The organism is Spirillospora sp. NPDC048819 (assembly GCF_040650055.1).
Lineage (GTDB): Bacteria > Actinomycetota > Actinomycetes > Streptosporangiales > Streptosporangiaceae > Spirillospora.
This window is the reverse complement of the sequence record NZ_JBEZGN010000054.1, coordinates 1-45,673: the sequence shown is the minus strand read 5'-3', so window position 1 is coordinate 45,673 and position 45,673 is coordinate 1. Positions and strand designations below refer to the sequence as shown.

The following is a 45,673-nucleotide window of genomic DNA, read 5'->3' as shown; positions in this document are numbered from 1 at the left end:
TGATCACCCGCGCCGGTTGGCGGGTGGGGGGGGCCGGCGCCCCCCCCCCCCCCCCCCCACGCCGGGTCCGCACCAGAGCCGGACCCGTGTCACTCGTCAGCGCTGCAGCGTCAGCAGACCCGGCCGGTAGGGCAGGAGTCCGTAGTCGCCGCCGGAGTTGGGGCTGCGCCCCTGGTAGAGCAACTGCAGATTGCAGGGATCGACGGTAAAGGTCTGATCGGCATTGGCGCGGATCAGTTCGCCATGGCTGATGTCATTGGTCCAGGTGGCGCCGCTGTTGGCCTTGCCGGCGAAGGGGTTGCCCTCGGAAGCGGCCTGCGGTGTCCACGAACCGTTCAGGCTGGTGGACGTGAACGAGCGGAAGTAGCGCCCCTGCGAGCCGATCGCCTCGACGAGCATGAGGTAGCGGTTCTGGTCCTGGAGCTTGTAGACCTGAACGCCTTCGAACAGGTTGTTGGTCGAGTCGCTCATGATCACTGTCGAGCTCGCACCGAAACTGCCCGGGAAGTTCCCGATCGGCATACTGGCCCGGTAGATCTTGCCGTTGTCACCGGCGAAGAAGAGGTACATGTTCGTGCTGTCGCCGATGAGCGTCTGGTCGATGGGTCCCGTTCCGGAGCCGGTGATGCTTCCGGAGAAGAGCACCCGCTCTGATGACCAGCCATTCGGGTTGGTCGGGTCGCTCGAGGTCCGATAGGAGAAGGCGGTCCCACCCCACTGGTAGGCGAGCACCCAAGTACTCTTCGGCGCGAAGTAGAAGAGCGTGGGCGCGACGGTGGAATTCGACATCGTGTTCTGGCTGGCCGACGCCATCTCGGACCAGTTGCTGAACAGGCTGAAGTTCATCGAACCCCACCTCGTCCCCGTGTCATGCGTCGTCGCATAGACGAGGTGCCTGCCGTTGTAGGGGGCGACGGTGAAGTCCTTGAGCGAGACCCAGCCTGACTTGGGCTGTGCAAGCGGGCCTGTTGATGTCCAGCGGTATGTCGACGGAAGATCGCACGTCGGACCGGGGTCGCCGCCGCCGACCTCGACGAGCTGCCACTGCTGGTTGCTCCCGCCCCAGTCGTCGTACTGGACGATGTTCGCGCCGTCGGTGGTGGAGCCGCCCTGCACTTCGAGGGCCTTGTTGCTGTGGCGCGAGACGAACCTGACGTAGCCTCCCGAGCTGTCGGCCAGCCGCCACTGCTGGTTGGTGCCGTTCAGGTCGGACCACTGGACGATCGAGCCGCCGTTGGCGGTGGAGAAGTTGTAGACGTCCAGCACCTTGCCGGAGTGGCGGGACTTGATGCGGTAGTAGCCGCCGCCGGAGTCGACGAACTGCCACTGCTGCTGGTACTGGTCGTTCCTGGTCCACTGGGTGATGCGGGCGCCGTTGTCGGTCGCCAGGTTGTAGACGTCCAGGGCCTTGCCGCTGTTGCGGTTGACCAGGACGTACCACTTGTTCACATCCACTGTCGCGGCCTGAGCGGTCTGTACGTTCACCACGGACAGGAGCACCGACAGCAGGAGCGATGCCAGCACTGCTGCACCGGTCCTCAACATGAACTTCTTCCCTTCATCAGCGTGAGTGTTAGCGCTAACATTTCCGGCCGAGCGGGACCTTCTTTCATTGGCGATCAGGGGGAGGTGGTGGTGGCCGGAGTAAATACGAGGGAGAGCGACATCGTCAAGGACCCCCGGCCTTCGAAAAGTTTCGAGCGCAGGCGGGCTGGTAGACGAAGCGCACAACCCGGCGGCCGGATCCACGCGATGAAACATTATGAAACCCTTGACGGGATCTGTGCCGGCTCACACACTGAGTCCGCGACGCCCCGGTGGTGTGTGCGTTTCCGTGATGGAGCGCGGCGTCTGTTGCACGGCTGTGTTCCGTGCTTTCACCTCTCGTTTCATTCATGGAGGAACAGACATGCGTACGAACGCCATGCCCGGGTCGGGGATCCGCAGGCGGGTCCTCCTCGCCGGCGCCCTCGGGGTGCTCAGCGCGGCCGCCGCTCTGGTGGCACCGACTCCGGCCGCCGCCGCGGAGACCACACTGGGCGCCGCGGCGGCGCAGAGCGGCCGCTACTTCGGCACCGCCATCGCCTCGGGCAGACTCAACGACTCGGTGTACACCACGATCGCGAACCGCGAGTTCAACTCGGTGACCGCCGAGAACGAAATGAAGATCGACGCCACCGAACCCCAGCGGGGCCAGTTCAACTTCACCGCCGGCGACCGCGTCTACAACTGGGCGGTCCAGAACGGCAAGCAGGTGCGCGGCCACACCCTGGCGTGGCACTCCCAGCAGCCAGGCTGGATGCAGAGCCTCAGCGGCAGCGCACTGCGCCAGGCGATGATCGACCACATCAACGGCGTCATGGCCCACTACAGGGGCAAGATCGTCCAGTGGGACGTCGTGAACGAGGCCTTCGCCGACGGCAACTCGGGAGGCCGCCGCGACTCCAACCTGCAGCGCACCGGCAACGACTGGATCGAGGTCGCCTTCCGCACCGCGCGCGCCGCCGACCCGGCCGCCAAGCTCTGCTACAACGACTACAACATCGAGAACTGGAACTGGGCCAAGACCCAGGGCGTGTACAACATGGTCCGCGACTTCAAGCAGCGCGGCGTGCCCATCGACTGCGTCGGCTTCCAGTCCCACTTCAACAGCGGCAGCCCCTACAACAGCAACTTCCGCACCACGCTGCAGAGCTTCGCCGACCTCGGCGTCGACGTGGCCATCACCGAACTGGACATCCAGGGCGCCTCGCCCACGACCTACGCCAACGTGACCAACGACTGCCTGGCCGTCTCGCGCTGCCTCGGCATCACCGTCTGGGGTGTGCGCGACACCGACTCCTGGCGCTCGGAGCAGACGCCGCTGCTGTTCGACGGCAACGGCAACAAGAAGGCCGCCTACACCTCGGTCCTCAACGCCCTCAACGGCGGCACCTCGGAGCCCCCGCCCACCGGCGCCGGAACGATCGCGGGTGTCGGTTCAGGCCGCTGCCTGGACGTGCCCAACGCCAGCACCACCGACGGCACCCAGCTCCAGCTGTGGGACTGCCACGGCGGCACCAACCAGCAGTGGACCTACACCGACGCCAGCGAGCTCAGGGTCTACGGCGACAAGTGCCTGGACGCCGCCGGCACCGGCAACGGCGCCAAGGTCCAGATCTACAGCTGCTGGGGCGGCGACAACCAGAAGTGGCGCCTCAACTCCGACGGATCCATCGTCGGCGTCCAGTCCGGCCTCTGCCTCGACGCCGCCGGCTCCGCCAACGGCACCCCGATCCAGCTCTACTCCTGCTGGAACGGCAGCAACCAGCTCTGGACCCGCGCCTGACGCGCCACAAGCGAAAGGGCGAATCGATGAAGACCTGCGGTCCGGCTTCCCCCGCCCCTCCGCGAAGGCATCGCCGGCGGTCCTGGCTCGCCGCCGCGATGGCGGCGGCCCTCACGATCGGCATGCTCGTCGCGGTGAACCCGGCGCCGGCCGAGGCGGCGACGGTGGACACCAACGCCTGGTACGTCCTGGTCAATCGCAACAGCGGCAAGGCGCTTGACGTCTACGGCTCCTCCACCGGCGACGGCGCGCGAGTCACCCAGTGGACGCGCCACGACGGAGCCAACCAGCAGTGGCAGTTCGTGGACTCCGGCGGCGGCTACTACCGGTTGAAGGCCCGGCATTCCGGCAAGGTGCTCGACGTGGCCGGCGCCTCGACGGCCGACGGTGCCCCGATCCAGCAGTGGGCCGACCACAACGGGGCCAACCAGCAGTTCCGCCTGGCCGACTCCGACGCGGGTCACGTCCGGCTGATCAGCCGCGGCAGCGGCAAGGCGGTGGAGGTCCAAGGCGCCTCCACCGCCGACGGCGGCAACGTCGTCCAGTACGCCGACTGGGGCGGCGCCAACCAGCAGTGGGAGCTGGTCGAGCTGTCGTCCGGCGGCGACGGCGGATGCGGCAGCGCCCCGACGCTCACCAGCGGTACGCACACGATCCAGAGCAGCGGCAAGAGCCGCAGCTTCTTCCTCCGAGTTCCGTCCAACTACGACAACAGCCACCCCTATCGGCTGATCTTCGCGTTCCACTGGCGCGGCGGAACCGCCGGCGACGTCGCCTCGGGTGGAACGAGCGGGAGCGCATGGTCCTACTACGGCCAACAGGAACAGTCGAACAACAGCGCGATCCTTGTCGCCCCCCAGGGCCTCGGCAACGGCTGGGCCAACTCGGGCGGTGAGGACGTCACGTTCGTCGACGACATGATCCGGCGAATCGAGAGCGGCCTCTGCGTCAACACGACACAGCGCTTCGCCACCGGTTTCAGCTGGGGCGGCGGTATGAGCTACGCACTCGCATGCGCCCGGGCGAACGCCTTCAGAGCCGTCGCGGTCATCTCCGGCGCCCAGATCAGCGGGTGCAGCGGCGGCGCCCAGCCCATCGCCTACTTCGGAATCCACGGCATCAGCGACTCCGTCCTCAACATCGCGCAAGGACGGTCCCTGCGCGACAAGTTCGTCGCCAACAACGGCTGCACTCCCCAGAGCCCGCGCGAGCCCGCCCCAGGCAGCCTGACGCACATCACCACCTCCTACTCGGGCTGCCGCGCCGGGTACCCGGTCCAATGGGCCGCGTTCGACGGAGGCCACATGCCCGGTCCGGTCGACGGCTCCCCCAACGAGAGCGGCGTCGCCACCTGGACCAAGGGAGAGATCTGGAGGTTCTTCGCACAGTTCCAGTAACACGCCCACACCACGGAGTGGAGCCAGGACCACCCTGGCTCCACTCCCTCGTCCACGGGTAACCGACCTGGGAGGATCGACGCCTTCGGCGTGGTGGAGGGGACATGAAGGCTGTCGTGTACGAGCGGTATGGGCGTCCCGACGTATTGCGGGTCGAGGACGTCCCGATGCCGTCGCCCGCCGCCGGGCAGGTGCTGGTGAAGGTCGCGGCGACGTCGATCAATCTCAGCGATTGGGAAGGCCTGCGCGGCTCGCCCTTCTATGCCCGCCTGGGCGGGTTGCGCGCGCCGCGACGTCCGATACTGGGTTCGGATATCGCCGGTTGGGTCGAGGCCGTCGGCGCCGGCGTCACTCGTTTCCAGCCCGGTGACGAGGTCTACGGAGACAACCTCGCGCTCAAGGGCGGGTTCGCCCAATACGCGGTCGCGTCCGAGTCGGCACTTGCCGTCAAGCCCGCCGGGCTGACGTTCGCCGAGGCCTCGACCATTCCGCAGGCCGGCGCGATCGCCGTGCAGGGCACGGTGGGCGCCGCGGAGGGACGCCGGGTGCTGATCAATGGCGGCGGCGGGGGCACGGGTTCCTTCGCCATTCAGTTGGCCAAACGACTCGGCGCGCACGTGACCGGTGTCGACAACGGCCGCAAGCTGGAGTTCATGCGGTCACTCGGGGCCGATGCCGTGATCGACTACCACCGCGACGACTTCACCCGCGATCGCGAGCCGTACGACCTCATCTTGGACCTCGTCGCTCACCGGTCGGTGTTCGCCTACCGTCGAGCGCTCGCTCCGGGCGGCCGGTATCGGTGCGTGGGCGGGTCGGTACGGACGTTGCTGCGCGTGCTCACGGTCGGCACGGCCGCCGGGCGGATCACCCGCCGCCGCCTGGGGGTACTCGTCGTCAGGGAAGGTCCATCCCACTTCGAGCCGATGACCCAACTGTGCGTCGCCGGCGACGTGAACATCCACATCGATCGCACTTACGAACTCGACCAGGTACCAGAAGCCCTCGCCCACGTAGGTGAAGGACGAGCCCTAGGCAAGGTCGTCGTAACCCCACACTGAGCGCCGGGACACGTGCACGCCAGGATGACCCGAATTGCACTTGCCCCCGCGTGAGGCAAAGGAAGGCGTGGCGTGGGCCGGATGCTGCTGTCGGAGAGCGAAGGGCTGTTCTTCGTCCTCACCCCAGATCGGGCCAACGGCGATGGCCCCCGTCGTCATCGCCGACACCGATCTCGCCCCACCAGACACCGGCGTATGGCCCTGCGGTAGGGCGGATCTGCACGCCAACCCTCCGTCGGTGGTTCAGGTGGCTGGTCCGTCGAACTGGTCAAGTCGCCCGATCTCCAGATGGGAGATGTCGCCGCCGGAGTCCAGAGCGGCGTCGAGTAGCAGTGCGAGCGAGGTGCCGTAAACCGGGACGTCTGCGGGCTCGTCGACCAACCGGAACCTGTGGTTCGGTGGACCTTGAGGCTCGGCGTCGGCCTGTTCGACGCGGCAGGCGATCCAGTGGAAGGACTGCGTGTCGAAGTCGATGGCCGCGCTGATGCTCCTGCCGTCGGCGAGGTCGATGACCGTCTTGATCAGGCGCTGGTCTGCGCCGCGCAGTATCGAGCGGTGGTCGGAAGCCGGCCGCAGCCGCCACGCGCCATCGAACATCGTCGCCGAGCCGATGCGGCGGTAGATGGCCGCGAGTTCGGCGGAGGCGTAGTGCCAGCGGTGGGGCTGCGGCGGATCGGCGGCATGGTCGCGGACGATCCGGTCGATCACGTCGTCGATCTCGACCGTTGCGGGCGCCAGGTACCAGCCGCCGAGCGGTCGTAGCGCGCCGTCGTGGTCCTGGGCGACGCTGGTCAGGCCGGCGTGCAGGGCCAAGGCCCGGTTGACGCGTCCGGCTCGGTCGTTGACGTTGACCCTCACCCGCGACAATGTGGCCGGCACCCGGTCGCTGCGGATGCCCGGGCCGAGGTAGAACCCGTTAGGGTCGGTCGCCGCGTTGCGGGGTTCATCGATCGGCAACTCCAGCAGCGGATTGGGCTCGGCGGCCTCGCCGCCACCGATCAGGTACGGGTAGAGACGCGCGGCCCAGCCGGTGATCACCTCGCCGCCGTAGGCGTCGATCGGGTTGTAGATGCGCCGCCAGAACTCGGTGCACACCTCGCCCTTCGCGGCTTGGACGCATTGGTCGGCGATGGCCGCGAGTGACCGGCACCAGGTTTCCAGGCCGTACGTTGCGATCGTGTCCACCCGGTCGCGGATCTTCTGCCAGTCCTCGACCGTGCCGGTCAGTGTGATGGAGGGGATGCCGCAGACATAGATCATCCACACTGCGAAGTACGGCGAATACACGTCGAGCAGCACGACTCGCCCGGCCATCCGCTCGACATCGGTGCTGGTGGAAAAGTCGCAGCCGAATTCGTCGGCGTTGGCGGTCTCGGAGAGGAGCAGTTTGCTGAACGACTCGACGGCGTCCCGCCACGAGTCGGCATCCTGGGGCATCGCCCCGTCAACCACCACCGTGAGCCGCTTTCGGCCGGCGTGGCCGACCAGCCGTGGACGCAGTTCCTCAGCACGCAGGCGCACGTGCTGGGCGAGGCCCTGCATGATGGTCAGCCACACCGCGTCCGGGGACAGCACGAGCGGACGATGCTCGCCGAACGCACGCCCCACGGCGCTGAGCAATGGGTGCACACCGTTGTTCTCCAGGACGGGCACGGACGGATCGCCGCCGACCACCACCGCATCGGCGAACTGATCGCCAAGCGGCAGCGTAGGCATCGGCTCGATGGCCGGCATGACATCATCGACCCGAAAGGTCACCATGCCAGCTCCCGGGACTTATGGCGCGACCAGTTGGACAGCGTATCCACCGTTCCTGTTTCCCCCAGTACGGAAGTGGGTATCGACCGACGATACCGAACCCGTCCAGCCAAGAAATCAGATGTAGGTCATGCAGCGCCATTGTGACCAATTCTGGCGGGTGCGGCCAAGTGCGTCCCTTATTTTCGCCGAAGGCCGTAGTGCAGCCGTAGGTCAGCGCCGCCGCGGCCGCGAGTCACAGGTGCCAACCCGTAGACCGTCCGGCCGTCCTCTTCTGCCGCGCCACGACTCACTCGCGCCGTCGCCCGCTACCGGTCAGCTCCGCCGCTTCACAGCTGCGACAGGTTCGCGTCGCTCATGGAGGGGCCACGTTCAGGCCGGACACGTTGCGTCTTCTGCGGAGCGGAGATCGGTGGGGGGCCTTGTGGCCTTTCTTAGGTGCTTCCGAAGAAGATTGCAGGAGGAGAGGTGTATCACCTGGGAGGGAACGATGCTGTTCAGGCGGGAGGTCCTTGAGGGGATCGCGGGCGGGCGGATCGATCGGGTCTTCCGGGTGTGGGCCGAGCCCCGGGTCCGCGCGGGGAGCACCCAGCGCACCTGGGCGGGGGTCATCGTCATCGACTCGGTCACGGCCGTCACCCCCGAGGAGATCACTGAGGAGGACGCCCTCCGTTCGGGCTTCAAAGACCGCGCGGCGCTGCTCACCGCCCTGTCCAAGAGCACCAAGGAGGGCGGCTACCACCGCGTCATGCTCCATCTGGGCGGCCCTGACCCCCGATCGGAACTGGCCGGGAACGCCGACCTGACCGACCAGGAATTGGCCGACCTCAAGGCCGCCCTGGACGCCGTCGACACCCGCAGCCGCCGCGGCCCCTGGACCCGCGATGTCCTGCGCCTCATCGAGGAACACCCCGGCCTGCGCGCCCTGGACCTGGCCGAACGCCTGGACCGCGACAAACTCCCTTTCAAGGCCGACGTCCGCCGCCTCAAAGCACTCGGCCTCACCGAAAGCCTGGAGACCGGCTACCGCCTCTCCCCACGCGGCAAGGCCCTCATGACCTACCTACGATCCTTGACCGAATGATCTATCCCGGTTGCTGCTTCGGCTCGATGGGAAAGGGAAGGCCCGCAGTGGCGAACGGCGCCCTAGTTCTGGTCGCCAGTGGCTTCGCTGCGGCGGTGGTCGGTGGTTGGGGCGCCTACCGGTGGGGGCCGTAAAGACCGAAATGCAGCGCGGGGTCTGCCGGATCCCAGGTGTTGGTGAACTGCGACCGGGCACCCATCTCGGCGACTCGGCTGAGAAGGTTGTTGCCCAACGCCAACTGGGCCGGCTCCCAGGCTGCCAGCGCGCGAGGAATGTCGGGCTCGGCGGCGAGTGCGTCCGTGAGCGCCCGGGCATCGGCGGCGGCCTTGGCGGTGCCGGCCGCGGCATGCGGTCGTGCGGCGAACGCCGCGTCGCCGATCAAGGCTATGCGTCCGAAGGCCATGTTGCGCACGGCGATGTCGAGGACGATCTGGATGTAGGGCTGGTCGGTGCGGTTCACCAGTTCGGCTGCCGCGGGTGGTAGGAGTTCCGAGGCGTCCGATCGCATCCGGTCGACGTACCGTTGCTGCACCTGCCCGGGGTGCACCGAGACGGATGCCGCGAACCCGCGCTGGTCGGTGACCATCTCGTCCAGTTCCGGGCCCTCCGCGACATTGCGGTACCAGACGTAGTTGAGCTGCCGGTCTCCCCTGGAGAGGCTTCCGTTGCCGCCAGGGATCGGGTACATGCAGATGTGCGAGGCTTCGACGACTGCGTACGTCGTCGCGTCGTGAATGAGGTCGGCGGTCTCGTCGGACACGTTCCGTTCGGGCACGGTGCCCCGCCAGCCGATGTAGCCCGAGTAGCGGGGCTGGGAACGAGGCTGGAGTCGCCGGCGCCCGACCGAAGAGATCCCGTCGGCGAACACCACGAGTTCGGCGCGCTCGGTCCGGCCACTGGTGAAGCGGACGTCCACACCGTCGTCGTCCTGGCTGACTCCGACGGCGTACTCGCCGAGGTGGTAGCGGTCGGTGCCGAAGTCGTCCAGGAGTACGCGGTACATCGTCGTCCAGGAGCTGAACCGCCAGGCGGCGGGCTCCTCATGCACGATCTTGTTTCCCGGACCCAGGTAGCGCGTCGCCGATGAGCCGATGCTGATGTCCTCGATGCCGAACCTGTGCGGCCGTTCGGCGATCCAGCGGACGGTGTCGGGCTGAAGGATGATGCCGCCGCCCCGGCCGTCGAGGTAGGTCGGGGTTCGCTCGAAGACATCGACGTCGAAGCCCTGCTCGCGCAGCATGAGGGCCGCGGTGAGTCCGGCGAACGAGCCGCCGACGACGACCGCGCGCCGCGCCTCAGTCATGGTCGTACCTCGGGCCGTCGTCGAGCGCGGGTCCGTACGGGTGGTGCTCCAGGTTGACGACGATGGCGTCCTGGGTGGTACGCGCGACGATCATCTGCACCGGCTCGGTGTCGCTGGCGTTCTCCTCCCAGTGCACGAGGTGGGGTTTGATGTAGACGAAGTCGCCGGGGCGCGCCTCCCGCATCTCGTCGAGGGTGTCGCCGACCCACCAGCGGCCCACCCCGCTGAGCACGTAGAGCGCCGTCTCGGACTGGCCGTGGTGGTGCACACCGGTCTTGCTGCCCGGAGGGAGCACCGAAAGTCCCATCCACAGGTCCTGCGACCCGAGGCGGCGGGCGGAGACGGCCTCGAAGCGCTTCAGGCCGGACGTCTGAGGTGTCTCGTCGGACAGGTCGCCGGAGCGGATGATGTGCACGTCGGCCTCACGGGACGGCGGCTCGGCCGGGGACGGGTCGTGGTCGGTCATGGCCCTACCGTGGCCTTCGAAGGCCCCGTTCGGACATGTGGCGCCACACAGGCATTGCCCGGAGTCAGGTGTTGTGACACAGTCGCGCAATGCAGACGACCGGTGCCGTGCAGTTGCGTCCCTGGCTCGAGGCGATCGCGACCATCGCCACCGCGCTCAATCGACCCGTCTCGCTGCCCGAGGTTCTCGATCTCGTTTCGGAGACGGCGGCCCGCCTGCTCGGCTACGACTTCTGCGCCGTCCTGCTCGTCAGGGAGGAGCAGGATTCGCTGGTCATCACCGGCACCCACGGCCTCTCGCCGAGCTACATCCAGCAGGTCAACGCCGACCATCCGGTGACGCTCGACCCGGACGACGAGCCGCAGGCCCCCTCCAGCAAGGCGTTCCTCTCCGGTACGTCGGTGCAGGTGACCGACATTCTCGCCGACGCGACCTTTCTCCCCTGGGGCGGAGTGGCGCGCCAGCAGGGCTACCGCTCGATGATCTCCGTTCCCGTCGTGTCCTCGGGCGTCCCCGTCGGGACGCTCAACTGCTACAAGCGGGCTCCCCACGAGTTCGGCGCCGACGAGCAGGATCTGCTCTCTCTCCTCGCCGACCAGGCGGGCGTCGCGATTGAGACGACCAGGCTGCGCGCCCGGGCGGGCGAGACCATCGCCGAGTTGCGCACCGCCAATGCCGCGCTAGCGGAGCAGCACGAGTTGCTGCGTCGTGGTGAGGCGATGCACGAGCAGTTCACCCAGGTCGCGCTCCGGGGCGGTGGCGTCGCAGGGGTGGCGGTGGCACTGGCCGAAGTGCTCGGTACGTCGGTCGTGGTGACCGAGGAACCGACCGGGGCCGAACTGGCCGCGGTGAACGGTGACGGGAGGAACCCTCTCGTTCCGCAGGACGCCGAGGCGCACCCGACGCCGGTGATGCTCGACGATGACACGGTCGCTCGGATCTGGGTCCCGCGCTCCATGCTGCCCCTGCCCGCGGTCGACGTCCGCGCGCTCGAGCACGCCGCCACGGTCTGCGCCCTGGAGGTGCTGCGGGCACGCACGGCGCTCGAGGTCGAATGGCGCCTGTCCGGCGAGGTGGTCACGGACCTGCTCACGGGGAACCCGGCGGGTCTGGTGACGGCCGCCGAGCGGGCGGGCCGGCTCGGCCTCGACCTGACGAACCCGCACGCCGTGGTCGTGGTCCACGGTGGCACGCGGCATGCCGGGTCCGCCCGCGTCCTGTCGGTCGCGAGGTCGCTGGTGGCCGCCGCCCGGCCCCGTGCGCTGGTCGGCACCATTGCGGACGACGTCGTCCTGCTGCTGCCGGCGAAGGATCAGGCCGATGCCTTGGAGCGGGCAGGTCAACTCCAGCGTCAGCTGAGCCGCATCGGCGTCGGGGCGGCCCCCGGCGTGGCGGTCTCGACGCTCTGCACCGCGCTCACCGACTACCCCGCGGCCTACCGGCGTGCGCGCGGCGCGGCGACGATCGCCCAGCTGCGGGGGCAGGCCGACACCGTCGCGAGCTTCGAGTCACTGGGCGTGCAGGGGCTGCTTCTGCAGCTCGAGGACGTCTCCGAGCTGCGTCGCTTCGCCGCCGAGACGCTCGCCCCGATCCGCGCCCACGATGCCGCGCGCGGGACGGCTCTCGAGCAGACGCTGCGCGCCTACGTCGCCCACGACCTGAACACCGCCGCCACTGCCGCGGCGGTGTTCGTGCACCCGAACACGGTCGGCCTGCGCATCCGCAAGGTCGAGCAATTGTTGGGGGTGTCCACCGGGCACGTGCGGTCACTCACCGAACTCCAGATCGCGCTGAGCGCCGACGAAGTGGCCGCCGCGCTCGGGATCCCCGGTCAGGATGCCGACACGGCGCCCGGCTGAGCAGCGGCGGCGGCGGGGAGCGCGAGCAGCGGCACCAGCCACAGCAGGGCGACGACGACCAGCGTCCAGGAGGCGTGACCGTGGTCCGCCGCCCACCCCACCGCCGGGGTCGCCATGACGACGAGGCCGAACGCGGCGGTGTTCATCATCCCGACCGCCGCCGCCGGCCGTCTCGGCTGCCGCGCCTGGGCGGCGCCGACCACGCTCGCGAACGGCAATCCGCTGAACAGCCCGAGCACCACCACGGCCAGGATCGCGACCACCGGCGCGCCCGGCCGGGACAGCGCCAAGGTGGCGGCCGAGCACGCGATCAGCGCGAGGACGCAGATCATGCGGTTGCGGGTGGGCCACATCGCCGCGACCTGGCCGCCCAGAGGCCGGCTCACCACCGAGAGGCCGAGCACACCCGATCCGATCACGGCGGCCGCCGTGGACTTGAACGACCAGATGTCGACGAGCAGCGTCGTGGCCCATGACGAGAGAATGAGGCCGACCCCGAGCGTGACGGCGTGGACGGCGGTGAGGCGGAACATCTGACCGTCGCGCGACAGCTTCGACGACGGCGGCCCGGCCGGTTGAGCGTCCTGCGGGCCCGCCGCACCGCGTGCCCCGTCCGGCGGCTGCCGCGCCGTCAGCGCGAGCGCGAGGGCGGCCACCGCCGCGGTAGTCACCCAGGGAGCCCGCCAGTCGAGCACGAGCTCGGCGAACGGCACCACCAGCACGGCCGCTCCCGACGCGGCGAGCGCGACGCCGCCGAAGATCCCCATGCCCCAGGATCCGCGGCCGCTGTCGCGCGCCAGTTCGGCTCCGGCGACGAAGCAGACGGCGAAGCCCGTCCCGGAGGCGATCCTGGCCGCCACCGCCAGCCAGGGCAGGGGAGCCAGCAGGGCCGCCAGGTGCGCGGCCACGACGAGGGACAGCCCGGCCGTCGCCGCCGTTCGCACGCCGAGGCGGTCGACCAGGACCCCGCCGGGGAACTGGAGGGCGGCATAGGGCGCGGCCAGCGCGGCGGTGAGCAGGCCGACCCAGAGCAGGCCGGCGCCGTAGGCGGTCGCCATGGTGCTCGCCGCGGCGCCCGGGGCCGTCATGGACCAGCCGGCCGAGCCGCCGAGCAGGCAGGCGAGGAGGAGCGTCGGTGCGGGGTGCGCCGCCGTGGCCGTCACCTCAGATGTTCTGCGGGAAGCCCAGCCGCACCCCGCCCGGCTGCGCGCGTGTCCGGTCGGCGATCTGGTTCACGAGGTCGTCCGCCACCGGCCCCACCGCGACGATCACGCTGATCGCCATGGGCCGCTCGCCGGCCGAACCGTAGCCCGCGCTGACGGCGGCGTCCTGCCTTGTCCAGTGGTTCACACGCGCCGCGTCGCCGTTCATCTGCTCGCTCCTTGTACGGGGACTCCCAGGATGCGAGGTTCGGCCGTGCCCTGTACTCACGCCGGGCGTCATCCCGGCGCGCCGGGACTGACCGGCGGCGGTACTGCCGGGCCGTCGGCTCGACCGTTCCGCTCGGTCAGCAGCCGTGCGAGCCGTAGCGCGACCTGGAGTTCGGTCCGTCGCTCCGTCAACGGCCGGCCCAGCAGCTCCGCGGCCTTCTGCAGCCGGTTCCGCACGGTGTGCTCGTGCAGGTGGAGATGCTCGGCGGTGGTCACATGGCTGCCCCACCGGTGGGACGCCTCGACGGTCTCGCGCAGCCGAGCCGCCAGGTCGTCGTCGGCGCCCAGCTGCCCGAGTTCGGCGTGGACGAACGCGCGGGCCTTGACCGGGTCGGCCATCAGCAGGATCTCGAGGCTCACGTCGAGGTGGCCCAGCACCCTCGGGCTGCCCGCCGCACCCCACGCCGCGCGTACCCGCTGCACGTCCTGCACCTGGAGCCATCCGGCCCGCACGCCCCGGACGCCGGCGTGCGGTTCGCTGACGGACGCCTCGATGCCGAGGCCGCGAAGGTAGCCGGTCAGGTCGGCGATCCTCGCGGCGCGCCAGCCCGGCGGCCGCGCGTGTGCCAGCCACACCACCGTGCCGGTGGGGCCGACCGGATGGACGAGGATGTCGCGGGTGTGGCAGGCCTCGCGCAGCGCGTTGAGGGATTGGCGCACCGCGCCCTCGGGCATCGCCGGCAACAGCACGGTGACGTGGCCGGCGTCGAGGGGGTAGTCGAGCAGCGCAAGGTCCGACGGTGGAAGCGGCGTGGAGTCCTCGCGCAGCAGATGCTGGACCAGGCCGTTGCGCACATGTTCGCGTGAGCGGCTCAGCAGCTCGTCGGCACGGGCGAAGCTGTCCGCGACCTGCGACGCCACGTGGTGCTGATAGCCGAGCAGCAGTGCGGTCATGCCGCGCAGTGCCTCAAGGCTCTCCGTGCGCGGGACGTCGTCGCACTCCGCCCGCTCGACCAGCCGATCGCTCCACTCGTGCCACATGGCCAGGAAGCCCACCCGGTAGGACCGCTGCAGCGCCGTCTGCGGCAATCTGAGCCGGGCCTGCAGGCGGGCCAGGGCGAACGGCTCGACGAGCGTCACCTCGGAGAGATCGGTCCGTCCGGCGATGACCTGGTGGAGGTGGCGGAGGTTCTCGACCACGCTGGCGCGCAGCCGGGTCACGAACTCGTCGTTGTCGCGCAGTGTGTCGAACGCCGCCGCGAGGTCCGCCTCGACGACCCGGTCCTCCAGGGCCGCCGTGTCCACGCCGTCGGAGGCCTCGCGTGCCCATGCGGGCAGGCGCACGCCGGCGTCCGGAGGCGGCGTGGATGCGGTCACCTGGTCGAGCGAGGCGGAGGTCATGAGGCCACGGTGCCGTCGGTCACGGACCCGTGCCGATGTGTCGCCCACCACACTGTCGCGTCAGAAATGGGTGGCCACACATGGTGACGCTTCACCTGACGCGGCGAGGCTGTGGCGCATGAGCGGTGCCCGACCTACCGCCCGAGGAGGAACGCATGTCACCAGCGAGAGCCGGGCCCAGCGGTCACCGGGTGTCAGCGGGCCACCTGCTGCGTGGTCGACCGCTGAACGAGGCTGGTGGCGAACAACCGTTCGCGCCGGGCGGTGATGTCGTCGCCGTGCTCGATGCGCTCGACCAGCAGGCGGACGGCCGTACGCGCCATCTCCGGGAGCGGCTGGCGGACCGTGGTCAGCTGGAACACCTCCCAGGCGGCCATCGGGACGTCGTCGAAGCCGAGCACCGAGACGTCGTCCGGCACGTCCAGGCCGAGCGACTTCACGGCGTCGAGGGCGCCGAAGGCGATCACGTCGTTGCCGCAGATCAGCGCGGTCGGGGGAGTGGCCAGCCGGAGCAACTCCCGGGCGTTCTGGTAGCCGCACTGGTGCGAGTACGGTCCTTCCCGGACGAAACGTTCGTCGGGTACGACGCCCGCGTCCGCGAAACCGTCGATGACGCCGGCGTGCCGGTCCCTGCTGGTCGAGGTGTTCGCGGGGCCGCGGATGACGCCGACGGCCCGGTGCCCGAGGTCCAGCAGGTGGCGGGCCGCGGCGCGTCCGCCCTGGTAGTTGTCCGAGATGACGCGGTCCACGTCCATGCCGTCGACGTACCGGTTGAGGAGCACGACCGGCAGATTCCGCCCGGCGAGGGCCTCGCCGAGCTTCGAGTCGAGCGTGGCCGTCGTGACCAGGACGCCGTCGATCGACTGGTTGAGCAGGTTGATCAGGGCTTCCTGGCCGGTGGGGATGTCGGTGCGCTCGGCGAACAGCACCACCCGGTAGCCCATGATCTGCAACTCGTCGTGCACCGGCGTGAGCAGCGTCGGGAAGAACGGGTTCGTCAGGTCGGAGACGACGACCCCGATCGTGCGCGAGCGCGGTGGCGACGGGGAGGCGACCCACGCCGGGCGGTACCCCAGCCGTTCGGCGGTCTCCTCGATGAGGCGGCGGGTGTCCTCCCGTACCCGGGGGTCGCCCCGGAGTGCGCGCGAGACCGTCGACTGGGAGACCCCGGCGGCACGCGCCACGGTCGAGCTGTTCACCCCGGGGCGCGCGCGTCGCCGTCGTCGCGGGCTGTCGCCCATGGTGCCCGGATTCACGCTCACAGGCGGTCTCGCTCTCTTCTCATGTTCCATTGGCGATCATCAAAATAGGCATGAATGCCTAAGTTATGTAGAGCGAAGTTAGAGTGCGGCGTGGTTGCTGTCAACCAGTACGTCCTCATTTACGTGCTGGAATATCCGCCAGGCACTGTGCATCCGATGGCCGCCGGTGCGCGGTCGAGCACAAGAGAATGCATAATTTTCTGGGAAATGCTTGACTTGCAAGAATTGCCAAGGCATGGTCAGGCGTCACACCTCCCGCCACCCACCAAACCCACCCACCCCCACCCCACCCCGGGACCGTCACAGTGCGTCGCCCCTTGATCGCACCTTGGGACCGGTGGAAAGCCTCTGGGAGGCCCGATATGAGCACTCACCGCATCATCCGCCCCACCCCCTTGCGCATGGTCGCCGTCGCCGGCGCCATCGCCCTGCTGGTCTCCGGCTGCGGGTCCCGTCCGGCGGCCAGCCAGGGCGGCGAGGCCAAGGACGCCAACGGCGTCGTCAACATGGTGATGGCGCCCGACCCGGTCTGGAAGTGGATGGAGCACCAGGGCATCAAGCAGAAGATGGAGGAGGAGGCCGGGATCCAGATCCTCACCTCGTCCTCCTGGGACGAGTTCGGGGTGTACGCCGGGGGCCACGCCGACGTCGTCTCGGCCGCGTCGTACGAGGTACCCGACCTGGAGAAGCAGACCGGCGAGAAGACCACGATCTTCGGCAAGTTCAACTCCGACCGAAGCATCCTGGCCGTGCCGGCCGACAGTTCCGCCAAGAACATCTGCGACCTCAAGGGCAAGAAGATCGTGACGCACAGCGCCGTCTCGATCACCATCATGTGGGGCATCTACGCCCGCAAGTTCTGCGACCTCGACCTGCGCGCCGGGGGCGGCGACTTCAAGCTGGTCGTGACCGACCCGCAGAACGCCGCCGGCCTGATCCAGCGCGGTGACGTCGACGCCGGTCTGCTGCTGCCCGACTTCTCCATCAAGCAGCTGTCCGGCGGCGCGATCAAGCCGCTCTACGACTCCAAGTCGGTGTCGCAGATCTACGCCGAGAAGTTCCTCTCCGACCCGAAGGACGACACCCACCCGCAGAACAACGTCTTCGTCGCCCGTAAGGCCTGGGTCGACAAGAACCCCAAGGAGGCGGCCTTCCTGATCAAGATCTGGGACCGCGGCGTGCAGGAGTGGGCCAAGCACCGCGACGAGATCATCAAGGCCTACCCCGAGGACTTCGCGGCCGAGACGCCCGCGGAGAAGGCGTTCATCCAGGACTGGGTGGCCAACAAGTACGACTGGTTCGTCGAGTCGGCCTACCTCGACCAGGCATGGGTGGACACCGAGACCAAGCTGTTCGAGCTGATGAAGGAGACCGGCTACGTCGGCAAGGACACGCCGGCCCTCAACTTCACCATCCTCCCGAAGGCCTGAGCCTTGATTCCCGGCGCCTCCGGCGGGCCCGTGCGGCCGGCTGAGCCGACCCGGCAGAGCCGAGCAAAGGAGAGATGATGACGGATCAGCTGGTGGGCGCGGCTCCGGCCGCGCCCCCCGCGGACCGCGAAGCGAGCGCCCGCAGGACCGCCCGGCTGCGGCGCTGGCGGCGCGTGGGCCTGCTCGCCGTGGGCTGGATCGCGATGTTCCTGCTGTGGGAGTTCGGCTCGTGGTGGTACGGATCCCGGCTACTGCCCCGCCCGCACGAGGTCTTCCTCTCGGCGGTCGAGATCGTCGAGAGCGGAAACTTCGTCACCGACTTCTCGGCGAGCGTGCTGAAGACGTTCGCCGGCTTCGGGGTCGCCGCCGCGGTCGGGGCGCCGGTCGGCTACCTCATGGGCCGGTACAACTACTGGCGGGCGTTCTTCCACGACGGCGTGACCATCGCCGGCACGATCCCCGCGGTCGCCTACGCGGTCCTGTCGCTGATCGTGTTCGGTCTGTCGAACTTCGGGCCGATCCTCGCGGTGGCGCTCGTGTCCACGCCCTACGTCGCGCTCAACGTCGCCGAGGGCATCCGGGGCGTCGACAAGTCCCTGATCACCATGAGCGAGGCGTTCGAGCGGACGCCGCACCAGATCCGACGTGAGGTGCTGCTCCCGACGATCGTGCCGTTCGTGTTCGCCGCGATCCGGATGTGCTTCGCGGTGGCCTGGAAGGTCGAGGCGCTGACGGAGGTGTTCGGAGGCCGCAACGGTGTCGGCTTCCAGATCCGCACCGAGTACCAGCTCTACAACACCGCCGCCGTGCTCGCGTGGATGTCCCTGTTCATCGTGTTCATGCTCCTCATTGAGCGCCTGGTCCTGTTCAAGGCCGAAGCCCGGCTTCTCGCGTGGCGTCCGGATGAGAGGAGTTCCGCGCTATGAGCGGCACATTCCAGGCGACCGTCAACCGGCGCCGCTCGACCAGCGAGATCGAGGAGAGCACGCCGGCGTGGCGCAGGCGGCTCACCTCCGACGCCGCCGCCCGGGCCGCCGCGCTACTGTCCTTCCTCCTGTTCTGGTCCCTGATGTCGCTGTTCTTCGACCGGGTCCCCGGCCCTGTCGAGGTGGTGCAGCGGCTCGGAGAGGAGTTCGCCCGCGGCGAGGTCTTCGGCAACTTCGGCCTGACGTTCTACCGCTTCGGCGCCGGACTGCTGCTCGCGTCCGCGGTGGGCATCGCGATCGGCGTGCTGATGGGCCTGTCCCCGCTGTCCCGGGCGTTCTTCGAGAGCCCGGTGCTGGTCGGCCTGTCGATCCCGGCGATCATCTGGGCGTTCCTCACGGTGATGTGGTTCGGGTTCGGCGACATGAGCCCGATCGTCACGACGTTCCTCACCTCGGTGCCGTTCGTGATCGTCAACGTCGCACAGGGTGTGCGGGGCGTCTCCCGAGACCTGCGCGACATGTCGTCGACGTACAACGTTCCGGTGGCCCGCCGCATCCGCGACCTCGTCCTCCCGGCCGTCACCGGCTACATCGCGGCCGGTGTGCGCTTCGCGATCATCATCGGCTGGAACGGGGTCATCCTCGCCGAATGGTTCGGCGGCGGCGGGGGCGTCGGCTACCGTGCCCGCTTCTGGTACGACGCCAACCGGTTCGGCGGGTTCGCGGCCTGGGTCGTGCTCTTCGTCGGCTTCATCGTGCTGCTCGACCGGTTCGTGCTCGACCGGGCGATCAAGCGCGCCTTCCGCTGGCGGGACGGCTGATGACCGCCGTCCACCCCCGACCCGACCCCGCACACTCCAGTCCTAGGGAGCTCTCGTGGCAGTCCTGACCGTGAAGAACCTCGGGAAGACCTTCAACCTGGGCACTCCCCGGGCGAGCCGCGTCCTCGACGACATCTCCTTCGAGGTGAGCGGCCAGACATTCGTGTCGATCGTCGGGCCCTCGGGCTGCGGCAAGAGCACACTGCTCAACATCATCTCCGGCGTGGAGGAGCACACCTCCGGCGAGATCAGCCTGACCAGCGACGACGGTGGCCCGACCCGCATGGGCTATGTCTTCCAGGACCCGCGGCTGCTTCCCTGGCGCAGCGTCATGCGGAACATGATGTACGTCCAGGACGACCAGAGCGAGGCCACCGTGGCCAGGGTCAAGCGGTATCTCGAGATGGTGGGCCTGGCCAAGAACGCCGACTTCTTCCCCGGCCAGCTGTCCGGCGGCATGCAGCAGCGCGTCGGCGTCGCCCGCGCCTTCGCGGTCGAGCCCGACCTGCTGCTGATGGACGAACCGTTCAGCCACATCGACGCGATCACCGCCCGGGGACTCCGCGCGCAGCTGCAGGACATCTGGGCCCAGTCGAAGAAGACCGTCGTCTTCGTGACCCACGACGTCGTCGAGGCGGTCGAGCTGTCCGACCGGATCATCGTGCTCCAGCCCGGTGGCCGGATCTACGAGGACATCGCCATCGACCTGCCCCGCCCGCGCCGGCAGACCGACGCCACGGTGGCCACCCTCCAGGCCGAGGTGCTCGCGCGCCTGGAGGCCATGAAGGAAATGAGCCGCACCGCCGAACCTGCGGCCTGACGGCATCCGCCCAGTACAGGAGCACCATGAGCATCAACCTGAAGGCCCCCGCCGGCGCTGTGCCGGACGCCCGCGGCAACGACGAGGTCTCCGGCGTCGTCCACGAGGTGATCGAGGACGTTCGCGCGAACGGCGACCAGGCCGTACGCCGCTTCTCCGAGAGGTTCGACAACTGGTCGCCCGAGTCGTTCCGCCTCGCGCCCGAGCAGATCGAGGAACTCGTCGCGTCGCTGGCGCCGGAGGTCATCGACGACATCCGGACCGTGCAGGCCAACGTCCGCGACTTCGCCCAGCGCCAGCGTGACACTTTGCAGGACCTGGAGGTGGAGACCCAGCCGGGCGTGTTCCTCGGGCAGAAGCACCTGCCGATCGTCGCGGCCGGCGCCTACGTTCCGGGTGGCCGCTACCCGCTGACCGCCTCGGCGCACATGACCGTCGTGACGGCGAAGGTCGCCGGGGTAGAGCGGATCACCGCCTGCACCCCGCCGCTGCGCGGGGAGATCCCGGCGGCGACGGTGGCCGCCCTGCACCTGGCCGGCGCCGACGAGATCCTGCTGCTCGGCGGTGTCCAGGCGGTCGCCGCGATGGCCGTCGGCACCGAGTCGATCGGCAAGGTCGACCTCATCGCCGGCCCCGGCAACGCCTACGTCGCCGAGGCGAAGCGGCAGCTGTTCGGTGAGGTCGGCATCGACCTGTTCGCCGGGCCGACCGAGATCCTCGTCGTGGCCGACGACGCCGCCGACCCGTTCGTGGTGGCGGTCGACCTGCTCAGCCAGGCCGAGCACGGGCCGGACTCCCCGGCGGTGCTCATCACCACCTCGGAGCCGCTCGCCCGTGCGGTCATGGCCCACGTCGACGAGCTCCTCCCGGGCATGCCGACCAACGACATGGCCGGGCCCGCGTGGCGCGACCACGGCGAGGTGCACGTGGTCGAGGACCTCGGCGCGGCGTACGCGCTCGCGGACACCTACGCCAGCGAGCACGTGCAGATCCTCACCCGCAACCCGCGCGAGGCCCTGGACACGATGCGGCACTACGGGGCGCTCTTCCTCGGCGAGGGCACCTGCGTGTCGTACGGCGACAAGGTGATCGGCACCAACCACGTGCTGCCCACTCGCGGCGCCGCCCGGTACACCGGCGGGCTGTGGGTCGGAAAGTACCTCCGCACGGTGACGTATCAGGAGGTCACCGATCCCGCCGCGAGCGCGCGGCTCGGCGAGCTGTGCGGCCGCACCGCACGCGTGGAGCTCTTCGAGGGGCACGCCCGCTCCGGCGATGTCCGAGCCGCGAAGTACGCCGGCACGAAGCCGGCGTGGGCGTCCGAGCCCGCCGGCTGAGCTCGCCTCCACACCATCCCAAAGAACAGAAGGTCATCGATGCCCAGCGGATCCCACCGAACCGTCGACATCCACGCCCACGTCATCCTCCCCGACTGCCAGCCGCTCGTGGACGGGCTGATGGCGCCGGAGATGGAGCCGTTCGGCTACTTCGGCGGCGAGGAGACCAACGCCTACCAGATCGAGCACGTCCGCCAGATCATGCCGCAGGCGACCGACCCGGAGACGCGGATCGCGGACATGGACCGGATGGGCATCGACGTCCAGGCCATCTCCGTGGCCCCGGGCGGCTACTTCTACTGGGCCGATCCCGAACTGGCCCGCGAACTCGCCCGGATGCAGAACGAGAACCTCGCCAAGATCGTCGGCGACCACCCGGACCGGTTCGTCGGGTTGGCCACCGTGCCGATGCAGGACGTCCGATCGGCGGTCGAGGAGCTCGAGCGGTGCGTCACGGAGTACGACTTCCGGGGCGTCGAGATCAACACCAACGTCATGGGGATGGACCTCGACGACCGCCGGTTCCGGCCGTTCTTCGCCAAGGCGGAGGAACTCGACGTCGTCGTGCTGCTGCACCCCAACGGGTTCACCGGCGGCGAGCGGTTCCGCAAGTACTACCTGACCAACGTCATCGGCAACCCGCTCGACACCACGGTCGCGCTGACCCGGATCATCCACGGCGGCGTCCTGGAGGAACATCCCGGCCTCAAGCTTGTCGCCGTGCACGGCGGCGGCTACCTGCCGTTCTACTCCTCCCGGATGGACCATTCCTACGAGATGCGGCCGGAGGGCCGGCACCACATCTCACGGCCGCCGAGCACCTACCTCAAGCAGATCTACGTCGACTGCCTGGTGTTCGACGCGCCGCACCTGGAGTTCCTGGTTCAGCAGATGGGGGCCGATCACGTCGTCGTCGGCACCGACTACCCGTTCGACATGGGCCACTACGACCCGCTCGCCCAGATCGAGGGGACACGAGGGCTCAGCGACGACGACCGGGAGGCCATCCGCGGCCGGACGGCTGCGCGGCTGCTGAAGCTCACCGACTGATCCACCGGCCGGGGCGCGGCGTCAGGCCAGACCGGCGGCCGCGATCCCGGCCAGCACGCACGCCTCGTCCACGTCCGACTGGTCGCCACTGGCGCCGACGGCCCCCAGCAGGGTGCCGTCGGCGCCGTGCACCAGGACACCCCCGGCCGCGGGCGCCAGCCGGCCGCCGGTCACCGCGGCGAGCGAGGCGAAGAACGCCGGCTGCCGCTCCGCCCGCGCGGCGATCTCGCGTGACGACATGCCCATGCCGAGCGCGCCGAAGGCCTTGGCGGTCGCGATCTCGACCCGCAGGATGCCGGCGCCGTCCTCGCGCTTCACCACCACCACATGACCGCCCGGATCGAGCACCGCCACCGCGAGCGGCGCCGCCCCGGCCGCGCGCGCATGCCGCAGCGTCCCGGCGGCGGCGGCCTCCGCCTGCGCCAAGGTCAGCGTGCTCAACCCCGCACCTCCGCCTCGACGACCTCCAGCAGCGCGGCCGCGTCGGCATCGGCCCACCCGGCGTCCACGGCCTTCGTGTACAGCGGCAGTGTCGCGTCGAGCACCGGCGTGGCGACGCCGACCGACGCGGCCAGCTCCTGCACCAGCGAGACGTCCTTCACGAACATCGACATCCGCGCGGTCGCCGGCCGGTAAGCGCGTTCGGCCATGAGCGGCCCGCGCTTGTCGAAGATGACCGACCCGCCGGCCCCCTCCCGGATCGTCTCGAAGAGGAGCGCCGGGTCGAGCCCCGCGGCCGTGCCGAGCGCGAACGCCTCCGCCGTCGACGCGTTGTGGATCGACACCAGCAGGTTGGCGACCAGCTTCATCATGGTGCCGTGGCCGAACGGCCCGACGAACCGCACCGACCGGGCGAACGCCGCCAGCACCGGACGGGCCTTCTCGAACGCCGCCTCGTCGCCGCTGCCGAGCACCACCAGGTCGCGGTCACGGGCCTGTGCGCCGGTACCGCTGAGCGGGCAGTCGAGCAGAGGTACGCCGGCTGCGGCGAGCAGGTCGCGGCACTCCTGCTTCACCTCGAGCGACAGCGTCGACGTCTCGACGACGACGAGGCCGGCCGGCTTCGCGGCGGCCAGGCCCCGGCATACCTCCAGGGCAGCCGCGGCGGACGGAAGTGAGGTGACCACGACCGCCGACTCGCGTGCGAGGCCGGCGAGGTCGCGGGCCGGGCGTCCGCCGCGGGCGACCAGCTCGTCGACCGCGGGCCGGACCGGGTCGGCGCCGGTCACGTCGAAGCCGGCGGTCAGCAGGTGACCGGACATCGCCGACCCCATGATCCCGAGGCCGGCCACGCCGACCGTCATCACGTCCGTCTTGGCTGTCGTCATCCGGCCACACTAGGACGAGGCGGTGCGACCCCACAGTGACGGCGGGCGTCAGTGCCGGGCCGCCGGACTGCTGGCTGCAGGAGTTCCGTCAGGACGGCGCAGCACGAGGTCGCAGGCGATGCGGACCTCCGGGCGGTCGAGACGGAGCCCCGACACCGCGGCGATCCGGTCGAGCCGGTGCCGGACGGTGGTGACATGCACGCCGAGTTCGCGGGCGGCCGCCGAGGCGCTGCCGCACGCCGCGAGGTAGGCACGCAGGGTTCGTTCCAAGTCGCCGCCCCCCGGGCCGGTGCCGCGGTCGGCCGCGCGCAGCCGGTCGAGCCCGGAAAGCCGGACACCCGCCGGGAGCGTGGCCACCACGTCGGCGACGAGTACCTCGGCATCGACATCGGCGTACGCGACGAACGCCCCATCGTCGCCCGCCACGGCGATCGCGGCGGTCGCTTCGGCGCGCAGCAGTGGCAGGACGGCGAGGCCGCTGCCGACCGAGCTCGCCGCGACCCGCATCGTGCGCAGCGGGCCGTCGCCGGCGAGCCTCAGCACCTCATGGCCGAGCCGTGCGGCCGTCCTCTCCGACTCGTCGGCGCGCAGGGCCACCAGGGCGAGCCCGCCGTCGCCGCCAGAAGTCACCGCCCAGCGGTGGTGGAACGAGTCAAGGCAGAGCCGGAGGTGCTCCAGCAGGCGCGTCGTCTCGGACTCCCCGGCCTCCGCCCGGGCCCGCGGCCGTGCCGGCCCGGCGACGGACAGGACCATGAAGCGGCCGTCCCGGTCGAAGCCGAGCCGGTCGGCGGCGGCCGGTGCCCCCGGCAGTCCGTCGAGCAGCGTGGAGGCGAGCCGCGACCGGTGCGCCTCCTCGGCGTGGAGCCGCTCAAGGTGGTCCAGCAGGGCGGGCGTCTCCTCGTCGACGGCGCGGCGGAAGACGGCGCCGGCCCCGTCGCCGAGCGGCCGCTCGCCCTCCGCGACCCAGGCGAACCCCAGCAGGCGGTCCCCGGCCCGGAACGCCGTGATCAGCCGGCGGCGCGCCTCCCATGGGCCGTCGAGCAGGTCGACGACGTCCGCGCTGCCACGGAGCCGGTCGAGGCTGCCGGTCCGGACCAGGTGCTCCAGCCACACGCCCGGGATCCGGCGGCCGAGGATCGCCTCCGCGCGGCCGCGGTCCAGTGGCCGGGCGAAGGCGGAGTGGCCGAGGACATGAAACGACGAGTCCTCCAGGATGACCGGCCCGCCCACCTTCTCGGCGATCCGGTCCGCGATGTCGAACGGCGACGCGGTGGCCCCGGGCCGGGGCGGCATCGTGGCGGCCGAAGCAGGAGGCCAGGGTTGTTCACCGATCAGAGCGCTCATGGCCACGAACCTACTCCGATCGGAGCGTCCACGCGCCACGCCACCGACCTAGAGTTCCGACTCCCAGCCACTTCGGCCACCGGGGCCGGCTTGACGGAAGGGAGCGCCGACGTGCGACTCGTCGACCTTTCACAGGACATCTACCAGGGCATGCAGGTCTATCCCGGTCACCTCAAGACCGTGGTGTTCGACCACGTCACGCATGAGGAGACGGCCCCCCGCTTCACGGGCGGCTTCTCGTTCCAGACCAAGGGCATCATCGTGAACGACAACGGCCCGACCCATGTCGACTCCTTCTCCCATCTCGACCCCGATCCGTCGGCGCAGACCATCGACCAGATGTCGCTCGACCTGTTCTACGGTCCGGCGACCTGCCTCGACGTCTCACACGTCGGCGCCGGCCAGGACATCACCGGTGAGCACCTCGACGCGGCGCAGGACGCCGTCGACGTGACCGTCGAACGCGGTGACATCCTGCTGCTGCACACCGGGACACACGGCCGGTACGCCGGAACGCCGCAGTACCTCAGCGACTTCCCCGGTCTCGGGGAGACCGGCAGCGAATGGATCGTCGAACACGGGGTGAAGACGTTCGGCGTGGACAGCCCCACACCCGACAACCCGACCAGCAAGTCCTACCCGTGCCACATGATGTGCCGCCGCCACCACATCACCCACTACGAGAACCTCACCAACCTCGACCAGTTGATCGGCAAGCGGTTCACGTTCGCCGGCTTTCCGCTGAAGGTGCTCGGCGCCCACGGCGGTCCGACCCGCGCCGTCGCCCTGCTGGACGGTCCGGCGTGACCGCCGCCGACCGGTCCGCCTTCCCGGGCGACAGGGTGGCGGGCCGTACCGCCGTCGTGACCGGTGCCGGCAGCGGGCTCGGCCGTGCGATCGCCCTCTTCCTCGTGGCCCGCGGCGCCCGGGTGGTCGCGGTCGGGCGCAACCGGGAGCGGCTCGATGCCGTGGCGGCCGAGGCGGAGGGGATGCCCGGGAGCGTCCGGGTCGCCGTGGCCGACGTGGCCGACCCGGCCGGCGTGGCCGCGTTCGCCGGGGAGATCTCCGGCGAGACCGTGGAGATCCTGGTCAACAACGCCGGCGTTCCAGGCCCCGTCGCGCCGCTGGTCGAGATCGAGCCCGACGAGTGGGACGAGGTCTTCGCCGTCAACGTCCGCGGAATCTACCTGATGTGCCGGGCGTTCCTTCCGGCCATGGTCGAGCGGGGCGCCGGAGACGTGATCAACCTGGCGTCGGTGAGCGGCAAGCGCCCGCTGACCCGCCGCACGCCGTACACCGCCTCGAAGATGGCGGTGATCGGGCTGACCACGACGCTCGCCTACGAAGTGGGCCCGGCGGGCGTCTCGGTGAACTGCCTGTCACCCGGCCCGGTCGAGGGACCGCGGATGACCCGCAACTTCACGCTGGAGGCCGAGCGCACCGGGAAGACCTACGAGGAGGCCGAGGAGGCGTATACATCGCGGGCGGCGCTGCATCGGATGCTCACCGAGGACGAGGTGGCCGCCGCCGTCGTCGCGATGCTGCACATGCCCGGCCTGTGCGCGGCCGACATCGACCTGTCGGCGGGGATGGTGGCGCGCTAGGGGCGCGGGTGAGCTCGGCGGCGGCCCGCGTGTCCTGCGCCTTCACCACGTCAGCCTTCGCCGCGGCGGAGCGACCCGACCACGAGCCGGTCGATGGCCACGTCGAGAGCGCGCTCGTCGCCGACGTCGCCGAACACCCGGAGCATGTCCTTGATGTCGCCGTGCACGCGGGGGCTGCGGCCGCGCAGCTGCGCGACCATGTCGTCCACTCGCCCGGTCAGGGCGTCACGTGTCTCGACGACCTCGTTCAGCAGGCCGAACTCCGCCGCCTGGTCGGCGGCCAGTGGCTCGCCCGTCGCGGTGAGCCAGAACGCCTTCCGCCGGCCGACCACGCGAGGCAGCCAGGCGAGGACCAGCGCCGGCGCGAGGCCGATGCCGACCTCGGGGAACCGGAAGGTCGCGTCCCGCACCGCCACCGAAACGTCGAGGGCCGCCACTAGGCCGACACCGAACCCGGCCGCGTCGCCCTGCACCTCGGCGACGGTCACCAGCCTCGTCCGCTGTGCCGAACGCGTGAACCCGGCGAGCGCCTCGGCCTCCGCCCGCACCTCGGCCGGGCTCGAGCCGCCGCGGTCGCGGCCGAGGCAGAACACCTCACCGGCCGCCCGCAGCCGCAGCACGTGCGCGCCCTCCGGCGGGTCGTCGAGCACGGCCGCCAGCTGTTCGCACAGCGCGATGCTGAACAGGTTCTCCGGGGGGCGGGACAGCTCGGCCACGATCACGCCGCCGTCGACCGGGTGGATGGTCAGGTCGCTCATCAGTTCAGCCTTCCGGTTGTCTTTCCGCCGTACCAGTCGACGTCGTCGGGCGCAGTCCGGACGGTCACCGCACGCACGTGCGTGAAGTCGTGGAACGACTCCCAGCCGCCCTCGCGGCCGATGCCGCTCTCCTTGAGACCGCCCCATGGGGAGGACGGGTCCAGGCGATGGTGGTCGTTGATCCAGACCATCCCCGCATCCAGCCGGGACGCCACCCGGTGGGCTCGGGCGACGTCCCGGGTCCAGATCGCGGAGCCGAGTGCGTACGGCGAGTCGTTGGCGATCGCGACGGCCTCGTCCTCCTCGTCGAAGGGGATCACGACGACGACCGGTCCGAAGATCTCCTCACGGGCCACGGCCATGTCGTTGGTGACGTCGGCCAGCACGGTCGGCTGCACGAAGAAGCCGCCCTCAAGCCCGGGCATGGTCACGGCTTCGCCGCCCGTGACGACGCGGGCGCCGGACTGGACGGCGCCCGCGATGCGGGCGAGGATCCTCTCCCGTGCTCTGGCGGAGATCACCGGGCCGAGCTGTGTGGACTCGTCACCGGGGTCGCCGATGCGGATTTCCTCGGCGACGGCGGTCAGCGCGTCGAGGAATTCGTCGTGGACGCTGCGGTGCACCACCAGCCGGCTGCCCGCGATGCAGGTCTGGCCGGCGCCGATGAAGCCGCCGAACGCGGCGCCGCGCGCGGCCACGTCGGCCGGGGTGTCACCGAAGATGAGGACCGGCGACTTGCCGCCGAGCTCGAGGGTGGTCTTGGCGAAGCGGCGCGCCGCCGCGAGCGCGATCGACCGGCCGGGTTCCGTGCCGCCGGTGAACACCACCTTCTTCACCAGCGGGTGCTCGGTGAGGGCGGCGCCGACGACCGGGCCGAGGCCGTTCACGACGTTGAGCACGCCGTCGGGGACGCCGGCCTCGTGGGCGATGTCGGCCAGCAGCATCGCGGTCAGGGGGGTCTGCTCGGACGGCTTCAACACCACCGAGTTGCCGGTCGCAAGCGCGGGGGCCAGAGACTTCGACGCGATCATCATCGGATGGTTGAAGGACGCCAGGATCGTGACCACGCCGAGGGGGAGCCGGGTGGTGTAGGAGTGGTAGGGCCCCGGCATCGGGACCACCGCGTCGCGGTCTGCGAGCAGTAGCGAGGCGTTGTAGCGGTACCACTCCGGCAGCCTGGTGATCTGCGCCTTCGTCTCCGTCAGCGGCCGGCCGTTGTTGGCGGTCTCCAGCCGGTAGAGGTCGCTCATCCGCGCCGCGATCCCGTCGGCGAACCGGTGCAGGATCCGGGACCGCTCGTGGATCGGCATCCGGCTCCACACGCCGGAGTCGAAGGCCTCCTGCGCGCCCCGGACGGCCTCTTCGACGTCGGCCTGGTCGGCGCTGTCGGCGACCGCGAGCAGGCCACCCGTCGCGGGGTTGACGACATCGAGCCGGGGACCCCGCCCCTCGACGACCCGGCCGCCGATGCGCAACCCGGTCGGCAGTGGTCCAGAGGGGAGCTCCACCGTCGGACGGACCTCGGCCGTGGTCATGGCGCCTCCCAGTCGGTATACATCCTGGCCTGACCGTATACAGCCGCCTCAGGCCAGGCACTGACGGCTTGCGTCATTCGCCGACCGCGGATTCACGGGCCGCGCCACTGCCCGGACACGGCTCGCGAACGAGACTGCCGGTACGCCGGGACAGACCAATCCCAGGGCGACGTACAGGAAGGGGAAGAAGGCCGTGAGACTGGGTTACTCCGCGATGCCGCTGCATCCGCTCGGCCGGACGTGGGCCGAGACCCTCCAAGAGGACCGCGAGGCGGTGATACTGGCGGACTCGCTGGGCTTCCACGACGCCTTCATCGGAGAACACCTCACCGACCAGCACGAGAACATCACCAACAGCCTGCTGTTCCTCGCGACGCTGATCTCCGACACGCAGCACATCCGGCTGGCCACCGGCACCACGAACCTCTCGCAGCAGCACCCGGTGCTGGTGGCGGCCAACTCGGCGATGTTCGACCATCTCAGCAACGGCCGGTTCATCCTTGGAATCAGCCCGGGCGCGCTGACCTCCGACGCCGAGGCGCTCGGCATCCTGAACGAGGACCGCAACGGGATCTTCGCCGAGGCGATCGACGTGATCACGAAGATCTGGGAGCTGGACCCGCCGTACTCGATCGACCTGCCGAACAACCGGTTCAAGGTCACCACCGAGACCACCGTGGATCTCGACCTCGGCGTCGGCATCATGCCGAAGCCGCTCCAGCGGCCCCGGCCCGAAATCGTCGGCACCGTCGTGGCCCCGTTCTCCAAGGGCGTCATCGCGATGGGCCGGCGGGACTTCCATCCGCTGTCGGCCAACTTCCTGCTCCCGCAATGGGTGGCGACGCACTGGCCCAACTACGTCCAGGGCAAGCAGGCCGCCGGCCAGGTGGCCGACCCGGCCGACTGGCGCGTGGCTCGCACGGTGTTCGTCGCCGACGACCCCGCGGTGGCGCGGGCCTACGGCCGCGACTACGAGAACAGCCCCTACCGGTTCTACTACTCGCAGATGCTGAAGAAGATGCGGAAACTCGGGCGCCTGGAGCTGTTCAAGACGGACCGTGACCAGCCGGACGAGCAGGTCACGCTCGACCACGTTCTCGACAAGCTGGTCATCACCGGAACGCCTGATTCGGTCACCGAGCAGATCCTCGCCTTCCGCGAGGAGATCGGGGAATTCGGCGAGCTCGTGTACGCCGGCCTGGACTGGGTCGACCCGCGCCTTGCCCGCCGCTCGATGGAGCTGATGGCGCAGAAGGTCATGCCCGACGTCAACGCGGCCTTGGACGCGGCGAAATGACCGATCGCCTGCCGCTTCCGCCCGACGCCCAGCTCACCGAAGACCAGCGCAAGGCCGCAGCACGCATCGCCGCCGGCCCGCGCGGTGCGGTGTTCGGGCCGTTCGTGCCATTGCTGCGCAGCCCGGAACTGATGACCCGGCTCCAACTGGTCGGGGAGTTCCTGCGGTTCGAGAGCGCGCTCGACGACGATCTCGTGGAGCTGGTGATCCTCTACGTCTCCCGGGCGTGGGACCAGGAGTTCGAGTTCGGCCACCACCGGCCGCTGGCGTTGCGGGCCGGGCTGCCCGAGGACGTCGTCGACGCCGTTGCGCGGGGCGTGCGGCCGCCGGCGGGCCGCCCCGAGGTCGGTTACGTGTACGACCTGCTCGACGAACTGCACACCACGCGCCAGGTCTCCGACGCGACATACGCGTCCGCCGTGGAGGCACTGGGGGAGGTCCGCGTCATCGAGGTGGTCGGCACGGCCGGCTACTACACGACCTTGGCGATGACGATGAACACCGCGCGTACACCCCCACCCGACGGGGCACCGCGACTTCCGGCGCGGGAGCGCGCGTGAGGGCTCCGCTGGTCCTTCTGCACCCACTGGGCGTCGACCACCGGTTCTGGAACCGCGTGGTCGAGGCGCTGCCCGGCCACGTGGGCGAGGTGGTCGTGCCCGACCTGCTGGGTCATGGGTCCGCTCCGCTGCCGCCGCAGTCCGCGACGATCGATGATTTCGCCGATGCGGTCGAGGCGGGCATCGACCGGCACGGCCAGGTTCACCTCGTCGGGGTGTCGCTCGGCGGCCTGGTCGCGCAGGTGCTCGCCGCCCGGCGACCCGACCTGGTGAAGCGGCTCGTCGTCGCCGACACCGTCGCGGTCTACCCCGACGCGATGCGCGCGATGTGGCGCGACCGGGCGGCCACGGTGCGGCGCGAAGGCATCGAGGCCTTCGTCGAGCCGACGGAGGCGCTGTGGTTCTCTCAAGCGTTCCGCCGGGACGAGGCCGATGCGGTCGCGCGCGTGCGCCGGGTCCTCCTGGACGGCGACCCGGAGGGGTACGCCCGTACATGCGAGGCGTTGGCGGACGCGGACACCACCGACGCAGTGCGGTCGGTCGCCGCGCCGGTGCTCGTGGCATGCGGCGAGGATGACGCGCCACCGTTCCTGCAGGCGACTCAGTGGTTCAGCACCGCGCTCCCGGCGGTGACGGTGGCGTGGCTTCCGGGCGGACACGCCACGGCATACGAGCACCCGAAGTCGTTCGCGGACGCGGTGGCGGACTTCCTCTCCTGACCGTCCGAGCCCGTGAACCGTCGACCCTGCTATCGCAGTGGACCGCTGCCGAACGACGGCGGGTCGTGGGGCGTCACGACGAATCGCCCACCCGTTCCACGAGCCCGCTCTGGGCCGAGCGAGTGATCGCTTCGAACGCATCGACGTTGTGCAGCATCTCCTCGTACGACACCGGGTACGGCGCTCCACCGGCGGCGGCACGCGCGAACGCCTCCAGGTTCTCGCGGACGCTCGGGTGCGGCGGAAAGAACACGTTCTCCGGCTCCGCACCCCGGCGCGTCGTGGTGACATCCCAGCCGCGTGGAAGCTCAGGGTGGTTGCGGTCACGGATCTCCACCCACGCCTTGGACCCGAGCACCGTCACCCGGCCGGCGAACGGCGTGGTGAGGATGGCCGTGACCAGGGCGGTCTCGCCGTTCTCGAAGCCGAGGGTGATCGTGAGGGTGTCACCGTTCGCGAACGTCGTGGCATGTGTGCCGAGCCGGGCCCATACCTCTACCGGTCGACCGAGAACGGCGATCGCGAGGTCGACCATGTGGATGCCGGTGGCCGACAGCGGGCCCACCGGCGCGTCCGCGGCGGACAGCCGCCAGTTGTCGGCGGGCAGGTCCAGGAACTTGTCCTGGCTGAAGTTGCCCTCGAACACCAGCGGGACCCCCAGCTCGCCGCTACGGCACATCTCGCGCAGTTCCCGGACGGCCGGCTCGAATCGGCGCTCGTGGCCGATGCCGAGTTGCACGCCCGCGGCCCGCACCGCCGCGATGGCGGCGCGGGCCTCTCGGCCGCTGGCGGTCAGCGGCTTTTCGCAGAACACGTGCTTTCCGGCCTTGGCCGCGGCCACGATCTGCTCCCCGTGGAAGCGGTGCGGCGTGCAGAGGATCACCGCCTCGACGGTTTCGTCCGCGAGAGCATCCAGCGAGGTCGCCACACGGATGCCGTGCGCGACCGCGCCTTCGCGGGCGGACTCGGCGACGTCCACACCCAGCACGACTCGAACGTGCTCACTGTCGGCCAGGTCCGCGACGATCTTCTGGCCCCACCATCCGAGGCCCACGACGGCTGCGTTGATCACTCTGGAAGTCAAGCCCCGGGCCCGGGAAGACGCACTGTCCCACGACGTCATCGTCATCTGCCGCGATGACGGAACCCGTCAGTCCCGCAGAAGGCCCCGCCGGGTAGGACGCGGAGCGGCGGCCGTCTTACGGCCCCCGGCACCCCCGCACCCGCGATCTCACGGCTTGCGTGAGTGCCCGCCATCCGAACCCTTTGTTCAATGGCAACAGACGGACGTGACCGCACACCCGGCAGCGACGACGGAGGCAGGAATGGAGTTCGCCAGCAGGGAGCGACCGATGGACACCGCCCACTTCCGGCACGTCGTCGGTCACCTCGCCACCGGGGTCACCGTCGTCACGACCGAGGCGGACGGCAAGCGCCACGGCATGACCGCGAGTTCCGTGACGTCGCTCTCGCTCGACCCGCCGATGATGCTCGCCTGCATCAACAACGCCGTCCCCACCGCGAAGGCGGTGTCGGCGTCCGGGCGGTACGTCGTCAACGTGCTCGGCGAAGATCAGGGCGAGCTCGCGAAGCAGTTCGCCATCGCGAGCCGCGACAAGTTCCGCGGTGTCGCCCTTCACAGCGGGACCCTCGGGCTGCCGCTCCTCAGCGACGCCCTCGCGCACATCGAATGCGAGGTCGTCGAGTCGGTCGCCGGCGGTACGCACACGATCTTCCTCGGGCGAGTGGTGTCCGCGACCGCCGGCAAGGGCCAGCCGCTGACGTACTTCTGCGGCGGGTTCGGCCGGTTCGAGTTCGCCCGCGACGACGAGGTCTACGGCCGGGCACGCGAACTCGTGCTGAGCCGGGTGTACCCCGCGGATCACGCGCTGCCACTCGATGAACTGGCCGAGCAACTCGACGTCGACCAGGCGGCCGCGTTCTACGCGCTGACCCGGCTGTCGTCGGACTGGCTGGTCCGCCGCGACCCCGACCGCGGCTACGTGATCGCGCCGTTCGACGTACGCACCTCCGACGAGACCTTCGACGCCCGTCTCGCGATCGAACTCGGCGCCATCGCGCTATCAATACATCGGGTGACCGAGGACGAGGTGGCCGAACTGCGCCGCCGCTTCGACACGATGGCCGCGCTGCTCGTCGGCGACCGGTTCGTGGACTTCGACGGCTACCTCGACGCCAACTACGCATTCCACGAGTACCTCGTGTCCCTCGTCCGCAATCCACTGCTCACGTCGATGTTCGGCCGGCTCAGCATCAAGAGCGTGATGACCCGCTCATTCGGCTCGACCCCCGAGTCGTCACAGCAGTTCGTGAATGTTCAAGGCCGCCTCGTGGACGCCTTCGATCGGCGTGACGCCCGTGCCGCAAGGCAGGCCGCCGTCGACTACTGCGAGCTGGCAAAGGAACGGGTCCGTCAAATCCTGGCGTCCACCGGCGGACGGCTCTAGGCAAGTCGACCAAGGTCAGGCGGTGCCCGACGTGCGCCCGTGGTGCCGGATGGCAGCCGTCGTTGCCGTCACCCTTCGGCCTGTCGACCTCGGCCTTTCAACCGTCGGACGTGCCGCTCGTGCTGCCCGGCACGGCGCCGCTGGGCGCGGTCGATGAGCAGTGTTCGCGGGTCGGCCGCCAGCTCGTACAACTCGACCTCGAACGGGTCGGCGTCGTACTCGATGAGACGAGCCAATGCGTCTCGGTCCTGCTCGGCTGTGCCTCGTCGGTGCACGTGCTCCCGCCAGACGTGTCCACTCGCCTCGGGCTCGTCCATGCTCCGACGATAACTGCTTAGGACCCGCGGGCGAACAGGCACAAGCCCAGCACGACAGACCACCAGCCGGGACGGCAGCAGCCTGCGGCGCCGCTCCAGGCGACCATGTTCGGCGGCCACCGCATCGACGAGTTGGGGAGGGAACACCGTCGTCAGGATGCCCGGGCCGCACCCGGAAACTTGCAGGCCGTCCCGTCACACCGCAGGCACAACCCCAGCCGCCAACGCTGCACCCGAGCCACCCAGCCCCTGCTCACGGCGCATACCGCCGTCCCCTTTCACCTGGCCCTTTGCCCCCGAACCGGAACACCATCAAGGAACGGCAGGCCATTACGCCCCGGCATGCCCGACCCGCGACACGCGCGAACCACTACCGTGATCAAGCCGGACCGGCGGTGCCGCCACTCGGCCCAATCCGCGCGCCTGGAAACCCGCGGCTGAGCTGGTGGTGCAGGCCCATCTCCGAGCCCTGGTCCCAGGTCAGGGGGCGTCTGAGTTCGACCGGGAGGGTCTGGATCGTGACGGCCAGGGCGTCGCGCATCCGCTCGGCAGTCCTGTCGAGGGGCAGATGGACGAGCAGGACGTAGCGGCTGGCACGCTCGACGATCGCTGCGATGTCCCGTACGTCCACACCCGTCCGAGACCATCAAACCCCCTTGTCAGCTCCACCGTTAGCACGCACGCCGTCCCGGAGGGGTGCGCCCACGTGGGCGGCGACACGGTGTGACAGTTCCTCACGCTCGGATGAGCGTCCTGGCCACGGCGATACGACCAGGCAGGCCGGGAGACCAGTGCCTGGACGATGACGCCGTACTCACTGCCCGAATGATCGGCTGGCGCGGGCGGGCTGCGCATTCGATGGAGCGGCGTCGAAGGTGAATAAATAGGGTCGCCCCATGAGCATGAAGCTGCTGCCAGTGGACGGCGCGTTGGTCGACACCATGATCTTACTCGCGGACGGCCCGTGGACCCGGCAGGCCGTCGAGCGCGTGTTCGTGGAACGCGGATGGATACGGGCCGACGACGTGGGGACTGTTCGAGTGCCCTGGCAGACCGGTTATGAGGACTGGCCCAAGCTGGACCTGCCAGCGGATTCCGTGTCCGAGGCCGGCGACCCGGACGGGGCCGGCTGGCAACTGGACCTGGGCCCGCCGCCGCCTGATAAGGACTCCCATGAGGCGGGCCCGGCGGACCAGTCGTTCGTGGCGCTCCGGTTCGCGCTGCTGTGGCCGCCGCTCGTCGCCGAAGACCCCGACGATGACGGGGACGAGAACGACGACGAGAACGACGACGAGGACGATCTGGACGAGGACTTCTCGAACGAGTGGATCCGGTATCCGGACGCCGGGCCCGCGGAGTTCGAGGCCGAGTTCCGCCGCGTGCGCGTGCTCGTCGAAGACCGGATCGGTCCGCCCACCCGTACGGTTGGTGACATCACGGTCGGATGGGTCAGGGAGGTCTGGGATCGGGGGACGATGGCGCTCACGCTGTCGATCGAGGACGACATCAGTACGTACTCCCACTACGACTGCATCGCCCTCGGCGTCTGGTCGGCCCACTCAGCAGGGGAGTTGGACGGTTTTAAGGACGCCTGAGCCGCGGGGCCGGGTGTCAGCCGGTCACCGGTAGGCGCGGAAGAACTCGGTGATGTCGAGGGCGAGCAGTTCGGGCTCCTCGTGAGCGGCGAAGTGCCCGCCGCGGGGCATCCGGGTGTAGCGGGTGAGGTTGTAGGTGCGCTCGGCCCAGCTCCTTGGCGGCAGGCCCAGGTCGGCGGGGAACAGGGCGAGGGCCGTGGGGACGTCCACCCGCCGCACCCGGCGGGTCAGGTGGTGCGCGTACTCGTAGTAGGGGCGGAAGGAGGTGGAAATCGTGCCTGTGAACCAGTAGAGGGACGCCTGGGTGAGCACGAAGTCGTCGCTGAAGCGCGAGGAGAGGTCCTCCTCGATGTCGCTCCAGGCGCGGTATTTCTCCACGATCCAGGCCAGCAGGCCGGCGGGTGAGTCGGCCAGGGCGGGGGCGAGGGTGAGGGGGCGGGTGCTCTGCTGGTGCATGTAGCCGCCTTCCTCGGTTTGCCAGGCCGCGACGGAGGCGAGGTATGCCTCTTCCTCGGGGGCGAGCCCGGCGGGGTCGTAGTCGGCCGGGGCCGCGGCGGCGAGCAGGTGGATGCCGACGACGGCCTCGGGGTGGGCCTCAGCGAGGCGTGAGCTGATGCCGGCGCCCAGGTCTCCGCCGTGTGCCGCGTAGCGCCGGAAGCCGAGTTCGTCGTGCATCAGCCGGTGCCAGAGGTCGTGGGTCTGGTCGGCTGTGGCGAGCGTGGGTCGCTGTGGTGAGAAGGCGAAGCCGGGCAGTGAGGGGACGATCACGGTGAAGGCGTCCTCCGATTTGCCTTCGTACCGGGAGGGCGTGGCCAGTCGCTCGGCGAGGGCCGTGAGTTCCAGGAACGAGCTGGGCCAGCCGTGGGTGAGCACGATGGGTAGCGCGTCCGGGTGCTCGCCGTCGTAGCGGAGGTAGTGCACGGGCGTGCCGCCGAGGTCGGCGAAGTGGGAGGGCAGGGTGTTGATGGCGGCCTCGCAGGCCCGCCAGTCGTAGCCCTCGGCCCAGTGTGTGACGAGGCGGCGCAGTTCCGCGCCGTCGGTGCCGGCCTGCCAGCCGTCGACCGGCCAGGGCTCGGCCCACCGTGTGGCGCGCAGCCGGGCGCGCAGGTCGCGCAGGTCGGCGTCACTGACAGTGATCACAGGTGTTGCGGTCGGCATGGTGTTCTCCTTGGTGCGCTGAGTTCGCGGGGGCTGGTAGAGGCGGCGTCCGCGCTTTGTCCTGCGCGGCCAGTGGGGCCGCGGTCTTCGCCGCCGCCGAGATCACCGTGCGCCGCGTGCTCACCGACAACGGCTCGTGCTACCGCTCGCGCCTGTGGCTCGACACCCTCGTCCCCAACCTCACGAGGCAGTACACCTAGTCGAGTCCTCCGCCGATGAGGAGGAGCTTGTAACTCGAAGCCGCGGGCGATGCGGCGGTGGAGTTCGATCAGGCCGTTGATGGCTTCGGTGCACCGTTGGAGGCTCGGCCGGTGTCGAAGTAGGCCAGGAACGCGGCCTTCCATCGTTTCAGGGTGGTGCCGAGGCGCCGGATCTCCGGGATCGGGCAGGTCGGCACAGGTCAGGACTCGTTCGGCGATGCGGCGGGCCTCGGTCGGCGAGGTGGTGGTGTAGGCGTCGCGTGAAGCACTGGAGGACGATCGCCACGACGGCCAGCGCGTCGAAGGGACGGGCCGGCTGCGTGCCGACCCGTCCCCAGCCCGTGGAACGCCGGCACGAACGATGCGACCGCCGGCACCAACGCGAGCGGCACTCCCGGACCGTGACGTCGATCTGCCGTCACCGGTCCAGGACCCGCCGGAGTTCGATCACCTGGCGAGGCTGGCGGCCACGTCCGCCCGGGCCGAGCGACGGACGGGGACCACATGACCACGCTGGTGTGCCAGCCACATGAACACGGCGGTGGCCACCACGCCGAACACCACGGCGTACACACTGCCCTCCGGTCCGAAGTCGCCGCCTGTGACCAGCGCGGGACCCGACATCGTCGCGTCCAGCAGGCCCTGCGGGGTGTTGCTGCCGGACACCTCGGTGCTGAAGATGGCGCTCGCGGCGATGTTCCAGCCGAAGTGCAGACCGATCGGCACCCACAGCTTGCGGGTGGCGATGTACGCGGCGGTCAGCATCCCGCCTGCCTCGATGGCGATAGAGATGGCGCCCCACAGGGTGGCGTTCGCGTTGAGCAGGTGGATCAGGCCGAACAGCGAGCCGGTCAGCACGAGCGCGATCCAGGTTCCGGTCCAGCCCTCGATGTTCCGGAACAGGACACCGCGGAAGACCAGCTCCTCGGTCACGGCGGCACCCGCCATGATGCCGAGCAGGGCGACGGCGCTCGCCGGCGTGCCCAGGCCGTTGATCGTGTAGTCGCCGAAGAAGGCGATGTTCGCGATGACTGCCCCGAACAGCGCGATGCCGAGCAGCGTGCCCCAGCCGATCGCGGCGCCTGCTCCCTTCAGCGACACCTCGACGGGGGCCCGGTGCTCGGTGCGCCGCACCACCCAGCCGTAGACCAGGACCGCGACGACGGCCGTCAGCAGGCCGGCGACGAGCGCCAGCCAGGGGTTGTCCTTCACCGCCGCCGTGCCGAAACTGCCGATGATCCAGACCGCCACAACCGCTAAGAGCTGCCATATCAGACGCACGATGACTCCTTTGTGAGAATCGCGGCGGGAGCGCCGCGGGCTGCTGGCAGGGGTGCGCTCAGCCGGGGAGGTCGACGCCGAGGGCGATGTCGAAGGTCCCCGCGCCGTTGCGGGCCAGGCCCATCAGCAGCGGCCCGACCCCTTCCAGCCAGCGGGCCATCTCCAGGCCGCCGACATCGAGCGGGCGCAGTCCGAGGCTCTCGATGAACGCCGACACGTCGGCCTTGGCCCGCGCGTCATCTCCGGCGAAGAACACGTCCAACGGACGCCCCTGGGCCAGCACGTGGCCGAAGACCGTGTTGAACGCCTTCACGACGTGCGCGCTCGCCGGGACTGCCTTGGCGATCTCCTGCGCACCGGACGTGCCTTCAGGGACGACGAGCCCGGTGGCGTCGGCGTTGAACGTGTTGGAGATGTCGATGATGAACTTGCCGGCCAGTGCATCCCCGTACTGGGCGACGACCGGCACGGCGCTGGCGTACGGGACGGCCAGGACGACGATGTCGCCAACCGGGACGGCACCGAATGTCCCGACCGCGGCCCCGCCGCCGAGCGTCGCGGCCAGATCCTTCGCCTTGGCCGCGTTGCGGCCGATGAGCTCGACGGAGTTGCCGCCGGCGACCGCGCGTGCGGCTATGGCGTGGGCCATGCCCCCCAGGCCGATGACACTGATGCTGCTCATGGTGAGTGCTCTCTTTCTCTTGTCTGAGATGGACGGCATGCCCGCCCCGTCATGCATGTCGATGCTTTCCGTGGCAGCCGATTCGTTCGTTCTTTCGGTGGTCACAACCGGCCGGTACGCGCGATCACCTGGCTGGCGACGTCGAGCATCTGGTCAAGGCTGGAGAGCACGTCGAGCGTGGTCAGCAGCCGGCCGGTGGGGTGGCTCGTAGCAGAACGTGCTGAGCGTGCTGATGTTCAGATCTCGTTGACGCCGAGGGCGAAGTCACCGTGGCCGACCCCGTTGCCGGCGAGGCCCACCGTGACCACGCCCATTCCTTCCAGCCAGGGCCAGTCCGTCGAACGTGGCGTTGAAGGGGTTGCTGATGTCGACGATGACCTTGCCCGCGAGGGCGTCTCCGTACTGCGCGACGACCGGAACGACACCGTCGTACAGCAGGGCCGTGATGACGATGTCCCCGGCCGGGACGGCGCCCCATTCGCCCGCCGTCGCGCCGCCGCCCAGAGCTTTGACCAGGTCATCGGCCTTGGCCTGATCACGCGCCATGACCTCGACGGTGTTGCCGCCCGCCACCGCGAGCGTGCCGATGGCACGGGCCCTGTTCCCCGCACCGATGAAGGTGATGCTGCTCATGACGTGTGCTCTCTTCCCGTTCTCGAGGTACGTGGTTCAGATGGCGGTGGTGCCGCCGTCGGCGACTAGTCCAGCCGGGGAAGGCGCCGAGGGAGGCCTTCGATCCGGTCAAGAAGACCGAGCCGTGGTCGTTGATCAGCGGCAGTGCCTTCTGCACGATGAACAGGGCGCCGCGCGCGTTAGTGCTTGACGGCCCGGGTAGCGTTCGCTGCGGTACGGATGTGGCCGGCGACGGCCGCCGGTTGCGACCGCGCGACCGCGTGTGACGCGTCGACTTCGATGGTGTCCGCGCCGGCGCGCTGGGCCATCAGCCGCTGGGCGGCGGGGTGGATCGCCTGGTCGGCGGTCGCTACGACGTACCAGGACGGCAGGGTCTTCCAGCCTGCGTCAGGGGAGCTCTCCTCGAACGCCACGGCGGCGATGGGGCGCTGTGCCACAGCCGCCACCGCGGTGAGGCGCTCGGGCAGGTCCGCGGCGAACACCGCGGCGAACCGGTCGGTTTTGAGGAACAGTTCCACCGCCTCCTCGCCGTCGCCGGTGCGGAAGGTGGCCGGGCGCAGCGCCGGGCCCAGCAGGCTGTCGGGAAAGCGGCCCGTCAGGTCCAGCACGGTCTCTCCCGCCTCCAGCGCGAAGGCCGTCACGTAGACCAGCCCGACCACGTTGCCCGCCTGGGCTCCGACCCGGGTGATGACCACACCGCCGTAGGAGTGGCCCACCAGCAGGACGGGACCGTCGATCGCGGCGACGACGCCGGCGAGGTATGCGGCATCGGTGGCCTGTCCGCGCAACGGGTTGGCCACCGCGATCACGGCAAACCCGCCGGCCTGCAGCTCAGCGATCACATCCGTCCAGCTTGAGGCGTCGGTGAAAGCGCCGTGCACCAGCACGACGGTCGGCGTGCTGCCGTTTCTGAACGAACTCCGTGTAAGCATGGCCCCACCGTAGGAAGCCGCCCACGGACCTCGCGTGCGTCACATGACTGCGTCACTGAGCGTCACCCGGGCGAAGGGGTCACCCTTCGGTGGGATCAGGGCGGTGGGTGCAGGGCCGTGCTCAACGCCGACCGCGAGGTGACCGCCAGCTTGGGGAAGATCCGGTAAAGGTGGGAGCTGACGGTCCGATGCGACAGGTAGAGCTTTTCGCCGATCTCCCGGTTCGTCAGGCCGTCGGCCGCCATCTGGGCGATCTGGAATTCCTGTGCGGTGAGCACATCGCGTGCCTGGCGGCCGCGGCTGCGGCTGCTCTCGCCGGAGGCCCGCAGTTCCTGGCGCGCCCGCTCACTCCAGGGGATGACGCCTAGGGCGTCGAACGTCTCGCGAGCGATCCGCAAAGGCGCCCGAGACTCGGCCGTACGCCGCTGGCGCCGGAGCCATTCGCCGTAGGCCAGCTGAACCCGGGCTCGCACGAAGGGCCATCTTCGCAGGTCCGCCGTGAGCGCGGCTTCGAAGAACGGCTCCGCGGTGGCCTCATCGGCCAGGACCGCCCGGGCGTAGCGCAGGTCGGCGTGCAAAGCCGGTGATGGCGTGGTCAGAGCCATCGTCTCCAGTTCCTCCATGATGCCGCCGATCGCATGGCTCTGACCGCTGTGCACTGCGGCATCGGCGAGTTCGGCGACGGCGAAGCAGCGCAGCGCCAGGTGGAAGGCCGGATCGGCGGGGTCGTGCATCCGCCGCAGGTGGTCGTAGGCGTCGGCGTAGCGTCCTTCCCCCAACGCGGCCAGACCACGCGCCAGCTGCACCGTGGCCAGCACCGGGCGGGCACCGATCGGCAGGGCCACCTGCTCGGCCGCCACCGAAAGGCTCTCCACGCGGTCTTGGTCCCCGCGCAGCGCGGCGACCATGGCTCCTGAAGCCTGGGCGATGGCGTGCATCAGCGGCTGGGAAGTCTCGTGCGCCAGCCGTTCGGCCTCCTCGGCCGCGGGGATGGCCACGCTCAGGTCGGCGAGCCGGACGGTGCTCCATGCCTGTGCCCCGAGGTCGCGTGCCAGGCGGCTGAGCCGGCCCTGCGCGCGCAGGACCGGGAGCGACGCGGCGCAGAATTCCTCCGACAGGTCGAAGGCCCCCACCATCAGCGCCGAGCTGCCGAGCAGGCGGGCCGCCTGCGAGTTGCCGGCGGAGTGCGCGACCAGATGTCTCAAGCGGTCGATCACGACCTTGCCACGCTCGATCGGGGCCGCGAACGCCAGGATCGCCAGCAGTCGCCCGTCCAGGTCGTCGATGGGCAGTCCCTCGGCCACGGCGACGACGCGTTGCCTCGATCGCGAGTCGGCATGGGCCCAGAAGCACCGCAGGGACGCACTCGACAGGAGTTTCAGCGCGAGGTCGGTGTCTCCTTGTGCCGCCATGCTCTCGGCGAGGTCGGCCAGCGCCCGCGCTGCCACGCTGTCGTCGCGGATGCCGTCCTCGAAGTTCTCGCGGATCCACACGATACGGGCCCGCTGCTGCGCGGACGGCTCCAGCGGCTCGGCGTCGCCCAGCAGCCGAACGACGATATCGCGCCGTCCCAGGTCAGTCGCGTACTCAGCGGCCCGGACCAGCCGTTCACACCGCTGAACGGGGTTCTCACTAAGTCTGGCGGCATGTTGCAGCGCTCTGACGGCCGATAACTGGTCGCCCCGGTGTTGCGCGCGCTGGGCCGCGGCGACCAGTTCCGAAGCGATGGCCTCATCCGGCTCGGATGTGGACGCCGCTCGGTGCCAGAGCCGGCGGTCCGGCGTGCCGGTGATGACGTCGGCCAAGGCGGCGTGCACCGCGTGACGCTGGGAGATGCTTGCCCCCTGGTAGATCGCCGAGCGCATGAGCGGATGCCGGAACTGCACTCCGGTTTCGTCCACATCCACCAGCCGTTCGGTGGCCGCGGGCGCCAGGTCGTCCGCCGTGACCGGGACGCCGGTGATCACCGCGGCGGCGTGGAGGGTCTCTGCAAGGTCGGCGCTGTCGTTGAGCGAGGCCACCAGCAGTATCGTCCGCGTCAGCTGCGGCAACCCCGAGATGCGGACGGTGAAGGCCTGTTCCAGACGGGTGGTCAGCGGGAGCCACCCCGGCGGCAGGCCTCCCTGCCCGCGCTGCCGGTCCGCGACGATCGGCAGTTCGACCAGAGCCAGCGGGTTTCCCGCCGCCTCCCGCAGCAGCTGTGTGCGCGCCGTCGGCGTCAGCGCGGGGGCATGCGAGTGCAGCAAGGCGGTCGCAGCGGTGTGATCGAGCCGGTCAAGGAACAACTCCCGCAGCCCGGCGCCGGTCAGGGGGTTGTGGTGACCGTCGCGTATCGCGGCCAGCAGCACGATCGGCTCGGAGTCGAGCCGTCGCGCGACGAACGCGAGCACCTCGGCGCTGGAACGGTCCAACCAGTGCGCGTCCTCGACAAGGAGCAGGACGGGCGATCGGCCGGCGGCCTCACTCAGAAGATTCAGCGCCGCCAAGGCGATGAAGAACGGATCCGGTGCCCGCGCATCGGTCAATCCGAAGGCCGCCCGCAGCGCGTCGCGCTGCGGGTGGGGCAGTTCCCCGATCTCGGCGCGAAGCGGAAGTAACAGCTGGTGCAGACCGGCGAAGGGCAGGTGCGTCTCGGACTCCACCCCGGTCGTCCGAAGGATCCGCATACCCTGCGTGGCTGCGATCCCCGCCGTTTCCAGCAGCAACGCCGACTTTCCGATCCCTCCCTCGCCGCGCACCAGCATTGCTCCGCCGCTGTCGCGGACACTGTCCAGGAAATCGCGGAGAAGCCGCTGTTCGGGCTCCCGCCCGAACAGCGCCGGTACCGACCGGTCCGCTGGCATTATCAATCCATAATCTCTGGCGCCTGGACTCCTGTCCAGCGAACCTACCGCACAGCCATGCGCTCATATAATCAGTTCGCCTGGTCACCCGCTGTAGTGAGCCGGGTGGCGTGTGGACGTCGGTAGGGGGCTCCTGCCGTTATCGAGACCTCGAACTTCGTACCACGGCGCGATCGGGCCGACAGCAGCCTCTGCCTCGTACCCACCTGTCACATAACACTCGGTGACACAGTCAGGTGACGCTCGCGGGGCACGCGAGCCGATTTCTACGGTATGGCCGTGAACGAATAGCGCCCATAAAGCAACGATTCCCGGTTGCCGGCGGATGGCCGGACATGCTCTGGCCAGCCGTGCAGAAATTGCCGAACGGCGGTCTCACCATTAGCGCCGCATCCACCCCAGCACCCCACGACCACCGGTCGCATCGAAAAGGGGAACGTCCGTGAAATCGATCCATTCCATGCCGCGCCCGAAGATCCGCGGCCGCGCCCTCATGCCGATCGCGGTGGTCGACGTGCTCGGGTGCCTCGCCCCGGCCGCCTCCGTCCAGGCCACAGAGGTACCCAGCACAGCCGCCGCCGCGAAGGGGCCGTCGAGGACAGGCGATGAGCCGCGTGTTCCGGCGGGTTTCAGTGAGCAGAAGGTGCGAGCCGACGACATCGCGATCAACTACGTGCGCGGAGGGCGGGGACCGACCCTGCTCCTGCTGCACGGGTATCCGCAGACCTGGTACACCTGGCGCGAGATCCTGCCCGAACTCGCCAAGCACTACGGTGTCATCGCGCCGGATCTGCGCGACGCCCCCAAGAGCGACACCCCCAAGAGCGGCTACGACAAGAAGACCCTCGCCGCCGACCCGCACGGGCTCCTGACCCGGCTCGGCCTCAACCATGGCATCAGGCTCGTCGGGCAATGGGTGGAGCGTTTCGTCGACTCACTCGAAGTCAAGAAGAACGGCGTCAGCGACAAGCAGGTCCGTGAGCACGCCCGCCACCTGCGAGACAACGACGTCGCCGACAACACCGTGAACGCGCGAACAAGCTCACCATGCCCGTGCACACCTCCTCGGCAGAGCGCCCAGCTCTCCCGGCGGAAAACCCGGATCCTGGCACCACTGTTCCCAGCCTTTCTGGCCATCCTGGCCGCGGTCCTGTACCCGTCGGCCGCGTCCTCCTCCACCTCGACGGCAAGGCAGGCGGCCAAGCCGACCATCGTGCTGGTCCACGGCGCGTTCGCCGACGCAAATCCGTCGCTTGCGACGACCGCCGACGGGGCCGTCCAATCACCCGACGCCTGAATCGAGAGACCCATGAACCACCGAGAACCGTCGGCGATCACCATGACCACCGCACCGGTGGGAACCGCATCGCTCGCCGAACTGCGCGACCACCTCCAGCGGGCGATCGAACTGGAGCACGCGACCTTTCCGCCGTACCTGTGCGCGCTCTGCTCCCCCGCCCCGGAACGCAACCCCGACACCGTCGAAGCGGTACGCGGGGTCCTCGCCGAAAGGATCTTGCGCATCGTCGTCCGGAATCACGGCCCCCGCATCACCCGCGGCCCGGCGGGCGGCGACCTGCTCGTCTGGCCGATCAAGGAGATGACATGACCGAGCGGGCCGTCGAGCGCACCTTCGTTCCGGTGAACAGCGGCGGTGGCCGTTCACCGGGCTGGGACGACTCGGGCTTCGTGGTCGAGGGCGTGCGGGTGCGCAGCGCGCTGCTGCGCCTGGACGGCGTCTTCGAA

Annotated in this window: 41 protein-coding genes and 3 pseudogenes; 21 read left to right on the top strand and 23 right to left on the bottom strand. The window is 69.7% G+C overall.

Annotated features, from left to right (window positions below; all coding sequences use genetic code 11):
- Positions 1 to 96: 96 nt before the first annotated feature.
- On the bottom strand, positions 97 to 1,545 hold the full coding sequence (locus tag AB0C35_RS42280; RefSeq protein WP_358468983.1) for a non-reducing end alpha-L-arabinofuranosidase family hydrolase: 1,449 nt from the start codon (positions 1,543 to 1,545) through the stop codon (positions 97 to 99).
- Between the two features lie 364 nt (positions 1,546 to 1,909).
- Between AB0C35_RS42280 and AB0C35_RS42275 the strand changes: the two genes are divergently transcribed.
- The 3 genes from AB0C35_RS42275 (at position 1,910) to AB0C35_RS42265 (ending at position 5,786) form a co-directional block, all read left to right on the top strand.
- On the top strand, positions 1,910 to 3,328 hold the full coding sequence (locus AB0C35_RS42275; RefSeq protein ID WP_358468980.1) for an endo-1,4-beta-xylanase: 1,419 nt from the start codon (positions 1,910 to 1,912) through the stop codon (positions 3,326 to 3,328).
- A gap of 26 nt (positions 3,329 to 3,354) precedes the next feature.
- On the top strand, positions 3,355 to 4,725 hold the full coding sequence (locus AB0C35_RS42270; RefSeq protein WP_358468977.1) for an RICIN domain-containing protein: 1,371 nt from the start codon (positions 3,355 to 3,357) through the stop codon (positions 4,723 to 4,725).
- Between the two features lie 104 nt (positions 4,726 to 4,829).
- Complete coding sequence (locus AB0C35_RS42265; RefSeq protein WP_358468974.1) at positions 4,830 to 5,786, top strand: NAD(P)-dependent alcohol dehydrogenase; 957 nt, start codon at positions 4,830 to 4,832, stop codon at positions 5,784 to 5,786.
- Positions 5,787 to 6,029: 243 nt separating this feature from the next.
- On the opposite strand, the gene AB0C35_RS42260 is transcribed toward AB0C35_RS42265, so the two are convergent.
- Complete coding sequence (locus AB0C35_RS42260; protein ID WP_358468971.1) at positions 6,030 to 7,520, bottom strand: DUF4419 domain-containing protein; 1,491 nt, start codon at positions 7,518 to 7,520, stop codon at positions 6,030 to 6,032.
- Positions 7,521 to 8,034: 514 nt separating this feature from the next.
- On the opposite strand from AB0C35_RS42260, the gene AB0C35_RS42255 reads away from it, so the two are divergent.
- A complete protein-coding gene (locus tag AB0C35_RS42255; protein ID WP_358468969.1) occupies positions 8,035 to 8,628 on the top strand; it encodes a hypothetical protein in 594 nt (197 codons plus the stop codon).
- Positions 8,629 to 8,743: 115 nt separating this feature from the next.
- Here AB0C35_RS42255 and AB0C35_RS42250 read toward each other — a convergent pair whose 3' ends face one another.
- Both AB0C35_RS42250 and AB0C35_RS42245 read right to left on the bottom strand, forming a co-directional pair.
- Positions 8,744 to 9,931, bottom strand: coding sequence for an FAD-dependent monooxygenase (locus AB0C35_RS42250; RefSeq protein ID WP_358468966.1), 1,188 nt, complete (start codon positions 9,929 to 9,931; stop codon positions 8,744 to 8,746).
- On the bottom strand, positions 9,924 to 10,397 hold the full coding sequence (locus AB0C35_RS42245; protein WP_358468963.1) for a cupin domain-containing protein: 474 nt from the start codon (positions 10,395 to 10,397) through the stop codon (positions 9,924 to 9,926). The genes AB0C35_RS42250 and AB0C35_RS42245 overlap by 8 nt, the downstream gene beginning before the upstream one ends.
- An 89-nt stretch (positions 10,398 to 10,486) precedes the next feature.
- Here AB0C35_RS42245 and AB0C35_RS42240 point away from each other — a divergent pair, with 89 nt between their 5' ends.
- Positions 10,487 to 12,256 carry a GAF domain-containing protein gene (locus AB0C35_RS42240; protein ID WP_358468960.1) on the top strand — a complete coding sequence of 590 codons (1,770 nt, stop codon included), beginning with the start codon at positions 10,487 to 10,489 and terminating at the stop codon, positions 12,254 to 12,256.
- Here the strand turns inward: AB0C35_RS42240 and AB0C35_RS42235 are convergent.
- From AB0C35_RS42235 to AB0C35_RS42220, 4 genes are all read right to left on the bottom strand, one after another.
- Positions 12,229 to 13,419, bottom strand: coding sequence for an MFS transporter (locus AB0C35_RS42235; protein ID WP_358468957.1), 1,191 nt, complete (start codon positions 13,417 to 13,419; stop codon positions 12,229 to 12,231). The genes AB0C35_RS42240 and AB0C35_RS42235 overlap by 28 nt on opposite strands.
- A 1-nt stretch (position 13,420) precedes the next feature.
- Positions 13,421 to 13,627: a hypothetical protein gene (locus AB0C35_RS42230; protein ID WP_358468986.1), complete on the bottom strand. Its 207-nt coding sequence runs from the start codon at positions 13,625 to 13,627 to the stop codon at positions 13,421 to 13,423.
- Between the two features lie 68 nt (positions 13,628 to 13,695).
- Positions 13,696 to 15,027 (bottom strand): helix-turn-helix domain-containing protein, encoded by a 1,332-nt coding sequence (locus AB0C35_RS42225; RefSeq protein ID WP_358468955.1) that lies wholly within the window; start codon positions 15,025 to 15,027, stop codon positions 13,696 to 13,698.
- Positions 15,028 to 15,221: 194 nt separating this feature from the next.
- On the bottom strand, positions 15,222 to 16,289 hold the full coding sequence (locus tag AB0C35_RS42220; RefSeq protein WP_358468952.1) for a LacI family DNA-binding transcriptional regulator: 1,068 nt from the start codon (positions 16,287 to 16,289) through the stop codon (positions 15,222 to 15,224).
- 362 nt (positions 16,290 to 16,651) lie between these two features.
- Between AB0C35_RS42220 and AB0C35_RS42215 the strand changes: the two genes are divergently transcribed.
- From AB0C35_RS42215 to AB0C35_RS42190, 6 genes are all read left to right on the top strand, one after another.
- Positions 16,652 to 17,719 (top strand): hypothetical protein, encoded by a 1,068-nt coding sequence (locus AB0C35_RS42215; RefSeq protein ID WP_358468949.1) that lies wholly within the window; start codon positions 16,652 to 16,654, stop codon positions 17,717 to 17,719.
- Positions 17,720 to 17,796: 77 nt separating this feature from the next.
- The gene (locus tag AB0C35_RS42210) at positions 17,797 to 18,645 is read left to right on the top strand and encodes an ABC transporter permease subunit (RefSeq protein ID WP_358468946.1); all 849 of its coding nucleotides are present in this window, start codon (positions 17,797 to 17,799) and stop codon (positions 18,643 to 18,645) included.
- Positions 18,642 to 19,466 (top strand): ABC transporter permease subunit, encoded by an 825-nt coding sequence (locus tag AB0C35_RS42205; RefSeq protein WP_358468943.1) that lies wholly within the window; start codon positions 18,642 to 18,644, stop codon positions 19,464 to 19,466. Before AB0C35_RS42210 ends, AB0C35_RS42205 begins: the two co-directional genes overlap by 4 nt.
- A 55-nt stretch (positions 19,467 to 19,521) precedes the next feature.
- Positions 19,522 to 20,286 carry an ABC transporter ATP-binding protein gene (locus AB0C35_RS42200; protein WP_358468940.1) on the top strand — a complete coding sequence of 255 codons (765 nt, stop codon included), beginning with the start codon at positions 19,522 to 19,524 and terminating at the stop codon, positions 20,284 to 20,286.
- Positions 20,287 to 20,312: 26 nt separating this feature from the next.
- The gene (gene hisD, locus AB0C35_RS42195) at positions 20,313 to 21,623 is read left to right on the top strand and encodes a histidinol dehydrogenase (protein ID WP_358468937.1); all 1,311 of its coding nucleotides are present in this window, start codon (positions 20,313 to 20,315) and stop codon (positions 21,621 to 21,623) included.
- A gap of 39 nt (positions 21,624 to 21,662) precedes the next feature.
- Positions 21,663 to 22,673: an amidohydrolase family protein gene (locus AB0C35_RS42190; protein ID WP_358468934.1), complete on the top strand. Its 1,011-nt coding sequence runs from the start codon at positions 21,663 to 21,665 to the stop codon at positions 22,671 to 22,673.
- 21 nt (positions 22,674 to 22,694) lie between these two features.
- Here AB0C35_RS42190 and AB0C35_RS42185 read toward each other — a convergent pair whose 3' ends face one another.
- From AB0C35_RS42185 to AB0C35_RS42175, 3 genes are read right to left on the bottom strand one after another with little or no spacing between them, the layout of a single operon-like run.
- Positions 22,695 to 23,114, bottom strand: coding sequence for a heme-binding protein (locus AB0C35_RS42185; protein WP_358468931.1), 420 nt, complete (start codon positions 23,112 to 23,114; stop codon positions 22,695 to 22,697).
- On the bottom strand, positions 23,111 to 24,001 hold the full coding sequence (locus AB0C35_RS42180) for an NAD(P)-dependent oxidoreductase (RefSeq protein ID WP_358468928.1): 891 nt from the start codon (positions 23,999 to 24,001) through the stop codon (positions 23,111 to 23,113). The genes AB0C35_RS42185 and AB0C35_RS42180 overlap by 4 nt, the downstream gene beginning before the upstream one ends.
- A 48-nt stretch (positions 24,002 to 24,049) precedes the next feature.
- Positions 24,050 to 25,345, bottom strand: a complete 1,296-nt coding sequence (locus AB0C35_RS42175; RefSeq protein ID WP_358468925.1) for a helix-turn-helix domain-containing protein — start codon at positions 25,343 to 25,345, stop codon at positions 24,050 to 24,052.
- A gap of 111 nt (positions 25,346 to 25,456) precedes the next feature.
- Between AB0C35_RS42175 and AB0C35_RS42170 the strand changes: the two genes are divergently transcribed.
- On the top strand, positions 25,457 to 26,152 hold the full coding sequence (locus AB0C35_RS42170; RefSeq protein ID WP_358468922.1) for a cyclase family protein: 696 nt from the start codon (positions 25,457 to 25,459) through the stop codon (positions 26,150 to 26,152).
- On the top strand, positions 26,149 to 26,949 hold the full coding sequence (locus tag AB0C35_RS42165; protein WP_358468919.1) for an SDR family oxidoreductase: 801 nt from the start codon (positions 26,149 to 26,151) through the stop codon (positions 26,947 to 26,949). Before AB0C35_RS42170 ends, AB0C35_RS42165 begins: the two co-directional genes overlap by 4 nt.
- 50 nt (positions 26,950 to 26,999) lie before the next feature.
- Here AB0C35_RS42165 and AB0C35_RS42160 read toward each other — a convergent pair whose 3' ends face one another.
- Positions 27,000 to 27,707 (bottom strand): enoyl-CoA hydratase/isomerase family protein, encoded by a 708-nt coding sequence (locus AB0C35_RS42160; RefSeq protein ID WP_358468916.1) that lies wholly within the window; start codon positions 27,705 to 27,707, stop codon positions 27,000 to 27,002.
- Positions 27,707 to 29,242 carry an aldehyde dehydrogenase gene (locus AB0C35_RS42155; RefSeq protein WP_358468913.1) on the bottom strand — a complete coding sequence of 512 codons (1,536 nt, stop codon included), beginning with the start codon at positions 29,240 to 29,242 and terminating at the stop codon, positions 27,707 to 27,709. The genes AB0C35_RS42160 and AB0C35_RS42155 overlap by 1 nt, the downstream gene beginning before the upstream one ends.
- A 193-nt stretch (positions 29,243 to 29,435) precedes the next feature.
- Here AB0C35_RS42155 and AB0C35_RS42150 point away from each other — a divergent pair, with 193 nt between their 5' ends.
- From AB0C35_RS42150 to AB0C35_RS42140, 3 genes are read left to right on the top strand one after another with little or no spacing between them, the layout of a single operon-like run.
- A complete protein-coding gene (locus tag AB0C35_RS42150; protein WP_358468910.1) occupies positions 29,436 to 30,539 on the top strand; it encodes an LLM class flavin-dependent oxidoreductase in 1,104 nt (367 codons plus the stop codon).
- Positions 30,536 to 31,099: a carboxymuconolactone decarboxylase family protein gene (locus AB0C35_RS42145; RefSeq protein ID WP_358468907.1), complete on the top strand. Its 564-nt coding sequence runs from the start codon at positions 30,536 to 30,538 to the stop codon at positions 31,097 to 31,099. Before AB0C35_RS42150 ends, AB0C35_RS42145 begins: the two co-directional genes overlap by 4 nt.
- Positions 31,096 to 31,818: an alpha/beta fold hydrolase gene (locus tag AB0C35_RS42140; RefSeq protein WP_358468905.1), complete on the top strand. Its 723-nt coding sequence runs from the start codon at positions 31,096 to 31,098 to the stop codon at positions 31,816 to 31,818. The genes AB0C35_RS42145 and AB0C35_RS42140 overlap by 4 nt, the downstream gene beginning before the upstream one ends.
- A gap of 73 nt (positions 31,819 to 31,891) precedes the next feature.
- On the opposite strand, the gene AB0C35_RS42135 is transcribed toward AB0C35_RS42140, so the two are convergent.
- Positions 31,892 to 32,890: a Gfo/Idh/MocA family oxidoreductase gene (locus AB0C35_RS42135; protein WP_358468902.1), complete on the bottom strand. Its 999-nt coding sequence runs from the start codon at positions 32,888 to 32,890 to the stop codon at positions 31,892 to 31,894.
- A gap of 280 nt (positions 32,891 to 33,170) precedes the next feature.
- On the opposite strand from AB0C35_RS42135, the gene AB0C35_RS42130 reads away from it, so the two are divergent.
- Positions 33,171 to 34,286 (top strand): flavin reductase, encoded by a 1,116-nt coding sequence (locus AB0C35_RS42130; protein ID WP_358468899.1) that lies wholly within the window; start codon positions 33,171 to 33,173, stop codon positions 34,284 to 34,286.
- 68 nt (positions 34,287 to 34,354) lie between these two features.
- On the opposite strand, the gene AB0C35_RS42125 is transcribed toward AB0C35_RS42130, so the two are convergent.
- The 3 genes and pseudogenes from AB0C35_RS42125 to AB0C35_RS42115 form a co-directional block, all read right to left on the bottom strand.
- Entirely contained in the window at positions 34,355 to 34,603 is a 249-nt protein-coding gene (locus tag AB0C35_RS42125) for a hypothetical protein (protein WP_358468896.1), read from the bottom strand.
- A 69-nt stretch (positions 34,604 to 34,672) separates the two neighbouring features.
- A pseudogene (locus AB0C35_RS42120) lies at positions 34,673 to 34,759 on the bottom strand (transposase domain-containing protein); the annotation flags it as partial.
- Positions 34,760 to 35,060: 301 nt separating this feature from the next.
- Positions 35,061 to 35,210, bottom strand: a pseudogene (locus tag AB0C35_RS42115) (IS30 family transposase); the annotation flags it as partial.
- Between the two features lie 289 nt (positions 35,211 to 35,499).
- Here AB0C35_RS42115 and AB0C35_RS42110 point away from each other — a divergent pair.
- A complete protein-coding gene (locus AB0C35_RS42110; RefSeq protein ID WP_358468893.1) occupies positions 35,500 to 36,198 on the top strand; it encodes a hypothetical protein in 699 nt (232 codons plus the stop codon).
- A gap of 24 nt (positions 36,199 to 36,222) precedes the next feature.
- On the opposite strand, the gene AB0C35_RS42105 is transcribed toward AB0C35_RS42110, so the two are convergent.
- Positions 36,223 to 37,356, bottom strand: a complete 1,134-nt coding sequence (locus tag AB0C35_RS42105; protein WP_358468890.1) for an epoxide hydrolase family protein — start codon at positions 37,354 to 37,356, stop codon at positions 36,223 to 36,225.
- 77 nt (positions 37,357 to 37,433) lie between these two features.
- Here AB0C35_RS42105 and AB0C35_RS42100 point away from each other — a divergent pair.
- A pseudogene (locus AB0C35_RS42100) lies at positions 37,434 to 37,538 on the top strand (IS481 family transposase); the annotation flags it as partial.
- 465 nt (positions 37,539 to 38,003) lie between these two features.
- On the opposite strand, the gene AB0C35_RS42095 reads toward AB0C35_RS42100, so the two are convergent.
- The 5 genes from AB0C35_RS42095 to AB0C35_RS42075 form a co-directional block, all read right to left on the bottom strand.
- Positions 38,004 to 38,837, bottom strand: a complete 834-nt coding sequence (locus tag AB0C35_RS42095) for a type II CAAX endopeptidase family protein (protein ID WP_358468887.1) — start codon at positions 38,835 to 38,837, stop codon at positions 38,004 to 38,006.
- Positions 38,838 to 38,895: 58 nt separating this feature from the next.
- Positions 38,896 to 39,519: an NAD(P)-binding domain-containing protein gene (locus AB0C35_RS42090; RefSeq protein WP_358468884.1), complete on the bottom strand. Its 624-nt coding sequence runs from the start codon at positions 39,517 to 39,519 to the stop codon at positions 38,896 to 38,898.
- 264 nt (positions 39,520 to 39,783) lie between these two features.
- Entirely contained in the window at positions 39,784 to 40,152 is a 369-nt protein-coding gene (locus AB0C35_RS42085) for an NAD(P)-binding domain-containing protein (protein WP_358468881.1), read from the bottom strand.
- A gap of 179 nt (positions 40,153 to 40,331) precedes the next feature.
- Positions 40,332 to 41,039, bottom strand: a complete 708-nt coding sequence (locus AB0C35_RS42080; protein WP_358468878.1) for an alpha/beta hydrolase — start codon at positions 41,037 to 41,039, stop codon at positions 40,332 to 40,334.
- 140 nt (positions 41,040 to 41,179) lie between these two features.
- Entirely contained in the window at positions 41,180 to 43,927 is a 2,748-nt protein-coding gene (locus tag AB0C35_RS42075; RefSeq protein ID WP_358468875.1) for an AAA family ATPase, read from the bottom strand.
- A gap of 442 nt (positions 43,928 to 44,369) precedes the next feature.
- Here AB0C35_RS42075 and AB0C35_RS42070 point away from each other — a divergent pair, with 442 nt between their 5' ends.
- Both AB0C35_RS42070 and AB0C35_RS42065 read left to right on the top strand, forming a co-directional pair.
- Complete coding sequence (locus AB0C35_RS42070) at positions 44,370 to 45,224, top strand: alpha/beta fold hydrolase (protein WP_358468872.1); 855 nt, start codon at positions 44,370 to 44,372, stop codon at positions 45,222 to 45,224.
- 12 nt (positions 45,225 to 45,236) lie between these two features.
- On the top strand, positions 45,237 to 45,536 hold the full coding sequence (locus AB0C35_RS42065) for a ferritin-like domain-containing protein (RefSeq protein WP_358468869.1): 300 nt from the start codon (positions 45,237 to 45,239) through the stop codon (positions 45,534 to 45,536).
- Positions 45,537 to 45,673 lie beyond the last annotated feature (137 nt).

Bases quoted from the DNA above. Each gene is read 5' to 3' on its own strand.
- AB0C35_RS42280 (WP_358468983.1), bottom strand. From the start codon at position 1,545: ATGTTGAGGACCGGTGCAGCAGTGCTGGCATCGCTCCTGCTGTCGGTG.
- AB0C35_RS42275 (WP_358468980.1), top strand. From the start codon at position 1,910: ATGCGTACGAACGCCATGCCCGGGTCGGGGATCCGCAGGCGGGTCCTC.
- AB0C35_RS42270 (WP_358468977.1), top strand. From the start codon at position 3,355: ATGAAGACCTGCGGTCCGGCTTCCCCCGCCCCTCCGCGAAGGCATCGC.
- AB0C35_RS42265 (WP_358468974.1), top strand. From the start codon at position 4,830: ATGAAGGCTGTCGTGTACGAGCGGTATGGGCGTCCCGACGTATTGCGG.
- AB0C35_RS42260 (WP_358468971.1), bottom strand. From the start codon at position 7,520: ATGCCGGCCATCGAGCCGATGCCTACGCTGCCGCTTGGCGATCAGTTC.
- AB0C35_RS42255 (WP_358468969.1), top strand. From the start codon at position 8,035: ATGCTGTTCAGGCGGGAGGTCCTTGAGGGGATCGCGGGCGGGCGGATC.
- AB0C35_RS42250 (WP_358468966.1), bottom strand. From the start codon at position 9,931: ATGACTGAGGCGCGGCGCGCGGTCGTCGTCGGCGGCTCGTTCGCCGGA.
- AB0C35_RS42245 (WP_358468963.1), bottom strand. From the start codon at position 10,397: ATGACCGACCACGACCCGTCCCCGGCCGAGCCGCCGTCCCGTGAGGCC.
- AB0C35_RS42240 (WP_358468960.1), top strand. From the start codon at position 10,487: ATGCAGACGACCGGTGCCGTGCAGTTGCGTCCCTGGCTCGAGGCGATC.
- AB0C35_RS42230 (WP_358468986.1), bottom strand. From the start codon at position 13,627: ATGAACGGCGACGCGGCGCGTGTGAACCACTGGACAAGGCAGGACGCC.
- AB0C35_RS42225 (WP_358468955.1), bottom strand. From the start codon at position 15,027: ATGACCTCCGCCTCGCTCGACCAGGTGACCGCATCCACGCCGCCTCCG.
- AB0C35_RS42215 (WP_358468949.1), top strand. From the start codon at position 16,652: ATGAGCACTCACCGCATCATCCGCCCCACCCCCTTGCGCATGGTCGCC.
- AB0C35_RS42210 (WP_358468946.1), top strand. From the start codon at position 17,797: ATGACGGATCAGCTGGTGGGCGCGGCTCCGGCCGCGCCCCCCGCGGAC.
- AB0C35_RS42205 (WP_358468943.1), top strand. From the start codon at position 18,642: ATGAGCGGCACATTCCAGGCGACCGTCAACCGGCGCCGCTCGACCAGC.
- hisD (WP_358468937.1), top strand. From the start codon at position 20,313: ATGAGCATCAACCTGAAGGCCCCCGCCGGCGCTGTGCCGGACGCCCGC.
- AB0C35_RS42190 (WP_358468934.1), top strand. From the start codon at position 21,663: ATGCCCAGCGGATCCCACCGAACCGTCGACATCCACGCCCACGTCATC.
- AB0C35_RS42180 (WP_358468928.1), bottom strand. From the start codon at position 24,001: ATGACGACAGCCAAGACGGACGTGATGACGGTCGGCGTGGCCGGCCTC.
- AB0C35_RS42175 (WP_358468925.1), bottom strand. From the start codon at position 25,345: ATGAGCGCTCTGATCGGTGAACAACCCTGGCCTCCTGCTTCGGCCGCC.
- AB0C35_RS42160 (WP_358468916.1), bottom strand. From the start codon at position 27,707: ATGAGCGACCTGACCATCCACCCGGTCGACGGCGGCGTGATCGTGGCC.
- AB0C35_RS42155 (WP_358468913.1), bottom strand. From the start codon at position 29,242: ATGACCACGGCCGAGGTCCGTCCGACGGTGGAGCTCCCCTCTGGACCA.
- AB0C35_RS42145 (WP_358468907.1), top strand. From the start codon at position 30,536: ATGACCGATCGCCTGCCGCTTCCGCCCGACGCCCAGCTCACCGAAGAC.
- AB0C35_RS42130 (WP_358468899.1), top strand. From the start codon at position 33,171: ATGGACACCGCCCACTTCCGGCACGTCGTCGGTCACCTCGCCACCGGG.
- AB0C35_RS42125 (WP_358468896.1), bottom strand. From the start codon at position 34,603: ATGGACGAGCCCGAGGCGAGTGGACACGTCTGGCGGGAGCACGTGCAC.
- AB0C35_RS42110 (WP_358468893.1), top strand. From the start codon at position 35,500: ATGAGCATGAAGCTGCTGCCAGTGGACGGCGCGTTGGTCGACACCATG.
- AB0C35_RS42105 (WP_358468890.1), bottom strand. From the start codon at position 37,356: ATGCCGACCGCAACACCTGTGATCACTGTCAGTGACGCCGACCTGCGC.
- AB0C35_RS42090 (WP_358468884.1), bottom strand. From the start codon at position 39,519: ATGAGCAGCATCAGTGTCATCGGCCTGGGGGGCATGGCCCACGCCATA.
- AB0C35_RS42085 (WP_358468881.1), bottom strand. From the start codon at position 40,152: ATGAGCAGCATCACCTTCATCGGTGCGGGGAACAGGGCCCGTGCCATC.
- AB0C35_RS42075 (WP_358468875.1), bottom strand. From the start codon at position 43,927: ATGCCAGCGGACCGGTCGGTACCGGCGCTGTTCGGGCGGGAGCCCGAA.
- AB0C35_RS42065 (WP_358468869.1), top strand. From the start codon at position 45,237: ATGAACCACCGAGAACCGTCGGCGATCACCATGACCACCGCACCGGTG.